This is a genomic window from Bradyrhizobium sp. LTSPM299, assembly GCF_000938235.1.
Lineage (GTDB): Bacteria > Pseudomonadota > Alphaproteobacteria > Rhizobiales > Xanthobacteraceae > Bradyrhizobium.
The window spans coordinates 1-57671 of record NZ_JYMU01000031.1 but is presented as its reverse complement, the minus strand read 5'-3'; the positions used below and the strand labels follow the sequence as shown (position 1 = coordinate 57671).

At 62.4% G+C, this 57671-nt stretch carries 48 protein-coding genes and 2 pseudogenes (1 of these 50 running past the window's edge); 11 read left to right on the top strand and 39 right to left on the bottom strand.

The features are described from left to right. Nucleotides 1–108 carry the beginning of an L-2-amino-thiazoline-4-carboxylic acid hydrolase gene (locus UP10_RS17780; RefSeq protein WP_044588607.1) on the bottom strand. It extends 369 nt beyond the left edge of the window, so 108 of the gene's 477 nt are visible here — the first part of the coding sequence; it begins with the start codon at nt 106–108; the stop codon falls past the left edge of the window. A 139-nt stretch (nt 109–247) separates the two neighbouring features. On the opposite strand from UP10_RS17780, the gene UP10_RS46360 reads away from it, so the two are divergent. After that, on the top strand, nt 248–856 hold the full coding sequence (locus UP10_RS46360; protein ID WP_044588757.1) for a LysR family transcriptional regulator: 609 nt from the start codon (nt 248–250) through the stop codon (nt 854–856). Nucleotides 857–1095: 239 nt separating this feature from the next. Here the strand turns inward: UP10_RS46360 and UP10_RS17770 are convergent, their stop codons facing one another. The 3 genes from UP10_RS17770 to UP10_RS17760 all read right to left on the bottom strand — a co-directional run bounded on the left by UP10_RS17770 (nt 1096) and on the right by UP10_RS17760 (nt 3877). Then, nucleotides 1096–1482 carry a YybH family protein gene (locus UP10_RS17770; RefSeq protein WP_044588606.1) on the bottom strand — a complete coding sequence of 129 codons (387 nt, stop codon included), beginning with the start codon at nt 1480–1482 and terminating at the stop codon, nt 1096–1098. A gap of 35 nt (nt 1483–1517) precedes the next feature. Further along, nucleotides 1518–3215 (bottom strand): glutamine--tRNA ligase/YqeY domain fusion protein, encoded by a 1698-nt coding sequence (locus tag UP10_RS17765; RefSeq protein WP_044588756.1) that lies wholly within the window; start codon nt 3213–3215, stop codon nt 1518–1520. A 74-nt stretch (nt 3216–3289) separates the two neighbouring features. Next, nucleotides 3290–3877 (bottom strand): NAD(P)H-dependent oxidoreductase, encoded by a 588-nt coding sequence (locus UP10_RS17760; protein WP_044588605.1) that lies wholly within the window; start codon nt 3875–3877, stop codon nt 3290–3292. Nucleotides 3878–3944: 67 nt separating this feature from the next. Here UP10_RS17760 and gltX point away from each other — a divergent pair, with 67 nt between their 5' ends. Both gltX and gltA read left to right on the top strand, forming a co-directional pair. Next, nucleotides 3945–5369, top strand: a complete 1425-nt coding sequence (gltX, locus tag UP10_RS17755; RefSeq protein WP_044588604.1) for a glutamate--tRNA ligase — start codon at nt 3945–3947, stop codon at nt 5367–5369. 163 nt (nt 5370–5532) lie between these two features. Beyond that, complete coding sequence (gene gltA, locus UP10_RS17750; protein WP_044588603.1) at nt 5533–6837, top strand: citrate synthase; 1305 nt, start codon at nt 5533–5535, stop codon at nt 6835–6837. 81 nt (nt 6838–6918) lie between these two features. On the opposite strand, the gene UP10_RS45310 is transcribed toward gltA, so the two are convergent. From UP10_RS45310 to UP10_RS17645, 23 genes are all read right to left on the bottom strand, one after another. Further along, entirely contained in the window at nt 6919–7713 is a 795-nt protein-coding gene (locus UP10_RS45310) for a flavin monoamine oxidase family protein (protein WP_197086847.1), read from the bottom strand. A 2-nt stretch (nt 7714–7715) separates the two neighbouring features. Next, nucleotides 7716–8921: a hypothetical protein gene (locus tag UP10_RS45305; RefSeq protein ID WP_197086846.1), complete on the bottom strand. Its 1206-nt coding sequence runs from the start codon at nt 8919–8921 to the stop codon at nt 7716–7718. Between the two features lie 5 nt (nt 8922–8926). Further along, nucleotides 8927–9781 (bottom strand): thiamine pyrophosphate-dependent enzyme, encoded by an 855-nt coding sequence (locus tag UP10_RS45300; RefSeq protein ID WP_197086845.1) that lies wholly within the window; start codon nt 9779–9781, stop codon nt 8927–8929. Next, nucleotides 9667–10641 (bottom strand): thiamine pyrophosphate-binding protein, encoded by a 975-nt coding sequence (locus tag UP10_RS45295; protein WP_197086844.1) that lies wholly within the window; start codon nt 10639–10641, stop codon nt 9667–9669. The genes UP10_RS45300 and UP10_RS45295 overlap by 115 nt, the downstream gene beginning before the upstream one ends. Nucleotides 10642–10869: 228 nt before the next feature. After that, nucleotides 10870–12048, bottom strand: a complete 1179-nt coding sequence (gene lpxB, locus UP10_RS17735) for a lipid-A-disaccharide synthase (protein ID WP_044588602.1) — start codon at nt 12046–12048, stop codon at nt 10870–10872. Next, the gene (locus UP10_RS17730; protein ID WP_044588755.1) at nt 12048–12905 is read right to left on the bottom strand and encodes an LpxI family protein; all 858 of its coding nucleotides are present in this window, start codon (nt 12903–12905) and stop codon (nt 12048–12050) included. The genes lpxB and UP10_RS17730 overlap by 1 nt, the downstream gene beginning before the upstream one ends. Before the next feature lie 19 nt (nt 12906–12924). Beyond that, the gene (gene lpxA / locus UP10_RS17725) at nt 12925–13725 is read right to left on the bottom strand and encodes an acyl-ACP--UDP-N-acetylglucosamine O-acyltransferase (RefSeq protein WP_044588601.1); all 801 of its coding nucleotides are present in this window, start codon (nt 13723–13725) and stop codon (nt 12925–12927) included. 160 nt (nt 13726–13885) lie between these two features. Beyond that, a complete protein-coding gene (gene fabZ / locus UP10_RS17720) occupies nt 13886–14344 on the bottom strand; it encodes a 3-hydroxyacyl-ACP dehydratase FabZ (protein ID WP_044588600.1) in 459 nt (152 codons plus the stop codon). Continuing rightward, nucleotides 14344–15411, bottom strand: a complete 1068-nt coding sequence (gene lpxD / locus UP10_RS17715) for a UDP-3-O-(3-hydroxymyristoyl)glucosamine N-acyltransferase (protein ID WP_044588599.1) — start codon at nt 15409–15411, stop codon at nt 14344–14346. Before lpxD ends, fabZ begins: the two co-directional genes overlap by 1 nt. 29 nt (nt 15412–15440) lie before the next feature. Continuing rightward, complete coding sequence (bamA, locus tag UP10_RS17710) at nt 15441–17993, bottom strand: outer membrane protein assembly factor BamA (RefSeq protein WP_044588598.1); 2553 nt, start codon at nt 17991–17993, stop codon at nt 15441–15443. A gap of 175 nt (nt 17994–18168) precedes the next feature. Continuing rightward, the gene (rseP, locus tag UP10_RS17705) at nt 18169–19320 is read right to left on the bottom strand and encodes an RIP metalloprotease RseP (RefSeq protein WP_044588597.1); all 1152 of its coding nucleotides are present in this window, start codon (nt 19318–19320) and stop codon (nt 18169–18171) included. Nucleotides 19321–19363: 43 nt separating this feature from the next. Beyond that, the gene (dxr, locus tag UP10_RS17700) at nt 19364–20587 is read right to left on the bottom strand and encodes a 1-deoxy-D-xylulose-5-phosphate reductoisomerase (protein ID WP_044588754.1); all 1224 of its coding nucleotides are present in this window, start codon (nt 20585–20587) and stop codon (nt 19364–19366) included. A gap of 4 nt (nt 20588–20591) precedes the next feature. Continuing rightward, nucleotides 20592–21461 (bottom strand): phosphatidate cytidylyltransferase, encoded by an 870-nt coding sequence (locus UP10_RS17695; RefSeq protein WP_502692207.1) that lies wholly within the window; start codon nt 21459–21461, stop codon nt 20592–20594. Beyond that, nucleotides 21458–22219, bottom strand: a complete 762-nt coding sequence (locus tag UP10_RS17690; RefSeq protein WP_044588752.1) for an isoprenyl transferase — start codon at nt 22217–22219, stop codon at nt 21458–21460. The genes UP10_RS17695 and UP10_RS17690 overlap by 4 nt, the downstream gene beginning before the upstream one ends. 77 nt (nt 22220–22296) lie before the next feature. Beyond that, nucleotides 22297–22860, bottom strand: coding sequence for a ribosome recycling factor (gene frr / locus UP10_RS17685; RefSeq protein WP_044542367.1), 564 nt, complete (start codon nt 22858–22860; stop codon nt 22297–22299). A 51-nt stretch (nt 22861–22911) separates the two neighbouring features. Then, nucleotides 22912–23628, bottom strand: coding sequence for a UMP kinase (gene pyrH, locus UP10_RS17680; RefSeq protein WP_044542368.1), 717 nt, complete (start codon nt 23626–23628; stop codon nt 22912–22914). Nucleotides 23629–23697: 69 nt separating this feature from the next. Next, nucleotides 23698–24621, bottom strand: a complete 924-nt coding sequence (tsf, locus tag UP10_RS17675) for a translation elongation factor Ts (RefSeq protein ID WP_044542369.1) — start codon at nt 24619–24621, stop codon at nt 23698–23700. A gap of 127 nt (nt 24622–24748) precedes the next feature. Next, a complete protein-coding gene (locus tag UP10_RS17670) occupies nt 24749–25741 on the bottom strand; it encodes a 30S ribosomal protein S2 (RefSeq protein ID WP_044588596.1) in 993 nt (330 codons plus the stop codon). A 217-nt stretch (nt 25742–25958) separates the two neighbouring features. After that, complete coding sequence (locus tag UP10_RS17665; RefSeq protein WP_044588595.1) at nt 25959–26924, bottom strand: FHA domain-containing protein; 966 nt, start codon at nt 26922–26924, stop codon at nt 25959–25961. Beyond that, nucleotides 26921–28246: a S1 family peptidase gene (locus UP10_RS17660; protein ID WP_050043734.1), complete on the bottom strand. Its 1326-nt coding sequence runs from the start codon at nt 28244–28246 to the stop codon at nt 26921–26923. The genes UP10_RS17665 and UP10_RS17660 overlap by 4 nt, the downstream gene beginning before the upstream one ends. A gap of 56 nt (nt 28247–28302) precedes the next feature. Further along, the gene (locus tag UP10_RS17655) at nt 28303–28794 is read right to left on the bottom strand and encodes a DUF2846 domain-containing protein (protein WP_245321781.1); all 492 of its coding nucleotides are present in this window, start codon (nt 28792–28794) and stop codon (nt 28303–28305) included. A 146-nt stretch (nt 28795–28940) separates the two neighbouring features. Continuing rightward, complete coding sequence (gene dnaE, locus UP10_RS17650; RefSeq protein WP_044588593.1) at nt 28941–32459, bottom strand: DNA polymerase III subunit alpha; 3519 nt, start codon at nt 32457–32459, stop codon at nt 28941–28943. 909 nt (nt 32460–33368) lie between these two features. Further along, a complete protein-coding gene (locus tag UP10_RS17645) occupies nt 33369–34115 on the bottom strand; it encodes an outer membrane protein (RefSeq protein WP_044588592.1) in 747 nt (248 codons plus the stop codon). Nucleotides 34116–34405: 290 nt separating this feature from the next. Here UP10_RS17645 and UP10_RS17640 point away from each other — a divergent pair, with 290 nt between their 5' ends. Continuing rightward, the gene (locus tag UP10_RS17640; RefSeq protein ID WP_044588591.1) at nt 34406–34696 is read left to right on the top strand and encodes a DUF3551 domain-containing protein; all 291 of its coding nucleotides are present in this window, start codon (nt 34406–34408) and stop codon (nt 34694–34696) included. Nucleotides 34697–34818: 122 nt separating this feature from the next. After that, nucleotides 34819–35088 (top strand): DUF3551 domain-containing protein, encoded by a 270-nt coding sequence (locus tag UP10_RS17635; protein WP_044588590.1) that lies wholly within the window; start codon nt 34819–34821, stop codon nt 35086–35088. A 103-nt stretch (nt 35089–35191) separates the two neighbouring features. Here UP10_RS17635 and UP10_RS17630 read toward each other — a convergent pair whose 3' ends face one another. From UP10_RS17630 to UP10_RS17595, 8 genes are all read right to left on the bottom strand, one after another. Then, entirely contained in the window at nt 35192–35890 is a 699-nt protein-coding gene (locus tag UP10_RS17630; RefSeq protein ID WP_044542378.1) for an ABC transporter ATP-binding protein, read from the bottom strand. 8 nt (nt 35891–35898) lie between these two features. Further along, the gene (locus UP10_RS17625) at nt 35899–37179 is read right to left on the bottom strand and encodes a lipoprotein-releasing ABC transporter permease subunit (protein WP_044542379.1); all 1281 of its coding nucleotides are present in this window, start codon (nt 37177–37179) and stop codon (nt 35899–35901) included. A gap of 72 nt (nt 37180–37251) precedes the next feature. After that, complete coding sequence (gene proS / locus UP10_RS17620; RefSeq protein ID WP_044588589.1) at nt 37252–38571, bottom strand: proline--tRNA ligase; 1320 nt, start codon at nt 38569–38571, stop codon at nt 37252–37254. Nucleotides 38572–38736: 165 nt separating this feature from the next. After that, a complete protein-coding gene (locus UP10_RS17615; protein ID WP_044588588.1) occupies nt 38737–40299 on the bottom strand; it encodes a copper resistance CopC/CopD family protein in 1563 nt (520 codons plus the stop codon). A gap of 3 nt (nt 40300–40302) precedes the next feature. Then, the gene (locus UP10_RS17610; protein WP_197086843.1) at nt 40303–40830 is read right to left on the bottom strand and encodes a YcnI family copper-binding membrane protein; all 528 of its coding nucleotides are present in this window, start codon (nt 40828–40830) and stop codon (nt 40303–40305) included. 8 nt (nt 40831–40838) lie between these two features. Continuing rightward, nucleotides 40839–41342, bottom strand: a complete 504-nt coding sequence (locus tag UP10_RS17605; protein ID WP_044588586.1) for a copper chaperone PCu(A)C — start codon at nt 41340–41342, stop codon at nt 40839–40841. Between the two features lie 39 nt (nt 41343–41381). Continuing rightward, nucleotides 41382–43895, bottom strand: a complete 2514-nt coding sequence (locus UP10_RS17600; RefSeq protein WP_044588585.1) for a TonB-dependent receptor — start codon at nt 43893–43895, stop codon at nt 41382–41384. A gap of 83 nt (nt 43896–43978) precedes the next feature. Further along, on the bottom strand, nt 43979–44353 hold the full coding sequence (locus tag UP10_RS17595; protein WP_245321776.1) for a DUF2946 domain-containing protein: 375 nt from the start codon (nt 44351–44353) through the stop codon (nt 43979–43981). 466 nt (nt 44354–44819) lie between these two features. Between UP10_RS17595 and UP10_RS17590 the strand changes: the two genes are divergently transcribed. The 4 genes from UP10_RS17590 to UP10_RS17575 all read left to right on the top strand — a co-directional run bounded on the left by UP10_RS17590 (nt 44820) and on the right by UP10_RS17575 (nt 48941). Next, complete coding sequence (locus UP10_RS17590) at nt 44820–45227, top strand: globin (protein WP_044588583.1); 408 nt, start codon at nt 44820–44822, stop codon at nt 45225–45227. A 117-nt stretch (nt 45228–45344) separates the two neighbouring features. Then, entirely contained in the window at nt 45345–46382 is a 1038-nt protein-coding gene (locus UP10_RS17585; protein WP_044588582.1) for a sugar ABC transporter substrate-binding protein, read from the top strand. Nucleotides 46383–46391: 9 nt separating this feature from the next. Next, nucleotides 46392–47894, top strand: coding sequence for a sugar ABC transporter ATP-binding protein (locus UP10_RS17580; protein WP_044588581.1), 1503 nt, complete (start codon nt 46392–46394; stop codon nt 47892–47894). Nucleotides 47895–47906: 12 nt separating this feature from the next. Then, nucleotides 47907–48941 (top strand): ABC transporter permease, encoded by a 1035-nt coding sequence (locus tag UP10_RS17575; protein WP_044588751.1) that lies wholly within the window; start codon nt 47907–47909, stop codon nt 48939–48941. 1350 nt (nt 48942–50291) lie between these two features. On the opposite strand, the gene UP10_RS17570 is transcribed toward UP10_RS17575, so the two are convergent. Then, nucleotides 50292–52727, bottom strand: coding sequence for an EAL domain-containing protein (locus tag UP10_RS17570; protein WP_044588580.1), 2436 nt, complete (start codon nt 52725–52727; stop codon nt 50292–50294). Nucleotides 52728–53025: 298 nt separating this feature from the next. On the opposite strand from UP10_RS17570, the gene UP10_RS17565 reads away from it, so the two are divergent. Continuing rightward, the gene (locus UP10_RS17565; protein WP_044588579.1) at nt 53026–54192 is read left to right on the top strand and encodes an ABC transporter substrate-binding protein; all 1167 of its coding nucleotides are present in this window, start codon (nt 53026–53028) and stop codon (nt 54190–54192) included. A 13-nt stretch (nt 54193–54205) separates the two neighbouring features. Here the strand turns inward: UP10_RS17565 and UP10_RS46690 are convergent. The 3 genes and pseudogenes from UP10_RS46690 to UP10_RS17555 all read right to left on the bottom strand — a co-directional run. After that, nucleotides 54206–54341, bottom strand: a pseudogene (locus UP10_RS46690) (SOS response-associated peptidase); the annotation flags it as partial. Between the two features lie 24 nt (nt 54342–54365). Beyond that, the gene (locus tag UP10_RS17560; protein ID WP_044588578.1) at nt 54366–54602 is read right to left on the bottom strand and encodes a DUF6894 family protein; all 237 of its coding nucleotides are present in this window, start codon (nt 54600–54602) and stop codon (nt 54366–54368) included. A gap of 421 nt (nt 54603–55023) precedes the next feature. Further along, nucleotides 55024–56396: pseudogene (locus UP10_RS17555) on the bottom strand (putative bifunctional diguanylate cyclase/phosphodiesterase). Nucleotides 56397–56785: 389 nt separating this feature from the next. On the opposite strand from UP10_RS17555, the gene UP10_RS44345 reads away from it, so the two are divergent. Continuing rightward, nucleotides 56786–57067: a hypothetical protein gene (locus tag UP10_RS44345; protein ID WP_197086842.1), complete on the top strand. Its 282-nt coding sequence runs from the start codon at nt 56786–56788 to the stop codon at nt 57065–57067. The last annotated feature ends 604 nt before the right edge of the window (nt 57068–57671 follow it).

The window sequence follows — 57671 nt, the reverse complement described above, 5'->3', positions numbered from 1 at the left end:
ATCGTCTCCGAGCTTGTCACGCAGCGTCTGGATGAAGGGGATCAGAACGCGACCCTCGATCTTGCGCCGCTGCAAATGATTGATGGCCACTTCGTGAGTGTCGGGCATGGATGCTCTCCCTGGCAGAAACCGGTCGGCTATTTCTGCGGGAGCGGAGCAGCCGGATCAAACCAATCCTCCTCGGCCATTGACTTAGAAAATCTATCCCTGAAACCTGCGGCTCGACAGAACCCGAGATGTGCCGACGATGAGCTACCGTCTCCCTCCCCTGAACGGGCTGCGCGCCTTCGAGACGTCCGCGCGGCATTTGAGCTTCAAGCGAGCGGCCGACGAACTATGCGTGACGCCCGGCGCAGTCAGCCAGCAGGTGAAGGCGCTGGAGATCGCGTTGGGGATCGCGCTGTTCCGGCGGCTGCCGCGCGGATTGCTGCTGACGGCCGCCGGCGAAGAGTACCTGCCGTCGATCAGCCGCGCCTTTCATGAGATATCGAATGCGACGCATCGCACCGCGCCCGCGCTTCGCGGCAGACGGCTTCGGCTCGGCGTTGCACCGATCATCCTGTCAAGGAAGTGCCCTGCGATCCAAGGCTTGACGCGGCAGGACCAGCGGCCATTGCGCGTCAATCTCTCCGCGACCGGCGATCTCGGCGAGTTGATCGACGGCAGGCTCGATGCCCTGCTGCGGCCCCCCACGCGATCGCATCCGGGACTGCATCTCGAGCAGGTCGAACTTCGCTCGCCGAAGGGCGCGACCGTGCCGGCTACCCTGCTCACGCTGCCGGGATTGGCCGGCTGCCTGGAGCACCGGGCGCTCGTCAAGGTCCTGCAGGAGCAGAATCTGTCCGCCGAGACGTGATGCGGGCCGCGGCTGGTCTAGAGCAAGATGAAGTCGGGTTGAATCGGCCGATCCGCAGACTTGGCTGCACCTCTCCCGCTTGCGGGCGGGGCTAGCTTGCATGATTTCGGAATAATGGAAGAATACCGTTGAGTTGCCCGACGTGTCAAGTTGCCGTGTCGAACGCCGGCTACTTGCATGGGGTTGTTCTCGATGTTTTGGCAGTGCGCCCCTGCGACGGCATGCTATCGCATCATGCTCTAAATCAGCGGCGCCAGCGACGAGACATGGTGGCAGGCGATCTTCCAGTCGCCGTCCTCGCGGGCGATCACCCAGGTGATCTTCACCGCGAGCGACGGCGCATCGCCTTCGAGGAAGAAGGACGCGATCGCCGCCATGTTGACGAGATCGGGATTGACCCGCTCGGTCCTGACCTCGCCGAACTGGACGCGCGGCGCAGCCCAGCGCGGCAAGCCATTGAAATAGGCCTTCACCCCATCGCGGCCGCGATAGAGCGTCGGGTTCGATCCGAAAAAGAACGCGCTCTTCGAATAGAGCGCGGCAAGCGCATCGGCGTCGAGCTTGCCAAACCGCGCGGACCATTTGCCGATGATGTCGGAGGCGACGTCATCGATCTCGCTTGGCATCGTTCGCCTCCATCTCGTCGACCACGGCGCTGGGCTTAGCTCTTGCCGCCGACTTCCTTGGCAAAGGTGTCGCGCAGGCCGATGGTGCGGTTGAACACGAGCTTGTCCGCCGTCGTGTCTGGGTCGCGCACGAAATAGCCCTGCCGCTCGAACTGCATCACGTCGGGCGAATTGCTCTCGGCGATCGCGGGCTCGACGCGGGCGTCGGTCAGCACTTCCAGCGACTGCGGATTGAGGTCGGCGGCGAAGTTGCCCGCGTTCGGGCTCGGATTGGCGAACAGCTGATTGTAGACGCGGATCTCCGCCGGCTTCGACTGCGCTGCTGAAAGCCAGTGCATCGTCGCCTTCACCTTGCGGCCGTCTGGCGCATTGCCGCCTTTGGTCGCAGGATCGTAGGTGCAGCGGAGCTCGACGATCTCGCCGGCGTCGTTCTTCACCACGCTTGTGCACTTGATGAAATACGCGTAGCGCAGCCGCACCTCGGTGCCGGGCGAGAGGCGGAAGAACTTCTTCGGCGGGTTCTCCATGAAGTCGTCGCGCTCGATATAGAGCTCGCGGCCGAAGGCGATCTTGCGGGTGCCGGCCTCGGGATTGTCGGGATGGTTGATCGCCTCGAGCTCCTCGACCTGCCCTTCCGGATAGTTCTCGATCACGACCTTGAGCGGCCGCAGCACGGCCATGCGGCGCAGAGACGTGCGGTTCAGCTCCTCACGGATGCAGAATTCGAGCATCCCGACATCGACCACGCTGTTGGCCTTGGCGACGCCGATCCGCTTGATGAATTCGCGCACCGCAGCCGGCGGCACGCCGCGCCGCTTCAGGCCGGCGATGGTTGGCATGCGTGGGTCGTCCCAGCCCAAGACGTGGTTGTCGCGCACGAGCTGGGTCAGCACGCGCTTGGACAGCAGCGTGTAGGTCAGGTTCAGCCGCGCCATTTCATACTGCCGCGGCTTCGACGGCACCGGCAGCTTGTCGAGCAGCCACTCATAGAGCGGCCGGTGATCCTCGAACTCCAGTGTGCAGATCGAGTGGGTGATGCCTTCAATCGCGTCCGACTGGCCGTGGGCGTAGTCGTAGCTCGGATAGATCGACCATGTGTCGCCGGTGCGGGGATGGTGGGCGTGCAGGATACGATACAGCACGGGGTCGCGCAGGTTGATGTTGCCTGACGCCATGTCGATCCTGGCGCGCAGCACGCGGGCGCCGTTCGGGAATTCGCCGGCCTTCATGCGGCGGAACAGATCGAGGTTCTCGTCCACCGAGCGATCGCGAAACGGCGAGTTCTTGCCCGGCTCGGTCAGCGTGCCGCGTGAGGTGCGGATCTCCTCCTGCGACTGGTCGTCGACATAGGCGTGGCCGTCCCTGATCAGGCCCTCGGCCCATTCGTACAGGCGCTCGAAATAGTCAGAGGCGTAATGGAGATTGGTTCCCCAGTCGTAGCCGAGCCAGTGAACGTCGGCCTGGATGGAGTCGATATATTCCTGCTCCTCCCTGGTCGGATTGGTGTCGTCGAAGCGCAGATTGCACTGGCCCCCGAACTCCTGCGCGATGCCGAAATTCAGGGCAATCGACTTGGCATGGCCGATGTGCAGGTAGCCATTCGGCTCCGGCGGGAAGCGCGTCACGACCTGGCTATGCTTATGGGAAGCGAGATCGGCCTGGACGATATCGCGAATGAAGTCGCGCCCTGCCTCTGCCGTCGCCGTGTCTGCCGCCAATGGTTCTGTCGTCATGCCGAATTCCTGTGGATTCTGCGGACCTTCTGCCAAATTCGGGCCCGCAGGCCAAGCCCCGCGCCGGTCTTCGGTCAAAGTTCGGAAATTCTGGTCCGCACCCGTTCGGCGAACGCCGTCCGGGACGCCGGTGTGGACCGATCCATATCATAATGGGCCAGATAGAACGACCGAACCTGGCGCCCGCACATCGGCTTCAGAGCCCGGAACAGGACTTTGCGGCCGGGATCCTGCATGACAAGCCGGGTCAGCCACCACGGCGATCCGTAGCTCGTCACCACACCGAACAGCCGGATGTTCGTGAGCAGAGGCTTGATGCGACCACCGCTCAAATCATGCGCAAACGCGGTTCCAGGCGCCCAGACGCGGTCAAAATAGCCCTTGAGCATGGCGGGCATCGAGAACCACCAGTGCGGAAAGCAGAAGATGATGCCGTCCGCCCGGCGCAATTGCTCAACCAGACGCGAGACGGCCGTCTCGTCATAGGGGCCCTGAAAATAGCTCCGCCGCTCCACCTCGGTCATCACCGGCGAGAACTGCTCGCGGTCGAGATCGGTCGCGATCACCTCGTGCCGGCGGCTGAGCGTCTCGACGATGGTCCGGAACAGCGCGTGATTGTAGCTGTCGACCATCGGATGGCTATGAACGACCTGGATTATCATTGGCAAAATCTCCCATGCGTATGATACACGGTCGCCCGATCACCTAACCCCGTTTCCGCAGCCTCGAATGACCGCCGCACCGATCATCACGCGTTTCGCGCCCTCACCGACGGGTTTCCTCCACATCGGAGGCGGCCGCACTGCGCTGTTCAACTGGCTCTACGCCCGGAAGCACGGCGGCAAGATGCTGCTGCGGATCGAGGATACCGACCGCGAACGCTCGACCGAGGCGGCCATCGCCGCCATCCTGGACGGATTGAGGTGGCTCGAGCTCGACTGGGACGGCGACGTCATCTACCAGTTCAGCCGCGCCGCCCGGCATCGCGAGGTCGCCGAGAGCCTGTTGGCCTCAGGGCGCGCCTATCACTGCTATGCCACCCCGGAGCAATTGACGGCGATGCGCGAAAAGGCGCGCGCCGAGGGCCGCACCCGCCTCTATGACGGCCTGTGGCGCGACCGAGATCCGGCCACGGCGCCTCCCGGCGTCAAGCCCACTATTCGCCTGAAGGCACCGCAGACCGGCGAGACCGTGATCGAGGACCAGGTCCAGGGCCGCGTGGTCTGGCAGAACGAGAACCTCGACGACCTCGTGCTGCTGCGTGGTGACGGCACCCCGACCTACATGCTCGCCGTCGTGGTCGACGACCACGATATGGCCGTCACCCATGTGATCCGCGGCGACGATCATCTGATCAATGCCGCGCGCCAGAAGCAGATCTACGATGCGCTGGAATGGGGTATCCCGAACATGTCCCACATTCCGCTGATCCACGGTCCCGACGGCTCGAAACTGTCGAAGCGCCACGGCGCGCTCGGCGTCGATGCCTATCGTGCCTTGGGCTATCTGCCCGCCGCGTTGCGCAACTACCTCGTCCGGCTCGGCTGGAGCCATGGCGACCAGGAGATTTTCTCGACCCAGGAGATGATCGACGCGTTCGACCTGTCAGGCGTCGGCCGCTCGGCGGCCCGGTTCGATTTCGCCAAGCTCGAGAACCTCAACGGCCACTATATCCGCCACAGCGACGATCAATCCCTCGTGACCCAGTTCGAGAAGGTGCTGGATTATGTTCCTGAGGGCGCCGTGCTGAAGGCCAAGCTCAACGACACCACGCGCGGGCAATTGCTGCGGGCGATGCCGAGCCTGAAGGAGCGCGCCAAGACGCTGATCGAGCTGATCTCGGGCGCCTATTTCATCTTCGCCGACCGACCGCTCGAGCTTGAGCCGAAGGCGGCCACGATGCTGACGCCGGAGACGCGCGCACTGATCGGTCAGCTGCGCACGGCGCTGGACGCCGTGAATGACTGGACGGCCGAGACCACCGAGACCGCCATGCGGAATTTCGCCGAACAGAACAATCTGAAGCTTGGCGCCGTAGCCCAGCCGCTGCGGGTCGCACTGACCGGACGGACGACGTCACCGGGAATTTTCGACGTCCTCGCCGTGCTGGGACGCCAGGAATGCCTCGACCGGCTCGCCGATCAGGCGGCGTGATGGTCTTGCATGGTCCCGTCCCAGGGGCCATCTTGCAGCGCACATTGCAATAAGCTACGCATCTTCGGACGCCTTATAGACGAGCCGTCCGGCCCCGCCACGCGCCGCCTAGCGGCTCGCGGGCAAGGCCGGTTTTCGCAACGAATTCATCGGGGATCACGCGATGGACGCAAAATCCAGCAGCAAAACAGCCACCCTTACGATCGGCAACAAGACCTATGATTTCCCGATCCTGAGCGGTACCGTCGGGCCTGACGTTATCGACATCGCCAAGCTCTACGGCCAGGCCGGGGTGTTCACCTACGACCCCGGCTTCACCTCGACCGGCAGCTGCCAGTCCAAGATCACCTACATCGACGGCGACGCCGGTATCCTCGAATACCGCGGTTATCCGATCGAGCAGCTCGCCGAACACGGCGATTTCCTCGAGACCTGCTACCTGCTGCTCTACGGGGACCTTCCGACCCCGGCGCAGAAGAAGGATTTCGACCACCGCGTGATCCATCACACGATGGTGCACGAGCAGATGGCGCGCTTCTACCAGGGCTTCCGCCGCGACGCTCATCCGATGGCGATCATGGTCGCGGCCGTCGGCGCGCTGGCTGCGTTCTACCACGACTCCACCGACATCAACGATCCGCGGCAGCGCATGATCGCCTCGATGCGGATGATCGCGAAAGTGCCGACGTTGGCGGCGATGGCCTTCAAATACACGATCGGCCAGCCCTTCGTTTACCCGAAGAACTCGCTCTCCTTCGCCGAGAACTTCCTCAACATGTGCTTCGCAGTGCCCTGCGAGGACTACAAGATCAATCCGGTGCTCGCCGACGCGCTCGACAAGATCTTCATCCTGCATGCCGACCACGAGCAGAACGCCTCAACCTCGACGGTGCGCATCGCCGGTTCGTCGGGCGCCAACCCGTTCGCCTGCATCGCCGCCGGCATCGCCTGCCTGTGGGGACCCGCGCATGGCGGCGCCAATGAAGCGGCCCTGGCGATGCTGTCCGACATCGGTACCGTCGACAAGATTCCCGACTTCATCAAGCGGGTGAAGGACAAGAACAGCGAAGTCCGCCTGATGGGCTTCGGCCACCGCGTCTACAAGAACTACGACCCGCGCGCCAAGATCATGCAGAAGATGTGTCACGCGGTGCTGGCCGAGACCGGCCACGGCGACGATCCGATGCTCAAGGTCGCGCTGGAACTCGAAAAGATCGCGCTCAGCGATCCCTACTTCATCGACCGCAAGCTCTATCCGAACGTCGACTTCTATTCGGGTATCACGCTGAAGGCGATGGGCTTCCCGACTTCGATGTTCACTGTGCTGTTCGCGGTCGCCCGCACCGTCGGCTGGATCAGCCAGTGGAGCGAGATGATCGAGGATCCGCAGCAGAAGATCGGGCGTCCGCGCCAGCTCTACACCGGCGTCGCGCGCCGTGACTATGTGACGATCGACAAGCGCACGTAAGCGCAGCCGACACGCCTCTCCGACAAAAGCCGGACGCGGAACCCGCGTCCGGCTTTTTGCTGTTCTGTGCCCGGCGCTGCGCTACTTGGTGCGCGACGGACAGATGAACGGATAGTTGGCGTTATCGATGATCGGGGCTACTCCGAAGAAGTCGTTGAGGACCGATTCCGCCGTGCAGAAGGCACCCTCGACCCAGGCCTGATCGTTGGAATAGGCCTCGCCGACGATGAAGATGTCGGCATCCGCGCCGTCGATCAGTTGCGAGGGCTTGCGGATCTTCTGCTGCACGTCGCAGACGTTGTAGTGCGAGGCATAGGCGTGGTAGCCGGCGTTGAACGGCGGTAGCGACCAGTCCATGTAACGGGTCTCGAGCGGCGGAGGCACCGCCGTGTAGTCCGACTGCGGCCCGAAATGCACGGCCGCAAGCTGGGCGCGAAGCATCTTGACCATGATCGGCGGCGCCTCCCGTGGGCCGTCGAGCGGCTGCATATCGTCCGAGATCGGGATCTTGCGCTCCCTGTCCGGCCCAAGCTTCAGATCCTGCCAGAAGCTGGTGTACATTTCGTCGTCGTAGCTTGCGAGCAGGCCGAAGACGGGCTTCTGCCCCTCCCCGCGCGCGTTGTTGCCAAAGTAGACCACCTGCCGGATCGGCGTGTCGGTGACGCTTGGGCCGATCGAGTTGCGCTTGGCGGCAGCGAGCAACTGCTCCTCCTGCTTCACGGTCAAACGCTCCTGGATGGCGTGCTCGACCGCATGAATAAAATCGCTCGCCGACGCATAGGGCGTTTCGACAATCGCAGTGCTGTTCTTCATCGCCGCAATGTAGGCGGCCCGGAAACCTGCCTTCGCGAGCGCGTCCAGCACCCGCAGCGTCACTTCTAGCTCAGGATCGGCGCCGGATATTGCAGGGCCGAGTTCGTGGTGTCCGCCCACCATTCCTGATCGAAGAACATGCCGACCTTGTAGGACGGCTGCATAATGGCGGACTCCAGATAGAGTTGAACCTTTTCGTGATTCAGCACATCGAGACCCTGGTGATCCTCATAGCGCGTCGCCTGAGCAACGAGGTCGATCGCGTAGCGCGGCATCGCGAGCCAGGCCGCATTCGTCGTCCGCGTTGCCGCCTTCTTGTTCGGGTTCTTTCGCGTTGTGACCGCATAACTGATGCCGTCACCGACCTTGAGGATCGAATGCAACCTTGTGTCGGGGTGATAGTCGAAGATCACGCCCTTCGCTTTCGCGAGCCTTACGATCGCGTCGAACAGCGCATTGAAAATGCTGGAATAGCCCGTCGTCAGTGTCTTGTACTCGGTGCCCGGCGTGAATTCGGTGTTGGCCTGCAGCGCGACCGCCGAATTCCAGTTGATGACGTTCGAGGTATAGCCATTGCCGTCGGCGACATAGCCGAACCCTTCGGAGCCCAATTGGTCGAACATCAGGTTCCAGTAGCCGATGTCCTTGAAAAGCTGCCCCTTCTGGTAGACCGACGACTGCGGCACATCGACCGCAATGCTGCCATCCTGATAGAACTCGCACCACGCAGCGCGGGTCTGCGGCAGGTTCTTGGCGGTGCCCGCAAGCAGCTCAACCGTGGTGAAGCCGGTGTCGGGCGAATCGTCGGCGCCGTAATGGTCGACGTGGTAGGGCGCGGGATTGGCCGAGGTAATGCCGGCCAGATACATTTTCTTGGTGCGTAGGTAGTAGAGCGGATTTGACGATGTGTTGAACGGCACCGCGTACTGGTCGAGACCGAGTTGCTTGATGACAGTGGTGACGACCCGATGCCCGCCCGCGGTCCCGCTGTTGTCGCCGCTCCAGTCGGAATAGCGCATACCGCCCATTTCGAGATAGGAGCTGCTCTTGTCGTCCTTGTAGTGCCAGGTGCAGACGCGCGCGCCGGCGGCGCGACTGCCCGGATATTCCTTGGAGAAATCGTACTTGCCCCAATCGTAGAGCTCGAACGTGTCACCCTGGGAGAGTTGCTTCGCCTTGCCGCCCTCGCCGACCGTCTTGCCGTCGAGCAGGCGCGATGCGATGTAGAGCCCGGAGGCGCCGGCGCCGAAGATCGAATAGGTTTTCGCCATGATCGCTACTCCACGCCCAGCCGCAGCATTTGCCGGGGCAGGTCCTTTTCGGGAATTACGACCTCGACCAGCGAGGGCTGATCCGTCGGCTTCTTGAGTTCGTGCAGAACCGCGTTCAACTCGCTGACGGTCGTCACGCGGTAACCCTTGGCGCCAAAGGCCTTGGCCAGCGCCAGGTAATCCCATTTCGGCAGGATATCGAACGCATCGAATCTGTGCTCGGGGCCGGGTTCAAACGCGGTGATGTCGACATAGACCTGCTCGATCGCGTAGACCGCGTTGCTCATCACGAAGATGACTGCGTTGAGCTTGTTGCGCGCCAGCGTCGAGAGCGACTGGCAGACCATCATGAAGCCGCCATCGCCGGCGACCGTCCAGGCACGCTTGCCGCTACCGAATTGCGCGCCCGACGCGGCGCCGGTCTCGAAACCGATGCACTGCCGCGCCGCCGATCCAATGAAGCTGCCCTTGGCAAGGCCGTAGGCGTTGGTCGCCACATACAGCGCCGAGCTGACGCCATAGGTCATCACGATCTGATCCAGCATGTCGTTGTCATGCAGGAACTTCATCGAATGCTGGAAGAAGCGGTTGTAGGTGATGGTCTCGGGCTTGTCGTTCCATTGCGGATCGGAGTTGGACACCCACGGCTCCGGATAGGCGGGCTGGGGCGGCGCGACGGTCGACAGCGGATAGCCCTTGGTGGTCTTGAAGCGCGCGAGCAACGCTTCCATGAAGTCCTTCATGGTCACGCCGTCGAAGATGAAATAGCTGGCCCTGATCTGCTCTGACGTGGCAAGCACCATGTCGGCATATTTGTTCTCGATGAACCACAGATAGTCGTCGGTGATGATCGTGCCCAAGGTCGGGAAACAATCGGCCTGCGCGACGAGATCGCAGACGCTCTGGATCGATGCGGCATCGGAATAGGTGCCGACGAACTTGGGCCCCTTTTCATCCAGTACGGTCTTGCCGAGCGTCGTGGTGGTGTAGAGGAAGCCGCTGGCATCGATGATCTGCTGCAGCAGGTCCGACAGCCGTGCCGCAGCACCTCGACGCCGGCGAAGATCATCGGATGCTTCGCCGCCGTGATCTGGGCCCAGGCTGCGGTGACCGCATTCTCGAGCGCCAGCGGTTCGCGCTTGAACACGAGCGGCCGCAAGGCCTCGTTCGGTGGCCGCGGACAGGGCTCGCCCCATACTTCCTTGTAGCATTCGATGTAGACGGGCCGCTTGTAGGTGATGGCTGATATCAGGAGATTGTCGATCTTCTCGGCCGCACCGACCGAGGTACTGAGCGTCTCGGCTGCCACAGTGACCTGCCGGTAGACCTCCTGGTCGGCCCGCAGATTGCCGGTCGAGTGGTGATAGAGCACGTCGTACATCTTGGTGATCTGCCGGGCATCTGCGCCTGGCGTGGCGCTGATCACCACCACCGGGCTGAACTCGACATAGGCCCCCGCGATCGCGTTGAGCGCGCTGAAGGTCGAAACCCCGTATTGCAGCGAGGCGGCCCCTAACCCCCGCGTCCGGCCGTAAGCGTCGGCAGCGTAGGCCGCGTCGAGCTCGTTGATAGTGCCGATAGCATTGACGCCGGGGAAATGCTCCAGCGCCTGGGTGAAATGCTTGACGTAGTCGCCCGGGATCTGAAAGACCTCCGTGACATCAAGCTGTTTCAGTCTGGTGAGAAGATAGTCGGCGACCGTAAATGGCTGATTGGTCATTGGGCTCCCGCGTTTCCCGCTTCGGCCGCCCCCCTAAAACAATCATATTTTTAGCAGCAATCTTAGATTGCGTACACCCTCACGTTGAATTCGTCAACCGATCGTGATGCACGCAGATCGGGCTTTCAACCGGTGCAAATCTCGCTAAAAGTCTCGCTACAAATATCGCTATTGGTGCGGCCAGCGCCGAAATCGCTGCGGCCGGATGCCGCTCGCATCCCGCACTGCCTAGCCGGACCGCCGGCCCATCGTCGCGAGCACGATATCTGCGGCCCGAACGCTCGGCGGCTGGTCGCCGGTGGACATTTTCGCATCCAGCGTCGCGAACGCGACGAGCTGCCGCAGCCGCCCGGGCGAATCCGCGAGCACTTCGCCAAGCGCTTGCGCAAGATTCGCCGGCGTACAGTCTTCCTGGAGGAACTCCGGGATGATCTCGTCCCCGATCACGAGATTGGCGAGGATCACCGACGACACGCGAATTGCACGCCGCAAAATGAAGGCCTCGGCGGCGCCGACCCGATAGGCCGTCACCATGGGAATGCCTGACAGCGCGAGCTCCAGCGTCACCGTGCCCGACTTCGCCAACGCGGCGCGCGCACGGCGGAATGCCGCACGCTTCTCGGTCTCGCCGACCGCGATCGTCGGCACGACCGGCCATGCCGCCACGCCCTCACGCACCATCGTCTCGAGATGCGGCATGGTCGGAAGCACGAGCTCGAACCCCGTCCGTTTGCCGAGTTCGCCGAGGGCCGCGCCGAACAGCGCCAGGTGATGCCTGATTTCGCTGCGCCGGCTTCCGGGCAGAACCAGCAGGACCGGCGGCGCGGCATCGCGCCGCGCCCGCTCCTGTTCGTTCGGCCGGAGTGAAGCGAGCTGCTCGACCAGGGGATGGCCGACATAGCTGCATGGCGGCCCATTCAGCTTGCGATATTCCTCCGGCTCGAACGGCAGCAGCGCCAGCACGTGATCGACATAGCTGCTCATCGCCTGCGCCCTGCCCGGCCGCCACGCCCAAACCGAGGGCGACACATAGTTGACGATCGGAATCTCAGGCTTGCGCGCACGGACGCGGCGGGCGACGCGGTGGGTGAAATCGGGGCTGTCGATGATGACGAGCATGTCAGGCAATTCATCGAGCACCGCATCAGTGGTGCGGCGGATCAATTGCAGGATCTTCGGCAATTGCTTCACGACGGCCGCAAACCCCATGATCGACAGGTCTTCGATCGGAAACAGCGGGTCGATCCCCTCGCGGGTCATTGCGCGGCCGCCGACGCCGGAAAACCGCACGGCGTCGCCGAGCCGTTGCCGCAGCACCTTCATCAGCGCGGCACCAAGCCGGTCACCGGATTCCTCGGTCGCAATGAGGAAGATCTTTCGGCCAATGGCGGGGTTGCGGACCTGCATCAGCCGGCCAAACCAATGACAAAGAGCCGTTTGGCGTCGGCAGCCTCGATCAACGCCTGCGGCTCGGCGGCAAGGGTGTTGCCCGCGATCACCGCAATCCCGGCGATATCAGCCGCCGCCGTCCCCTCAACCGTCCGTACACCGATGGTCGGCAAATCGAAGCGCAGATCCTGGCCGCTCTTGGGTGCCTTCACCAGCACGCCGCGGCCGGCCTTGGCGCGGATGCGGCCCTCGGCGCGCAGGCGCGCCACGCGCGCCAGCAGCCCATCGGTGCCTTCGATGTCCTCGACCGCAACGACATGCCCGTCGATCACGATTGCGGCCTGGCCGATATCGAACGGACCAAGTGCCTCAAGCACGCCGCGTCCGCGCGCGATGTCGGCGAGCGCACTGCCGTCGGGAACCGCGCGCGTGATGGCCCCTTCCGGCATCAGGAGATCGGGCGCGACGTCCTTGATTCCGACCATGCGGAATCCCTGCTGCTCGAGAATGCGGCCGACACTCGACAGCAGGTGATCGTCACCGCCGCGAAACGCCCGCGCGACATGGCCGAGCAGGCGCAGCGTGCCCCAGTCGAGCCGGATCTCCGACAGCGCCGGACGGACCAGTGTGCCGATGAAGATCAGGTCGCGACAGCCCTCGTCGCGGAACAGCCTTGTCGCCCGCCCGACCTGACCGACCGAGATCCAGCGGTGACGAAACCGCTGCGCCCGCGCGGGATCGCAGGCGCCGCGCAGCGCGAACAGCACCGGCGTGATGCCGCGCGCGACCAGCGAGTCCGCCACGGCAAACGGCATGGCACCGCCGCCGGCGATCACGCCGACGGGCGAGGAGATCGAGGGAGCCGCTGACGTCATGTTGGCGGCCATCGCATGGTCAGTGCTCGTTGCCGGCGGCGGGAAGGCAGAGCGCACGGTGCTTGCCGCCGTCAATGAAAGCGAGGATTTCGGCGATCGCGGGATCCTCGCCGGCGAGCGGTTGCACGGCCGCCAGCCGCTCGGCAAAAATGCCCGGGCCGTGGAACAGCTTCTGATAGAACGCGCGCACGGTGGCGAGCCGATCTCTGGTGAACTGGCGGCGCTTCATGCCGATGATGTTCAGGCCTTCGAGCGCGGCATACTGGCCGTTGGCCAGCCCGAACGGGATCACGTCGCTGCGTACGCCACAGACGCCGCCGATCATCACCTGCGGGCCGATGCGTGTGAACTGATGCACCGCGGACAGGCCGCCGATATAGACGAAGTCGCCGATCTCGCAATGCCCTCCGAGCGTTGCCGAGGTCGCGAAGATCGCGTTGTTGCCGACGGTGCAGTCATGACCGACGTGGCTGTTGTTCATGAAGAAACCGCGATCGCCGACGCGCGTGAGCCCGCCACCCTTGACGGTGCCGATGTTCATCGTGACGCCTTCACGGATCGTGCAGGCCTCGCCGACTTCGAGGCGGGTCGGCTCGCCGCGGTAGCTTAGGTCCTGCGGCGGGCCGCCGAGCGCGGCGAATGGCGAGATGACGCAGCCGGCGCCGATCCTGGTATGCCCGCTGACCGTGACATGCGCGATCAGCTTGCAGTTTTCGCCGATCACGGCGTCGGGGCCGATGATGCAGTACGGACCGATCTCGGTGCCGGCGCCGATCACCGCGCCATCCGCAATCCGCGCAGTGGGATCGATCATGCTCATGGAACTGGAATCCGGATTCGTTAACGGCGCCTCGGCGCAAAAATGTCGGGTTTTCCGGTCGTTAGCGCGACTTTGCCCAACCTGTCCAGTGACGTATCATGACGTCGTGTTGCAACGACCAGATCGCGTCGATTGCCGAACGCAGCGATTTTTCGTCGCCTCAGTCCGTCAGCATGGCGCCGACATCGGCCTCGGCAACAACCTGCCCGTTGACCTTGGCATCGCCGTGAAACCACCACATCGCCTTGCGCCGTCCGATCGAACGCATGTGGTACTCGATGGTGTCGCCGGGCTGCACCGGCTTCCTGAACTTGCACTTGTCGATGGTGAGGAAATAGACCGCGCGCGGCTTCTCGGTGCCTTCGACCGACTTGATGCCGATCACGCCCGCAGTCTGGGCCATCGCCTCGATCATCATCACGCCGGGATAGACCGGCCGGTCGGGAAAATGTCCCTGGAACGGCGGCTCGTTGAAGGTGACGTTCTTGATGCCGATGCCGCTGTAATCGGCCCGGATCCTGACGACCCGGTCGATCAGCAACATCGGAAAACGGTGCGGCAGCGTCTTCAGGATATCGTTGATATCCACGAGATCGAACTTGACCGGTGACTCCTCCATCACTCCTTCCCCTCACCCTTCGCATCAGCGGCGTTGTCGCGCACCAGCCGCTCCACCGCGATAATCTCCCTGAACCACTGCTTGGTCGGCTTGGCGAAGTGCCCGCCCCAGCGGCCGTTCGGCGGGATGTCGTCCTTGACCGCACTCATGGCCGTGACCTGGGCGCCGTCGCCGATGGTGAGGTGATTGTTGATCCCCACCTTGGCGCCGAGCGCGACATTGTCGCCGATCGTCAGGCTGCCCGCGAGCCCGATCTGGGCCGCGAGCAGGCAGTGCCTGCCGATCGTCACATTGTGGCCGATCTGGACCTGGTTGTCGATTTTGGTGCCCTCACCGATCACGGTGTCGCGCAGGGAGCCGCGATCGATGGTGGAGGCAGCGCCGACCTCGACATTGTTCTGGATCAGCACGCGGCCGGTCTGGGGAACCTTGATATGGCCCTCAGAGCTGAAAAAGATAAAGCCGTAGCCATCCTGGCCGATATTGCACCCGGTATGGATCAGCACGTTGTTGCCGATCAGGGCGAACTGGATCGTGGTCTTGGCGCCGACATTGCAGTCCCGGCCGATCTTCACGTCCGCCCCGATCACTGCGCCGGCGCCGATAATTGTCCCGGCACCGATCTCGACCCGCGGACCGATGACGACAAGTGGATCGACGATGACGCCGTCCTCGAGATGGGCGGTGGGATCGATGATCGCCGACGGCGCAATGCCTTCGGTACCGAACCAGGATTGTGGCCGCAGCGCATCGGCGTGCCATTCGCGCGCGATCTGGACGAAGGCGTGGAACGGCCTGGCCGCCCGCAACACCGCAACCCCCTTTGGCACCTGGGCCTCAAAGCGCTGGCTGACCAGACACGCGCCGGCCTTGGTCGCGGCGAGCTGATCGGCGTATTTGAGGTTGTCGAAAAAGACAAGATGCATCGGACCGGCCTCGTCAAGCGAAGCCAGCCCCTTGATCTGCTGCGCGCCCCTCGCGGGGTCGACCAAATGCGCCTTCGTCAGCGCGGCGATCTCAGCCAGCGTTGACGAAGGAGGAGTCTTGAAGAAGATCGGCTGCGCCATTCCATCCGTCGCAGTCCGGCCGAACGGTCTTAGAACGTTGTACCGCCGCCAAACCTGAACTCTTGTGTGCGGTCATACGCGCCCTTGGTCAACGGGATCGCGTAGTCGAAGCGCAGCGGACCAAACGGCGACTGCCAGATCAGGCCGACACCGACCGAGGTACGAATCACCTTGCTGTCGTCATACTGCAGACCGAGGCAGGTTCCCGGAGACGGCGGGTTCTGCGTCGGCTTGATACAGCCAGGCGCGTTGACTTCGCCCGTCGCCGCCCATGAGGTCGGCCCCTGGTAGTCGTACAGGCCGCCGGCGTCAGCGTAGACCGCGCCCTTGAGCCCGACTTCCTTCGGCAGGAACCAGAACGGCATCTGCAGTTCCGCCGACAAGCCCCAGTACTTGGTACCGCCGATCGCGTCCTGCGTGCCGTAGGGGTTGATGTCACGCGGACCAATGCCGTTCGGTGCAAAGCCGCGGACCAGGTTCGGGCCCATCTGGAAGTGGTCCAGCATGCGCAGTTCGTCGCTGCCCATCTTGTTCAGGATGCCAGCCTGGCCGTGGATCACGCTGACGATGTCCGAGACCAGCGGCGTGTAGTACTTGGCATCGATCACGGTCTTGATGTAGCTCACGTCGCCGCCGACACCCGCAAAGTCCTGCTTGAAGTCGATCAAGAGGCCATCGTTCGGGTTCTTGTTGTTGTCGAGCGTGTTGTAGTTCAGCGTGTAGCCGAGCGCCGAGGTCAGGGTCTGGCCGCTCGCCAGCTCCTTGCGGACCGGCAGCGAGGCTTCGCCGTCGGAGTAGCACCAGAGGCCGTTGGCCGAGGCGTCGGTCGCGCCGAGCGCATTCGCGGCTGCCGCGCCGTTCGCCGCCACCCAAGCCGGTGACGGATTGAACGCCAGCAGCGAGTTCGACGTGTTCATATTACAATTCGCCAGCGTCGACGGCAGCGTGATTTCCTGCTGATAGATCGAGTAGCGCAGCTGCAGCGAGAGGTCTTCGCGCAGCTGGAAGCCGAGCCGCGGGCTGAAGCCCAGCGTCTTGGTGCCGTACGAAATGTAGCTGTTGGACAGCTGCTGGCGTTGATAGAAGTCGAGACCGAGCGCGACGCGGTAGTCGAGCAGATACGGCTCGACAAAGGACAGCGAATAGCCGCGCGCATACTGGCCGTAGGTCACCGACGCCTTTGCGAACAGGCCTCGCCCAAGCAGGTTGCGCTCGGAGACACTGACCTCGGCGAGCGCGCCGTCGGTGGTCGAATAGCCGCCCGACACCGAGAAGTCGCCTGTCGATTTCTCCTCAAGGTCGACAATCAGGATGACGCGATCGCTGGAAGAACCCGGCTCGGTCGTGATCTTGACGCTCTTGAAGAAGTCGAGGTTTTTCAGCCGGCGCTCGGCGCGGTCCACCAGCGCGCGATTGTAGGCGTCGCCTTCCGAAATATCGAATTCACGGCGGATCACGTAGTCACGGGTACGGGTGTTGCCGCGGACATTGATACGCTCGATGTAGGTACGCGGTCCCTCGTCGATGGCGAAGGTGAGCGACACCGTATGGTCTTCGAAATTGCGGTCACCGCGCGGCCGGACGATCGCGAAGGCGTAGCCGCGACGCGATGCCTCGATCTGCATCTGCTCGACCGACTTTTCGAGAGCCTCGGCGTTGTAGAGCGAGCCAACCCTGACTTGCGAGTACGAACTCAGCGAATTCGGATCGAGGGTTGAGATCGTCGACTGGAAGTTGACGGACGAGACACGGTACTGTTGGCCTTCCTCGATCTTGAAGGTGACCAGGAAGCCCTTCTTCTCGGGGTCGTATTCGGTCAGCGCGGCCACGACCTGGACGTCGGCGTATCCGTTCTTGAGATAAAACCGGCGCAGCAGGTCGCGATCCGCCTCGACGCGGTCCGGATCGTAGACGTCGTTGCCGCCCAGGAAGCTGAGAATGTTCGATTCGCGGGTCTTGATGACGTCGCGCAGGCGCGAGGCCGAATAGGCGCTGTTGCCGACGAATTCGATCGAGCGGACGCCGGTCTTGACGCCTTCATCGACCACGAAGACCAGATCGACGCGGTTGTTCGGCTGCTCGATGATCTGCGGATTGACCCGAACGTCGTAGCGGCCGGAATGGCGATAGATTTCGGCGATGCGCTGGGCATCCGACTGAACCATCGGACGCGAGAACGTGCCGCGCGGCTTGGACTGGACTTCAGCCGTCAGCTGCTCGTCCTTGACCTTCTTGTTGCCCTCGAAGGCAACACGGCCGATCACGGGGTTCTCGACCACGACCACGACGACCCGCCCGCCCCGCTGATCGATGTGAACGTCCTGGAACAGGCCGGTCTCGATCAGCGCTTTCAGGCCGTCGTCGATCTCGACCTGGCTCAGCCGACCACCCGGGCCGGCATGGAAATAGGATCGGATGGTTTCGACCTCGACACGCCGGTTCCCCTCAACCGTGATCGAATCGACGGTCTGAGCGACCGCAGGCGCAGACACAGCAACAGCCGCCAAGGTGGCAGCCACCGGCACGGCGAACATGACCAAGGCGGCGAACAAGCCCCCCCTCACTCGCATTCCAAACATCATGCGCAACGCGCCCTTATCCTTCTAAGCCGGACCGTACCCCTACGGACCCGGCAGATTCCCAACCTGCTGCACAGCTTGTAGCCAACTTTGCCATGGGGGCAAACTTACTACCGCAATGCAATTCCATTTTCATTCCAAGACGTTGCCCATTAGCAACGTCACAAAAAAGCCTACTTCAGGACGCCCCCAAATGCAGGATGTCGTTGTAGGTCGCGAACACCATCAGCATCAACACCAAACCCAGTCCGATTCGGAACCCCATTTCCTGGGCCCGCTCCGATAGAGGACGGCCGCGAGCGGCTTCCACGGCATAGAACAAAAGATGACCGCCATCGAGCAGCGGCACCGGGAACAGGTTCAGCAGGCCGATCGAGATCGAAAGTACCGCAGCCAGGTGAATCAAGGCTGCCACACCGAGGGTCGCGACCTGCCCCGATATCTGGGCGATTCGGAGCGGCCCGCCGACCTGGTCGGCCGCCTCACGGCCGGTGAAGATGCCGCCGATATAGGCGAGCGTCCGGTCGATCACGAACCAGGTTTCCTTGACGCCGAGCCAGAGCGCAGTCGCGGGATCGACCCGCTCGGTGACAGCGTCGCCGGGCGCGGTTGCCCGGGTGATACCCAGGACACCCAGCTTGTGGGCATTGCCGAAGGGATCCTTCACCTCGCGCAGCTCGGGCGTGCCGCTCAGCTGCACGGTGGAATCCCCGCGCTTGACGGTGAAGGTGAGCGTGTCGCCGGCATGGACGCTGACGACCCGCTGCATGTCCGAGAAGCTGCCGATTGTCGTGCCGTCAATCGCAGTCACGACGTCCCCGACCTGGAAACCGGCGGCCGCGGCGGCGCTATTGGCTTCGACCTTGTCGACGCGCGCCGTGGTGCTCGGCTTGCCGAAGAAGGTGAACAGGCAGGTGAAGATCACGATCGCCAGGATGAAATTCGCAAACGGCCCGGCAGCAACGATCGCGGCGCGCTTGCCGACGCTCTTGTGATGGAAGCTGCCTTCGCTCTCCTCCGCCGTCATGGTGGCCAGCGTCTGCGTCGACGGCGTGGACGCCTCGGAGTCGTCGCCGAAGAACTTGACGTAGCCGCCCAACGGAATCGCCGAGATCTTCCAGCGCGTGCCGAGGCGGTCGTTGAAACCTGCGAGTTCCGGTCCGAAACCGAGCGAGAACGTCAGCACCTTTACCCCAGCCCAGCGCGCAACCAGGAAGTGGCCGAGCTCGTGAAAGAACACGACAATCGTCAGGACGAACAGGAAGGGGACGATGTAGCCGAGGAGGCCATGGCTCAACACATTGAAACTATGAAGAAAAAACTCGGACATCAGATTCCCCTCGACAAGAGCCAGAGGCTCCGTCCCCAACCTACTAGGATGCCTTTAAGGCAATTTGAGGCAATAGGGCGGCAGCTTTATTTCGCGCATTATGGTCAACGGTAATCGCTTCATCCGCCGATTGCAGCGGTGCCAGATTCCCGGACCGCATCCAATCGTTGATCGTCGCTTCCACCAGGCGGGCGATCGCGCCGAACCTGATCTTTCCAGCGATGAAGGCGGCAACCGCGACCTCATTGGCGGCGTTGTAGACGGTCGTCGCGCCGTGTCCAATCCGCAGCGCCTCAAAAGCCAGCCGCAGGCCCGGGAAGCGCTCGAAGTCCGGTGCCTCGAAGGTGAGCTGGCCGATCTTGGCGAGATCGAGCTTCGCCGACGGACCGACGATGCGCTCGGGCCAGCCGAGGCAATGCGCGATCGGGATGCGCATGTCGGGCACGCCGAGTTGCGCCATCACCGAGCGGTCGGAGAACTCGACCATGCCGTGGATAATCGATTGCGGATGCACCAGCACGTCGATCTCGTCGGGTGTCAAAGCGAACAGATAGGACGCCTCGATCACTTCAAGGCCCTTGTTCATCATCGACGCGGAATCGATGGTGATCTTCTGCCCCATGCTCCAATTGGGATGCTTCAGCGCCTGCTCCAGTGTCGCCTGCTCGATGTCGGCGGGGGCCCAGGTGCGGAACGGCCCGCCCGAGGCGGTGATGATGACCCGCACCAGCTCGTCGCGATTGCCGGAGGCCAGCGCCTGGAACAACGCGTTGTGCTCGGAGTCCGCCGGCAGGATGCAGGCGCCCGCTTTCGCCGCGCGCTCCATGAAGAAATCGCCGGCGCAAACCAGGCATTCCTTGTTCGCCAGCGCCACCGTGGCGCCGCGATCGACGGCCGCAAGCGCCGGCTTCAGCCCGGCCGCGCCGCTGACCGCCGCCATCACCCAGTCCGCGGGCCGTGCGGCGGCCTCGATGATCGCGCTCTCACCGGCACCGCATTCGATGCGCGTGCCGGCCAGCGCGTCTTTCAGCTCGGACAGGCGTGCAGGATCGGCAACGGCCGCAAACCGCGCACCGAATTCCCTGGCAAGTTTGGCGAGCCCCTCGACATTGCTATTCGCGGTCAGCGCCTCGATGCGATAACGGTCGCGCGCGCCACGCAGCAGATCCATGGTGCTGTCGCCGATCGAGCCGGTGGCACCCAGGACGGTCACGCTGCGCACGACGGTCGCAGCGGCCTTGTTGTTACGCAATGGAACTGCGCTCATCTCATCACCAAACCATAAGACCGCGCCCGACGCCATCGGCGCCGCCGCGAAGAAAGCCGAAAATCGCCGCCACGATGACGGCCGCGACAAATCCGTCCAGGCGGTCCAGGAGCCCGCCATGACCGGGGATGATATGGCTCGAATCCTTCACGCCAAACCGCCGCTTGACCGCGGATTCAAAGAGGTCGCCGAGCTGTGAGACCACCGACAGCAAAGCTCCGAGCAGCAATAACGGGCCGGTGGTACCGATCTCGAAGGCGACAAAGCCGGCCGCAACGAGCAGGCTTGCCACGAAGCCGCCGATCGCGCCGGCCCATGTCTTTTTCGGACTGACGCGCACCCACAGCTTGGGCCCGCCGATACTACGGCCGGCAAAGTAGCCCCCGATATCGGTGACCCAGACGACCAGGAACACGAACATCAGCGCGGCAAAACCCTTGACCGCATCGAGCCGGACCAGCACCGAGCCGATCTCGGCAGCCGCAGCGTACAGAAATCCTGCCGTTGCCCAGTTGCGCCGTTCGCCGGAGATCAGCACCAGCGCGACCGCTCCGACGGCGAGAACGAGCAGTGCGGCATCAATCTGGCCGGCTATCAGGCAGAGACCGGCTAGCAGGAGCGCCGCGATGCCGGGAGCCAGAACGCGTGTTTCACGCCCAAGACCCGTGATCATCAGCCATTCCGCGAACAGGCCGATCGCCGCCAGCGTCACCAGCACAGTCCAGGCGACGCCGCCGAGATAGGCCAGCGCGATCGCGATCGGTGCCAGCACCAAGGCTGCCACCACACGCATCGCGAGATTGCGCGACCCCTGCTCGCTTGCTGCCTCAGGCGCGGCTTTCGCTGCCGCCGGTGCGGCTTCGTCCCCGGTCACGAGCCGGTTTTCGCGGCGAGGCCGCCAAAACGGCGCTCGCGCCGGCCATATTCAGCAATCGCGCCTTCCAGCGCCGCCTTGTCGAAGTCGGGCCAATGGATCGGCACGAACACGAGTTCGCTATAGGCGGCCTGCCACATCAGGAAATTCGACAGGCGCTGCTCGCCGCTGGTCCGGATGATCAGATCGGGATCGGGAATGTCGGGCGCATCGAGATACTGCCCGAGCGTGTCGGCATCGATCGAGTTGGCGTCGCGCTTGCCCTCGGCGACCTCGCGCGCAAGGCGCCGCGCCGCAGAGGCGATCTCCGCCCGCGAGCCGTAGTTGAAGGCAACGACGAGGTTGAGCCTGGTGTTGTCTTTCGTCAGCTCCTCGGCCTCATTGAGCAGCGCGCAGATATCGGCCTCGAGGCCCTCACGTTCGCCGATCACACGCACCCTCACCCCGTCGCGGTGCAGCGTCGCCAGATCGTTGCGGATGAAGCGGCGCAACAGGCCGAACAGATCCCCGATCTCGGTGGCAGGCCGCGACCAGTTCTCCGAGCTGAACGAGAAGATCGTCAAATAGAGCACACCGAGCTCGTTGGCCGCGCGCACGACACGGCGCAGCGCCTCGACGCCGCGGCGATGCCCTTCGGCACGCGGCAGGCCGCGTGCTGCAGCCCAGCGCCCGTTGCCGTCCATGATGATAGCCACATGCAACGGACTGCCGGGGCGATCATCCGGTCCATCGGTTGCAGGGGCGGCGGCTTTCGACATCGGGCTCTTTTCCGTGGCGTTTTCAGGCGGCGCGAACACCGGTTCGCGCGACGAAAACGTGCAAACCAACGAACGCGTCAGACCGTCAGGATTTCCTTTTCCTTGGCGCCAAGCAACTGGTCGATTTCGGTGATCACCCCGTCGGTCGCCTTCTGCACCTCGTTGGACAGACGCTCCTGGTCGTCCTCCGAGATCTCGTGATTCTTCTCGAGCTTCTTGATGATATCGAGCCCGTCGCGGCGCACATGGCGCACTGCGACCTTCGCTGCTTCGGCGTATTTGTGCGCGACCTTGACGAGCTCCTTGCGGCGCTCCTCGTTGAGTTCAGGAATGCGCAGGCGAAGCACCTGCCCTTCGGTCGCCGGCGACAGGCCGAGATTGGAATCGACGATCGCCTTTTCCACGGCCTTCACCATCGACTTGTCCCAGACCTGCACCGAGAGCAAACGCGGCTCGGGCACGCTGATGGTCGCGACCTGATTGAGCGGCATATGCGATCCGTAGGCCTCGACCTGGACCGGCTCCAGCATGGAGGCCGCGGCGCGCCCGGTGCGCAGACCGCCGAGTTCGTGCTTGAGCGCCTGCGTGGCCCCCTGCATGCGGCGCTTTACTTCATTGATGTCAAAACCAGGTGCGGCCATGACGCTCTCCCTTCTCAAGAAAACCGGTTGCCGACGCCCGCAGGCGCAACGTCAGCCGGCGACGACCGTGCCGTGTCCGGTACCGCGCAGAATGGCTCCGATCGAACCGGGCTCCGCGATCGAGAACACGATGATAGGCAGCGACGTCTCGCGGGCAAGCGCGAAAGCAGTCGCGTCCATGACCTTGTAGCCGCCCTCGATTGCCTGCGAATGGGTCAGGCGGTCGAAGCGCTTGGCTTTGGGGTCCTTCTTCGGATCGGCGCTGTAGACGCCGTCAACATTGGTGGCCTTCAGCACCGCCTGTGCGCCGATTTCGGCCGCGCGCAGCACGGCGGTCGTATCGGTCGTGAAGAACGGATTGCCGGTTCCACCGCCGAGCAGGACGATCCGTCCCTCGGCGAGATATTTGTGCGTTGCACTGCGCGTGAACAGCTCGGAAATCTCCGGCATCACGAACGCCGACAGCGTTCGCGCCGGGGTCCCCTTGCGCTCGATGGCCGATTCCAGCGCGAGGCAATTCATCATGGTGGCGAGCATGCCCATGGTGTCGCCGGTCGGCCGGGACACCCCGCGGGAGGACACCTCGACGCCGCGGACGATGTTGCCGCCGCCGATCACGACCGCCACCTCGACGCCGAGCTGGCGCGCTGCGATCAGGTCGTCGGCAACGCGATCAAGGGTGGGCTGGTCGATTCCGAAGCCATGGCTGCCGGCCAGATATTCGCCGGACAGCTTGATCACGACGCGACGATAGACTGGCTCAGCCATGATGCGATCGCTTCCTTGTCCCGCGCAGGCAAGCTTCCGGACTACGTACCGGAAGCCCGTCGTCAGCGGTTACTTCTTGCCGCTGGCGGCTGCGACCTCGGCAGCGAAATCGCTTTCCTGCTTCTCGATTCCCTCGCCGAGAGCATAGCTCACAAAACCCGCGATCTTGATCGGGCCGCCGACCTTACCCTCAGCTTCCTTTACCGCCTGGGCAACGGACTTGCCGCTGTCGTGGATAAAGGCCTGATCGAGCAGGCAAACTTCCTTGTAATAGGTCTTCAGGCCGGAATCGACGATCTTCTCGATGACGTTTTCCGGCTTGCCGGCCTGGCGGTACTTGTCGGCCAGCACATCCTTCTCGCGCTTGACGGCCTCCGGATCGAGCCCCGTCGGATCGAGCGCCAGCGGCTTGGCCGCAGCAACATGCATGGCGAGCTGACGGCCGAGGAGCGCGAGTTCATCGGCCTTGCCGGCCGATTCCAATGCGACGATCACGCCGATCTTGCCGGCGCCCTCGACGACCGCGTTATGAACGTAGCTCGACACCACGCCCTTGCTCACTTCGAGCGAAGCGGCGCGGCGCAGCGTCATGTTCTCGCCGATGGTCGCGATCGCGTCCGAGATCGCCCTCTCCACGGTGACTTCGCCGATCTTGGCGGCCTTGATGGTCTCGACATCAGCGCCGTGATGCAGCGCGACCTGGGCGATCATCTTGACCAGGCCCTGGAACTGCTCGTTGCGCGCAACGAAGTCGGTTTCTGAATTCACTTCGACCAGCACACCCTTGGTGCCTGATGTCAGCGCACCAATCAGGCCCTCAGCCGCGACTCGACCAGCCTTCTTGGCAGCCTTGGTGATGCCCTTCTTGCGCAGCCAATCCTGTGCGGCCTGCATGTCGCCGTCGGTCTCGGTCAGGGCCGCCTTGCAATCCATCATGCCCGCGCCGGTCGACTCGCGGAGTTCCTTGACCATAGCAGCTGTGATCGTTGCCATCGTTCAATGTCCTTCTTGCCTGTAGAGAAACCGCGGCGCCCGATGGCGCCGCCGTCAGCGACAGGAAAATCGTTGTTCATGGAATGGAAGCGGCGGCCGGGACAGGCCCGGCCACGCCGCGTAACCCTTATTCCGCTTCGGCGAGCGTCTTGGCCTGGGCGACCCAGGCATCGGCGCGGCTCGGCAGACCGACTTCTTCGCCGATCTTGTGCGCGGTGTCATGGTTGAGCTCAGCGAGCTGCCAGAAGTGGAAGATGCCGAGATCGTTGAGCTTCTTCTCGACCGCACCGGACACGCCGGTGAGCTTCTTGAGGTCGTCGGCAGTGCCGCGCGGACCGGCCAGTCCCTGGAAGCCTGCTGGCGCTGCCGCCGGAAGCTCTTCCTGTCGGGGCGCAGCCGACGCACCGATGTCGATCCCGGAATCACCCTGTGCACGCGAGATGCCGTCGATCGCGGCGCGCGCCACGAGGTCGCAATACAGCGAGATCGCGCGGCCGGCGTCGTCATTGCCCGGCACCACAAAGGTGATGCCCTTGGGGTCCGAATTGGTGTCGACGATCGCGGCAACCGGGATGTTCAGTCGCTGCGCTTCCTGGATCGCGATGTCTTCCTTGTTGGTGTCGATCACGAAGATCATGTCGGGCAGACCGCCCATGTCCTTGATGCCGCCGAGCGAACGGTCGAGCTTGTCGCGCTCGCGCTGCAGCGTCAGCCGCTCCTTCTTGGTGTAGGAGTTGGCATCGCCGGACGACAGCACGTCATCGAGGTGACGCAGCCGCTTGATCGAGCCGGAAATCGTCTTCCAGTTGGTCAGCGTGCCGCCGAGCCAGCGCGAATTGACGAAGTACTGCGCCGAACGCTTGGCAGCCTCCGCGACGCCGTCCTGCGCCGAACGCTTGGTGCCGACGAACAGGATACGGCCGCCCTTGGCGACGGTATCGCTGACCGCCTGAAGCGCGCGATGCATCATCGGCACGGTCTGCGCGAGGTCGATGATGTGAATGTTGTTGCGGGCACCGAAAATGTAATCCGCCATTTTCGGATTCCAGCGGTGCGATTGGTGGCCAAAGTGAACGCCAGCTTCCAGAAGCTGACGCATATTGAATTCGGGTAGCGCCATAGTTCTAATTCTCCGGTTGGTTCCTCCGGAAACGTGTGAGCATACGAGCCTGTTGGCCCGGTTGCCACCGGACGGCCTTTGAGAGCCATGTTTCCGTGTGAGATGGCGCGGTGTATAGCGCGATTTGCGCCAGAAGCAAGGAAATATGGCCGGTTCTGACGACTAAATGGCCGTCAAATGGGTCGTTTCGGGCCAAAATCGGTGGATTTGGCTTCCCTTACCGCCCTCCCGCCTCGGCAGGCTTGGCGCCCTTCCGGTCGGCATCGATCTTGTCCTTGAGGTCGCCGACAGCGCGGAAAAAAACGGCCTCCTCCCGCACCGGTACCGCACGGAACGATGGCGGCAGCAGCACATGCACCGTGCCTTGCCGGCCGACGATCGAGAAGGCCTCGGAGCGCTGCAGCGTCTGCGCCGCAATGGCGGTCGCCAGCACCGTCGCCACGATCACGCCCTTCAGCCACAGTCGCGTATGGCCGATCTGGCGCAGGTGCAGGAAGCAAATGACCGCGACGATGGTCCACGCCGCCGCGTATTGATAGGTGGTGGCCGAAGGCGCGGTGAATGAGAATGCCAGAACGCGGGCGATCTCATTATAAGCGGCCAGCACCAGCGTGCCGCCGAGCGCGATCAAAAGATTGCGCATGAAGTGCGAGCGCCCGGAAAACACGCGCGACAACAGCGCCCACAGCCCCGCCCACAAAATGACGACAACGATGATCCAGAGCAGCGGTGTCAGATAGTCCGACGCGCGAACCTCCGCGGTCTGGGCAAGCCAGACCGTCAGCGCGTACAGGCCGAGCACGGCGATGCCGAGGGCTGCGACCAGGACGCCCGGGACCAGCCGTGCTTCAGGTGGCGCAATCCGTTCCGGCGCGACCGCGTGATCGGCACTGCGCACGCGCAACAGCGTCTGTCCAATACGAATTGGATGTTCGCCGTCAACCACGACGCGCGTTGACCGCTTGTCGCTGCTGTCGAGGAATATCCCGTTGACGCTGCCGATGTCCTCGGCAATCAGCTGCCCCGCATCGTCGCGAAATATCCGCAGATGATTGGGTGCGACATAGGGGTCATCGATAATGACGTCGTTGTCGTAGCCGCGACCGATACGCGCCTCGCTGGCTGTGACACGAACGCGCGTGGCGAGCTCACGGTGGCGCGACAGGACCTCGATCCAGATCATCGCGTCACCTGCACCGCTTCGAGAAAGCGCTCGCCGAGCGCCATCGCATCATCATAGCCGATCGCCTGCAGGTTCAGGCGCGACACCAGGGCCTCACTGCCGTCATCCTGCGTCACCGCGACCAGCGCCACGTCGTAGAGCCCGTCGAATTCGCGATAGGCGCGCGCGCACCACGTCGCGCGCAGCGGTGGGCGATCGGACGCAGCCGCAGTCGCGACGAAATCCTCATGGCAGTGCTCCGGCGTGTACCATTTCCGGTACGGCCCGCCGCCGACCACGCGCCCCTGGCTGAGCTGGGTCAGCAATGTCGCGAGCTGGAATTGATTGAGGTCGATGGTCTTCACGAAGGAATGGCTGATCTGGACGTTGCCGATGTTGAGGTCGGAGGCGACGAACAGTCCGGCCTCGCTCGTGCACGTCGTCGTGTTGATGCTTGCGCGTGGCTTCGGCGTGGCGTCGGCGTTGGTGCGCGCCCAGCAGTTCAGCCACGACACGGTCGATTCGGGCGTGCGGTACGGACCGAGCGCGACACTGCGAAAGCCCTGATCAAGAAAGGATTTGTAGAGCTCGGCTTGCGAGGCGGCGAGTTGCCGGCCGATCTCCGCGCGCAGGTCGGGCGCCGGACCGCGATTGCGGACGCGCGTCAGCAGCGCATCGGCAAACCGCGCCGGGACCAGGAAGCTCACAAGCTGACCGCCATTGCGCGTCGCGACGTTGATGCCGACCACGCGTCCCTCCGCCGTCACGGTCGGTCCGCCGCTCATGCCCGGATTGAGCGCGCCGGAGAAATGGACACGGTCAGTGTAGCTGTGGTCGACGAGGCCGTTGTACGTGCCCTCGGCGATCGTGAAGCCGAGATCGAGGGGATCGCCCATCGAATAGAGACGCTCGCCCTTGGGCATTGCGCCATCCATCGCTGCGCGGTCGAATTCGAAAAACGGCGCATCCTTCTTGTCGAGCCGCACGACCGCGAGATCGTTGGGCACGTCGACGTCGAGCAGGCTGACCTCACCGCGCGAGCCATCGGCCCCGATATATTCAAGCCGATAGGTCTTGGGCTCCAGCGCGACCTGCGACACCACATGGTAGTTGGTGATCGCCAGCCCGTCTGACGACACCAGGAAGCCGGAGCCGATCGAGGTCTGCCGTCCTGCGTCGGCGACCAGCGTGCGAATTTGCAGGAGCCGCGGCGGCGCGCTCGCGTAGATCCCCTCGGCGGTCGCGGATTGCGCGGGCCCGGCCCATGCCGCGGCGAAACCGCAGACGACGATCGCAACCAGGAATTCCGTCGCGCGCAACCGCGCGCCACTTGCAAGCCTCAACAACCGTCCTGCTCCTGATGGTCCCTCGTCGCCATCGTGGCGATCGCTGCAGTCGTCTATTGCGCCAATTGCAGTTCGGCAAGCGTCGTGCGCGCGGTCGGTTCGTCAAGTGCAAAGAAATCAGCCGGCCCCGGATTGGCGGCATTTGCAGTGACGGCCGATGCGATGACGCCACCGACCAGGCCCCCCATCATCGTCACGCCGCTGACCGATGCGTACCGCTCGCTCGCGCGCACCAGAAAGAAATAGGTGCGGCCCGGCTCAGTGGAGAAGTTGTACGTGGTATCGCCCGGAAAGAGCGTTTCGCTCGCGATGAACTGGTGACGACCGGCGGGCCGATCGGCAAAAACGTAGGTCCCGATCGCCACCTTGCCGATGGGCTCGCCGTCGAGCTTCACGTCGCAGCCGCAAAACGCGCTCAATCCCTTGCGCTTTTCCTGTAGCACGACGATGCGCGACTGCCCGGGCTTTGGTGGCCCGACCTTTTGTGAGATCGCAGCGTAGTCGGTACCAACCCCGTCGCTGACACAGCCCGACATCAACAACACAGCGGCCAACAGGACCGCGCAACGCCCAAACATATCGCCCCCAAGCACTTGCCCAGGATCGAGCATAATCGGGGACACGGTGCGGTTGCAATAGCGCTTGAGGCAAGGCTACGCGTCTCGCAAAGTCACACCGGTGACGACCGCGCCTACAGCGTCTGGACGTCGACGACACCGGCCACGGCCTTGATCGCGCCGGCGATCTGCGGCGAGACCTTGTAGCGGCCGGGCAGCTTCATCTCGACCTCGGTCTGGAGGTCGAGCATGATCACCAGCGAGACGTCGCCGTCGGTACTGCCTGCCGGTACCGCTGCCGGCGCCTGCTTTGCCGCAGGTACCCTTCCGGCGCCGCCTGCGGCAGGCGCGGCTTCCGGCATGTTGAGCCGGCGGGCGATCGAGTCGAGCGGTTTGGTGTCGCGCACGAAGATGCGCAGGCCTTTCTGAGTCTTGGCCGCGGCCTGATCGAGCGGCTCGGCGTGCAGCACCCTCGCCCGCACGTCCTCGCCCTGCAGCTCGGCGCCGAGTTGCAGCAGCACGGCGGTGCCCGGCTCGAGCACGTCGCGGTATTGCGCCAGCCCTTCGGAGAACAGCACCGCTTCGAAATGGCCGGTCGGGTCCGACAGACCCATGATGCCCATCTTGTTGCCGGTCTTGGTCCGTCGCTCCATCCGCGACACAACGGTCGCGGCCACCTTGCCCGCGGTCGCACCGTTCCTCACAGCACGGGAAAATTCGGCCCAGGATTGCACGCGCAGCCGCTTCAGCGCGGTCGCATAATCGTCGAGCGGATGGCCCGACAGGAAGAAGCCGATCGCGTCATATTCGCGGCGCAGCCGGTCCGCGGGCAGCCACGGTTCGATCTGCGGCAGGATGATGCTCGGCGCATCCGCCGCGCTGCCGAACATGTCGTTCTGCCCTGATGTCGCGGCCTCGTGGCTGCGCTGGCAGGCGGCGAGCACTGCATCCGCACCGGCGAACACCCGTGCACGGTTCAGCTCCAGCGTGTCGAAGGCACCCGCGGCCGCCAGGCTCTCGATGATGCGCTTGTTGACGGCGCGCGGGCTCACCCGCGCGGCGAAATCGGCGAGCGACGTGAAGGCGCCCTTCTTGCGCTCCTCCACGATCTGCTCGACCGCCTGGATGCCGACGCCCTTCAACGCGGCGAGCGCATAGTAGATCGTGTTGTCGCCGACCTCGAAGGTCGGGCCGGAACGGTTGACATTGGGCGCCTCGACCTTGATGCCGAGCCGCTGCGCCTCGGCGCGAAATTCCGAGAGCTTATCGGTGTTGTTGAGTTCGAGCGTCATCGACGCCGCCAGGAACTCGACCGGATAATGCGCCTTCATGTAGGCGGTGTGGAACGACACCAGCGCGTAGGCGGCCGCGTGGCTCTTGTTGAAGCCGTAGTCGGCGAACTTCGCCAGCAGCTCGAAGATCGTCTCCGCCTGCCCCTTTGGAACGTTGTTCTTGACCGCACCGGCGACGAAGACCGCGCGCTGCTTCTCCATCTCGGCGCGGATCTTCTTGCCCATCGCGCGGCGCAGCAGGTCGGCGTCGCCGAGCGAATAGCCCGCCATCACCTGTGCGATCTGCATCACCTGTTCCTGGTAGATGATGACGCCGAACGTCTCCTTCAGGATCGGCTCCAGGATCGGATGCAGATATTCCGGCTCCTCGTCGCCATGCTTGCGCGCACAATAGGTCGGGATGTTCGCCATCGGACCGGGGCGATACAGCGCCACCAGCGCGATGATGTCTTCGAAGCGGTCCGGCCGCATGTCGATCAGCGCGCGGCGCATGCCCTGGCTTTCCACCTGGAACACGCCGACCACATCGCCCCGCGCCAGCATCTGGTAACTCGACGCGTCCTCGATCGGCAGCGTTGCCAGATCGACATGGATGTTGCGCGGCTTGAGCAGCTTTACCGCGACATCGAGCACGGTGAGCGTCTTCAGGCCGAGGAAGTCGAATTTGACGAGGCCGGCCGGCTCGACCCATTTCATGTTGAACTGGGTGACCGGCATATCCGATTTCGGATCGCGATAGAGCGGCACCAGCTCGCTGAGCGGCCGGTCGCCGATCACGATGCCCGCGGCGTGGGTCGAGGCGTGGCGGGTCAGGCCCTCGAGCCGCTGCGCGATGTCGAAGGCGCGCGCCACCACCGGATCCTCGTCGCGGAACGCCTGCAGCTTCGGCTCGCCTTCGATCGCCTGCGCCAGCGTCACCGGCGCGGCAGGATTCTGCGGCACCAGTTTCGTCAGCTTGTCGACCTGGCCGTAGGGCATCTGCAGCACGCGCCCGACGTCACGCAGCACGCCGCGCGCCTGCAGCGTACCGAAGGTGATGATCTGCGCCACCTGATCGCGGCCGTAGCGCTGCTGCACATACTGGATCACCTCGCCGCGGCGATCCTGGCAGAAGTCGATGTCGAAGTCCGGCATCGACACGCGTTCCGGATTGAGGAAGCGCTCGAACAGCAGGCCGAACTTGATGGGATCGAGGTCGGTGATGGTGAGCGCCCACGCGACCAGCGAGCCCGCGCCGGAGCCGCGGCCCGGTCCGACCGGAATGCCCTGCCCCTTGGCCCATTTGATGAAGTCGGCGACGATCAGGAAGTAGCCCGCATATTTCATGCGGGTGATGACGTCGAGCTCGAAAGCAAGCCGACTGCTGTAGTCCTCGTCCGTCGTTCCCTGCGAGAGACCGTGCACAAGCAGCCGGTTCGCCAGTCCCTCCTCCGCCTGACGCTTCATCTCGGCGGCCTCATCGGCGGCGGCATCGGAACTCGATGCGGCCCCGACGGTGAAGAACGGCAGGATCGGCTTGCGCGTCTTCGGCCGGAACGAGCAGCGCTCGGCGATCTCCACCGTCGAGGCCAGCGCTTCCGGAATGTCGGCGAACAGCACCGCCATTTCGGCGCGGGACTTGAAGCGGTGATCGGGCGTCAATTGCACGCGATTGGTCTCGGCGATCAGATGGCCGCCGGCGATGCACAACAGCGCGTCATGCGATTCGTAATCGTCGTTGGTCGCGAAATACGGCTCGTTGGTCGCAACCAGCGGCAGGCCCTTCGCATAGGCCAGATCGATCAGGCCGCTTTCAGTGCGACGCTCCCGATCCACGCCATGGCGTTGCAATTCGACATAGAGCCGATCGCCGAACAGGCTCGCAAGCTGGTCGCAACGCGTCGCCGCCAGCGCGGCCTGATCGGCGCCGAGCGCCAGCGCGATCGGCCCGTCGGGCCCGCCGGTCAGGGCGATCAGGTCCTCGGCCTCGTCGGTCAACCAATCAAGCTTGATGTGCGGGGTCTGGTTGATGGGCGTCTCGAGGAACGCCCGCGAGTTCAGCTTCATCAGGCTGCGGTAGCCGCGCTCGCGCGCCGCCAGCAGGACAATTCGTGCAGGGCCCGCCGCGAGCACGCTGCGCACGTTCGGATCGACGTCGCCGAAGTCCACCGCGAGTTCGCAGCCGACGATCGGCTGGATGCCGTAGCCCGCCATCTTGTCGGAGAATTCCAGCGCCCCGAACATGTTGTCGGTGTCGGTGAGCGCCAGCGCCGGCTGGCGGTCGGCCTTCGCAAGTTCGCCGAGCTTGGCGATCTTGATCGAGCCCTTCAGCAGCGAATAGGCCGAATGGACGTGAAGATGAACGAATCCGGCATTCGACATGGCTGCTCGAAGGATTTCTGCGTCAGGGATGGAGCGAGCGCCAACCCCGAAAGCAGCAACGCCTCAGGCCCGACTCGCCCAGCCATCGTGAGGCTTGGCCCCTGCGGAGTCCACGCGGAACGCCGCGTGGCGGACCACCCTCCCAGTTTTCCCCAGGGGTACGCTAGACCCCTGTTCCTGCTGACACATTGCTAGAACTGGGTGAACAGCTGGGCCCACACCGCGATCATCCCGATGAACAGCGTGATCGATGCCAGCGCCGCCGCTTCTTCCACGAACATCCTCAACATGGCCGCCTCCCTGAAATAGAACGTATGCAGAACAATGTTCCTTTTTTGTTCTTGGAGTCAAGCGCAGGTCGTGAGAAGTGACCCCGAAAGATTTTGCTTGGTTAACTTGGCGAGTTGGTGGGGTGCTCAAGACGTATGGGGCGGGTCATTTGCCTCCCCTTGCTTATAGCGGCGAAGGAGGTACGTGGAAGCCAAGCCAAATGGCCAGATGGTAAGAAGCGTCGCCACCACACCCCAAAGGCATCGTAATCAGCTCTTGTATGGGGTCGCCCTTGCTTTCCGCAGAAGCCGGTCGCGCATTCATGGATTGGCGCATCGGGAAAACGGACCACCCCGTAAAAGAATACAGCCATCGCGACGGCGATGATCACATAAGCCAGCAACCGGGCCAGTTTTTGGAACAAGGCGCTCATGGCGCAAACATGCGCTCCGAGTCGGCTGTTTTCCAGCCCGTCCGGCCGCCACAATCAAACTGCCCCACCAGCCAAGCACGCCCAAGAATTCCGATCCAGCGATCGAGACCGATGGTTAATCCGCTAGCCCGACAAGCGAGAGGCCCAAACAAAAAGCCCCGGGCCAAGGCCCGGGGCTTTCGATGCTGCTTGAGTTAAGCGAGCGATCAGTAGCGCGCGACGACCGGGCCGCCGAACTTGTAGTTCAGGCGGACGGTGACGAGATCGGCGTCCTGCTTGACGTCGTCGTTGCGGCTGTTGATGCCGCCCGGGGTGACCAGAGTGTAGTTCTGGGTGCCCATGAACAGATGGTCGTATTCGACCGCAGCCGACCAGTTCGGAGCGAAGGCGTATTCGAGACCGACACCGACGGTGCCGCCCCAGCGGGTGTCGGAGGCGCTGTCAACCAGCGTGCCGGCAGCGATACCCTGGTAACGGTTGTCGGTCACCGCAGCACCGCCCTTCACGTAGAGCAAGGTGGTGTTCCAGGCGTATCCGATCTGACCGGTGAACAGGCCGAACGCATCCATCTTGGTGCGGTTGTTGAGCAGGAAGAGCGCGCTGGTATTCGAGCCGCTGAAGTCAGCCCAGTTGCCCTGAGCTTCGAGGCCGAACACCCAGTTGCCGCTCTGCCAGCGGTAGCCGACCTGGCCACCGACCGTGCCGCCCGTCGCGTCGTGGCTGCCTTCGCCCGCGGGTGCGAACGGAACGCCGCCAACAGCAGTGTTGGTCCAGCTGTTGTGGCTCGAGCCCCAACCGCCGTTGACACCGATGTAGAACCCGCTCCAGTCATAGACCGTGGCGATCATCGCCGGCGCCTTGGTGTAAGGCCGAGCCGCGAGATCAGCCGCGAACGCCGGCGCAGTCGCGCTGAGCGCGATCAGGCTGGCAGTGAGAAGCAAAACCTTTTTCATTTTCCCGTTCCAACTTTTTCTACTGGCCCCCAAGGCCTCGAGGCATGCTCATAGCAGTCTTCATCCGAATTGCTGTAACTTCACTGCAACAGGCAGGGCCAAACGACTTCATTCAAATTGTAAGTTAATGTTGTGTTACAGGCACTTCTTGCACTTTCGCCACATCGCTGCCGCACATAATTCACAATTCAAATCTGCTTGCGCGATTGCGCGTACGATGGTGTTGACGGGAACCCGCTTGTTCGATTTGGATTATCTCAGGTCGAGTCTTCGCAGCCAAGGAATGCAACATGCGGACGATAATTCTTGCTGCGGCGTCTGTGGTGGCGCTCACAACATTTTGCGCGGTTCCCGCACAAGCGGTCGGCGTGCGCTACCCCTTCTGCATGCAAGGCAACCGGTATCCTGGTCTCAGCAACTGCGCCTATGAGACATATCAGCAGTGCCAGGCCTCGGCCTCCGGGATCGGTCAGGATTGCATCGCCAATCCCTACTATGTCGGCGACAACGACCGCCGCTCCTATCTCAACACTCCGCGCCAGCGCGATGATGGCGGCCTCCTCGGGTTGTTCATCCGCTGATCGCCGATCCCGCAATCGTGGCACGCGAACGTGATTGGACGCAGGCCCGCGCGGCGACGCCTGCTTCCGTGCAAATTCGGCGTGCGACGGTTTCGGACGCCCGATCGGCCGGGAAATCTCTGATGCGAAAATTGATTCTGGCAGTATTGGCGCTGGTGACTCTCGCAAGCGCGCCAGCGAACGCCCAGAAATACGATTCGACCTCCCCGGTCTGCAAGCACAACTATCGCTGGGGCGGCGAGGATACAGACTGCGGCTACACATCGATCGCGCAGTGCCAGGCATCGGCAGCCGGCATGGGGGCGATGTGCCTCAACAATCCCTATTACGCCGGGCCCTCGCCCGATCGACCGAGGGAACCAGCCAGACGGGGCCGCCGCCCGGCCTATTGAGACCAGAGCTTCGGCTCTGATTGAATCAGAGCCGAAGGTCTGGATTCTTGTTCTGACGCGTTTTCTTCACGCGAACCGGTGGTCCACTTCGCTCGAAAACGCTCTAATCCAGCTCGACGATCTGTCCGTTCGCGAGCGACACCCGGCGATCCATCCGCGCAGCGAGATCCATATTGTGGGTTGCGATCAGCATCGCGACCCGCGTCGCCTTGACGAGCTGCATCAGCGCGCCGAAGACGTGGTCGGCCGTCGCCGGATCGAGATTGCCGGTCGGCTCGTCCGCCAACAGCGCCCGCGGCGCGTTGGCGACCGCGCGCGCGATCGCGACGCGCTGCTGCTCGCCGCCCGACAGCTCGGCCGGCCGGTGCTTGATGCGGTCTCCGAGCCCAAGATAGCCCAATATCTCGGTCGACCGCTTGACGGTCTCGGAGCGTTTGAGCCCACGAATCATCTGCGGCAGCATGACGTTTTCGAGCGCGGAGAATTCCGGCAGCAGCCGGTGTGACTGGTAGACGAAGCCGATGTCGGAACGGCGGATCTGGGTGCGATCGATGTCGGACATTTGCGACGTCGGCGTGCCCGCAACATAGACCTCGCCGTCATCGGGGCTCTCCAACAATCCAGCGATATGCAGCAGCGTCGACTTGCCGGACCCGGATGGCCCCACCAGCGCCACCGACTGCCCGGGCCACAGTGCGAGCTTGGCACCGTTCAGGATCGTCAGCGTCGTTTCGCCCTGCCGGTACTCCCGCTTGACGTCGTGAAGATAGATGACCGGTACATCTTCCGCCCCCTCGGCCATGCCCGCCCTCACTCGTACCTGAGCGCGTCGACCGGATCGAGGCGCGCGGCGCGCCACGACGGATAGAGCGTCGCCAGGAAGGACAGCGTCAGCGCCATGATCACCACCGCAAGCGTTTCGCCGAAATCGATCTCGGCCGGCAGCTTGGAGAGGAAATAGAGCTCAGGCGAGAAGAGCTCGGTGTTGGTGAGCCAGGACAGGAACTGCCTGATCGATTCGATGTTCAGGCAGATCAGCATCCCGACGACGAAGCCGGTCAGCGTGCCGACGACACCGATCGCGGCACCGGTGATCAGGAAGATGCGCATGATCGAGCCCTGCGAGGCGCCCATGGTGCGCAGGATCGCGATGTCCTGGCCCTTGTCCTTCACCAGCATGATCAGGCCGGAGACGATGTTGAGCGCAGCAACCAGCACGATCATGGTCAGGATCAGGAACATCACGTTGCGCTCGACCTGCAGCGCGTTGAAGAACGTCGAATTGCGCTGTCGCCAGTCGACCAGGAACACCGGCCGTCCCGCGGCTTCGGTGACCAATTTGCGATAGGTGTCGATCTTGTCGGGGTTGGTCGTGAACACCTCGATCGAGGACACGTCGTTGTTGCGGTTGAAATAGGCCTGCGCTTCGGTCAGCGGCATGAACACGAAGGTCGAATCGTATTCCGACATACCGATCTCGAACACTGCCGTGATCTTGTAGGGCTTGATGCGCGGCGTGGTGCCCATCGGTGTCACGGCGCCCTTGGGCGAGACCAGCGTGATGCTGTCACCGGCGTGCAGCGACAGCTGATCGGCGAGCCGGCGGCCGATCGCAACGCCCTGGCCCTCGTCAAAACCCTCGAGCGTGCCCTGCTTGATGTTCTTGGCGATCGAGGTGAGGTTGTTGAGATCGTCGGCGCGGATGCCGCGGATGAAGACGCCGGCGGCGTTGAACGGTGAGGAGCCGAGCCCCTGCCCGTCCACGACAGGCGCGGCCAGGCGGATGCCCTGGACCTGGCTGATGCGGTCGGCCACGTCCTTCCAGTCGGTCAGCGGCGATTCCAGCGGCTGCACCAGAAGATGCCCGTTGAGGCCGAGGATCTTGTCCAGCAGCTCCTTGCGGAAGCCGTTCATGACCGCCATCACGACGATCAGCGTCGCAACGCCGAGCATGATGCCGAGGAACGAAAAGCCGGCGATGACTGAGATGAACCCTTCCTTGCGACGTGCACGCAGATAGCGTCCGGACAGCAGCCATTCGAATGGCGCAAAAGGCGGGGTACGGACTGGCTCGCTCATGGTCTCATCCATCTATCGATAATCCCATGATTCGGGCCAATTGTGGCCGGATTACCCCGCAGATAGGCGCGTGGTGAATAAACTTCAACTCGCCAGCTTTGCGACCAATTCGGCCGGGGTCATGTTCTCGCGCGAGCCATCGCTGCGACGCTTCACTTCGACCTTGCCTTCGGCGAGACCCTTGGGCCCAACGATGATCTGCCAGGGAATTCCGATCAGGTCGGCGGCGGCGAACTTCGCACCGGCGCGCTGATCGGTGTCGTCATAGAGCACATCGACGCCCTTCGCGATCAGGTCGCGATACAGTGTCTCGCAAGCGGCATCGACCGCGGCGTCGCCTTGCTTGAGGTTGAGGATCGCAGCGCGGAACGGCGCGACCGCCTCGGGCCATTTGATGCCGGCATCGTCATGGCAGGCCTCGATGATCGCACCGACCAGACGCGAGACGCCGACGCCGTAGGAGCCGCCATGGATCGGCACATCGACGCCGTCGGGGCCGGCCACCATCGCCTTCATGGTGTCGGAATATTTGGTGCCGAAATAGAAGATCTGGCCGACCTCGATGCCGCGGGTGTTGACCCGCTTGTCCGCTGGGACTTCGCTCTCGAACCGCGCGGCGTCATGCACGTCCTCGGTCGCGGCGTAGACCGAGGTCCACTGCTTGATGATCGGCGTGAGATCGCCGTCATAGTCGACGTCGTCGGGCGGGATCGGCAGATCGAGCACGTCCTTGTTGCAGAACACGCCGGACTCGCCGGTCTCGGCGAGCACGATGAATTCGTGGCTGAGGTCGCCGCCAATCGGGCCGGTCTCGGCCCGCATCGGAATAGCCTTCAGGCCCATCCGCGCGAAGGTGCGCAGGTAAGCGACGAACATCCTGTTGTAGGAGCGCCGCGCCGCTGTTTCGTCGAGGTCGAACGAATAGGCGTCCTTCATCAGGAATTCGCGGCCGCGCATCACGCCGAAGCGCGGACGCTGCTCGTCGCGGAATTTCCACTGGATATGGTAGAGGTTGAGCGGCAGGCTCTTGTAGGACTTGACGTAGGAGCGGAAGATCTCCGTGATCATCTCCTCGTTGGTCGGCCCATACAGCAGCTCGCGTTTGTGGCGATCGATGATGCGCAGCATCTCCGGGCCATAAGCATCGTAGCGGCCGCTTTCGCGCCAGAGATCGGCGAGTTGCAGCGTCGGCATCAAGAGCTCGAGCGCGCCGGCGCGGTCCTGTTCCTCACGTACGATCTGCTCGATCTTCTTCAGCACCCGGAAGCCGAGCGGCAGCCAGGCATAGATGCCGGCCGCCTCCTGCCGCATCATGCCGGCGCGCAGCATCAGGCGATGCGAGACGATCTCCGCCTCTTTCGGATTCTCTTTCAGGATGGGCAGGAAAAACCGCGACAATCGCATGGGGTTACTCGGGAATCAGGGATGCGCCGGAAGAGCAGCAGTGAAACCGGATTGGGTGCGAAAACACAAGGCCGACAATTGCGACAAACCCGTCAAATCAGGCGATTTTCGGCCATTTCAGCGCCTTGCGCCCCACCTAGGCAGCCGGTCACGCAGACCCTGCCCCTACCTGACCTCGACATCGTCTTCCAGCGTCACTTTCTTGAAATCGGTCACCAGGGCATCGATCTGCATGTGCCAGCGGCCCGGGAATGGCAACGGGACCATGTTCACGTGCCAATAGCCGTCGGGTCCGAGCGCGGCGCTGCGTTCGATCGGTTCGATGCCCTTGTCGGGCAGGCTCAGCGTCAGCGTCGCCTCCTTGGCAGCAAACGGGCTGGCATCGCCGTTCATCAACTGCAGCACGAAATCGTTTTGGCCGACCCTGCCCGGCGCGATCAGCACCTGGAACATCGCGGCATCGGTGTGGATGTGGACGGCGAGCGGAACATCGGCCGACATCGCGAGCGCGCGCGGTGGCGGCGTGAAGCGCCAGCCGGCGACCAGGGTAAAGATCGCGACGGCAAGCACGCATTCCGCCAGCACCGATCGCAGCAAAGGTTTTGCGTTGCCGACGTCGCGCGCGACCGCCGGCGTGAACACGAACCGGTTCAGCGCCGCCAGCGCGAGCAACAACAGCACCAGGCCGAGCTTGAGCGCGAGGATGTTGCCGTATCTTGTGTCGATCAGCGCGCCAAAACTCTCGAGCTGAATGATGGCGAGGGCGAGGCCCGACAGCGCGATCAACGCCACGACGGGCACGGCGATGGTTGAAAAGCTCTTGAGCGTCCGCGGAAGCCTATCGTTTCGCCGCCACGCCATCGCCGCGAGTGGCGCGAGCGCACCGATCCAGTAAGCGAGGCCGACCCCATGGATGAAGACCGCCGGCCGCGTCAGCCATTGCGGCGATGCCGTCACGGCATGTCCGCTCGCGGCCAGCGCCAGGCCGACACCGACCATCGCGACACCGCTCAGTATCCGAGCCACTCCGACGGACGAGATTCGCCAGCCGATCGCTGCCATCAGCATCGCAGCAATCGCAATCAGCATCGCAGGACCAAGGCTGGTGGCAAGCGCGCTGACCCACGGCGCATGCGTCGCAAGCCCCGACAGCGGCAGGCTGAGTAAGTCGATGCCCTGCAGGCCGAGCGAGGCGATCGCGCTGACGAGCCCGACGCCGAGCGATCCCAGGATCACTCTTCCGCCCGCAGGCCCCCGCTCGATCCACGCCGCGAAGAACGCGCCGCCGACACCGATAAATAACCCGAGATAGACGCCGATCCGCGCCAGCCAGATCAGCGGAGTGACCACACCGCCGCCCGAGGGCACCGCCGAGCCGGTCACGACGCCGATCGACAACAACAGCGAGCCGGCGACGGGATGGCCATCCTGCGACACCACGCGATAGCTGATGACCTGCGTCCCCTCAGGCAGATCCCCGGGCAGCGTCACCTCGACGGATTGATCGACGGCGCGGATCGCGACGTCGCGCGGCTTGCCTGTAGCGTCGAGCAGGCTGACCGCGGTCGGCGCCACCGCCTCGTTGAAGCGGAGCACCACCATTTTCGGCGCCTGCGCCAGCACGCTGCCATCGGCCGGCTCGGCACCAACAAGGACGGCATGGGCATGGGCCGCGGTCGCAAGACAGAGCGCGACGAGCAGCGCGGCAATGCTTGCGATCAACCGCATGCGTCAGGACTTCGGCAGCAGCTTGACGCCGGGTGCCGGCGTTTTGTTACCACGGTCGTGGCCGCCACCCTGCCCCTCGGCCGGAATGTCGATCCAGCGGCTGACGCCCTGCTCGCATTCCTGGACGACGGGGAAGTACAGTGTGGTGTTCGGCTTCAGCGTGTCGGTGAGGAACGTCTGCATCACAAACTCATCGTAGTTCTTGTCCGCGAGCTTGCCGCCACTCCACGTCACCTCCGTCACACCTTCGGCAATCCTGGCACCGTGATTGTCATATTCAGTGGCGTACTTGCCCGTCACCGTGTCGACGTTCCAGCCGACCTTCGGCATCGGCTTCACCCCGATCACGCCTTCCGGAATCTGAACGCGGATCTTGATCGTCGCGGAGCCTGCGCAGCCATGCGGCACGGCAAACACGGCCTTGTAGGACGAACCGACCGTCGCCTGTTTTCCTTCGAGCGTGATATGCGCCATCGCCGGTGACATGGCGAGCGCCATGCCGGCGGCGACGAAAAATGTATGCGTTTTCATGGTCACCCTCACATCTTCTTCATGTCCATGTGGCCGGAATGGTCATCGCCGCCCGGCGCCTGCGCGCCGACACCCTGCACATCCAGCGACACCGTGACCTTGCCGGCCTTCTCGAATTCAAGCGTGACCGGCACCTTGTCACCCTGCTTCAGCTGCGCCTTCAGGTCGAACATCATCAGATGATAGCCGCCGGGCGCGAGCTTCACCGTCTTGCCGGGCTCGATGGTCAGGCCCTTGTCGAGCGGACGCATCTTCATCACGCCATTGTCCATCGCCATCTCGTGGACCTCGATCTTGCCGGCGACGTTGCCGGAGCCGCCGACCAGCCGGTCCGGCGTCGAGCCCTTGTTCTCGATCGTGAGGTAGCCGCCTCCGATCTTCGCGCCGTTCGGCGTGGCGCGCGTCCAGGTCTGCGAGATCACGAGATCGCCAGCCTTGACGTCCTCTGCGGACGCCGGCGCGACCATGACGAGGGCGAAGATCGCGGCAAGTCCAGCCAGTGTTCTTTTCATGATTGAAGCTCCTTTTGTTGTTGCCGACAGCTCGCCAGCTCAGAACGTGTATTTCCCGGCCAGAACGAAAGTCCGGCCCGGGAACGGGTGGAACAGGAAGTACTGCTCGTTGAAGATGTTATCGATGCCGAAATCGAACGCGAAATTCTGCGTCGCGTTGTAGTGGATCTTCATGTCCACGACGAAGTAGTTGTCGAATGCGCCGTAGACATGGGAGATGATATCGGTGTTGTCGAGTGTCGAGTACTGCTTGCCGCTGTAACGCGCCGCGACGGTATACGCCCAGCTTTCGTTTGGCCGATAGGTGACTCCGACCTTGGCGCGCCAGTCCGGAACATAGGGTACGCGCTTGCCGGTCGCGGTGGTCGGCAGCAGTGTCAGCGGATCCTTTCCCGACCAAGTCGGGTCCGACAGTATTCGAGAGTCGACGTATGTCACGCTGCCAAACAATTGAAGGCCACTAATCAGGATGTTGTCCTTTTCGGCCGACAATTCGACACCCTGCATGCGGATGGCACCCACGTTGCTGATGGTCGTTGCCGTGGTCTGCATCCCGGTCTTGGGATCGGTCACAGTGTTGGTCTGGGAAATGATCGCGTTGTTGGTGTGCTCCTTGAACAGGGTCAGCCTGACACGGCCGTCACTCCACTTGCGCTCGATGTTCAGCTCTCCCGTGAAATCCTGCTCGGGCGTGAGGAACGGGTTGGCAAATGTCGAGACGCCGTTGACCGTTATGTTCTGATACAGCTCGGTGACGGTCGGATAACGATAGGCTTCGCCGAAATTGGCCGTGACGTTCCAGTCCTTGTTGGGATCGAACGAGAGCGATGCCTTGGGAGAGAAATTGGTCGAGTTCAACCCCGGCTGAATTTGAGGAGTCGCGGTCACCATGGGTATCGGCGTGCCTGTGGTGCCTCCCGACGTGACGTTGGTAACAAGATTGAATCCGTCCAGCGCCTGCCAGGATTCAAACCGCCCGCCCAGCGTCAGCTTCAGGCTCGGCGTAATTTTCCAGGCGTCCTGCACCCACAGCGCGCCGGTGCGGGTTTCGCCAACGCCGGTCGAGTAGAGTTGTCCGGTACCGGTTGATGACGTCGCATACCAGACCGATGACGCATACACCGGATTTTCCAGGCGGTAGCGGTCGCCATGGACACCGAAGCTGATTTCCTGCGAACCATCGATGCCGAATGGACGCCAGATGCCCTTGGCATCGGCGTTCTGCCAGTTGGTGCCGTCCATACGCGTGATCTTGCCATTCTGGGAATAGCCGACGCCGCTTGAGGTAACGGTATACGGGTTGAGCAGCGTGTCCTGCAGGTAATTATAGGTCGATGCTGAGAGATCGAAATCGAACGAGCCCTTGGTATCGCTTTTCAGTGACGCCGCATTGCTCAGATGGGTCTGATCCCAGACGTACTTGTTGCTCGCAAACCCGCTTTGGCCGCCGAATGTCGGCTGACCATTCGGCGTAGAGGTCAGATAGGTCTGCGGGTCGGACGTCTGGTGATTGTTCCAGATCCCCATCGAATACGTCGCCTGCACCAGCGGCGAGACATCGTAGGCGAACCTCAGATTTGCGGAGTCCTGCACCGAATGAGCCAACGCACCGGTGCCGATGACGTTCGCGACACCTCCGGTCTTGTTCTGCGCTGCAATCGTCCCTGTCGTGTTTGCAGGGCCAACGCCAAGAACCGTACCAAACGTCGTATAGGTCAGTGGCTGCTGGTAGCTATCGAGATGGTTCGCAGTAACGAGCCATGACAGCGGGCCTTTGCGGTCGCCAGCCGCCGCGCTGGTCTGGCTGGTCACATAGGTGTCCTTGGTGCCGTATTGATTCCACGGCATCACCGAGACCGTCTCCTTGGCCACGGCGAACGGCTTGTCGGGCATTTTCGACGTGATCAGCAGCACGCCGCCGATCGAGTTGCCGGGATAGGCGGCGGCGAACGGGCCGTTGAGGAAATCGATCCGGCCGATCGCCTCCGGCGAGATCAGGTTCCATTTCGGCGAGGCGCCCGAGTTGTTGTTGCCGATCAAGGCCGAGATCAGCAGATCGTCGTAATAGATCAGCGTACGTGCGCTCGAATTGAGGCCCCAGCTCCGCGTCGCCAGCACCGCCTGATTGTCGCCGTCGTTGCGCTTGCGCACGAACAGGCTCGGCATGTACTTCACCGCGTCCTCGGGGTCCTTGAGGTTGATGGTCTCGTCGATCTGCTTCGACGTGACGCTGAACGACCGCTGCGGCAGTTGGAACCGCGCCACCGCGGGCGGCGTCCCCAGCGAGGCATTGGCGCCGGCGCCGTCGGTTTCGACGACCACGACCGGGCGCTTCTGCTCGGCCGCGGCAACGGGGGTCGTCTGCTGCCGGCTGGCGGCAGTCCGATTGGCAGGTTTGCGCGCGGCCGGCTTCGGCTGATGCGGTGATTCGACGGTGACGGGTGGCAGCACCTTTTGCTCACCACTCTGCGCGTAGGCGATCTCGGCAGGCGCGAGCAGCGCCGCCTGGATGGCAACTACGCTCACGCCACCGAGGGCATGATAGCGAAACATGGAAATGTCCTGACGCCGGCTCTGCGACCGGCAGGCTCAATGCACTGACCGGCGCGAAAGACGCTCCGGTCCCGAGAATTTCGTCAGGAGGAAAATGGTGGCGCGCGGGCCTGGGCATGCGAGCCGGCGCGGAAGCGGTCGAACTCGGAGGCGAAATTGAGCCACGCGACGTGGCTGGCCACGCGTTCAACGGCGACGGCCGCGATGTCAGGGGCGTCGATCGGCGCCCCGGTGTGAAGTACGCTACAGACCGAGCAACAGCCGTCATGGGCGCGATGCCCGGTCTGGTCGCCCTGCCCATTTTGTGGGCTCGCATTGCCATGGCAGATGGTGGCGGCCGCCAGCGGATCGGAGGCGGCAAGGCTCGCCGCCCAGCACGCCCCGATCGGTGCAAAAATCTGCACCAACAGGGCAACCAGGACTATGGGCAGGAAATTCTTCAGCCGCCGGCGCATCATAAGACCCATCCGTAACGGAACTAATCATCCTGAGCATCAGGAGTCGAGATCATGCCACTGCCCTGCTTCTTCCCGGCAACGAAAATTGCCGACTGTGGCGCGTTTGCGCGTCCTGCCCCACGGAGCAGCGAATCTCGTCCGTATCCCCTTACCCCACCACGGGTTTTCAAACTGACCTTGCAACCGATGGTGGCAATATCCCAATCATTTCGCAAATTGCTCGAAATTTGAACAATCGTTGCCGAAAATGATGACAAACGAAAAAAGATAGTCTACCAATTCGGGCTCAGGCCAGCCGCAAGGTGAGTCCTGGTGGTCCAAGTCTCGGGAGGAGCCCGACGCGCACAAGCAGCGTCACCCCATCAATCAAGATCAATCGAATCTTTTGGGGCAAATAGGGTCGACACAATTTTTGGAGCAGGGCTCGGAGCCCTGCTCTTTTTTTGTCTGACGATCGCAACTTGCAATGACGTCATCATCCAATCCGATCGAGCAGAGCTTCGAACTTGCAGCTGAACGCTGCGATGATTTGACGCCGCTTGTTTATCGCCGCCTGTTTCACAGACATCCCGAAGCCCAGGCGATGTTTCGCACCGAAGGCAGCGAGCCTGTGAAAGGCTCGATGCTGTCGCTGACGATCGAAGCCATCCTCGATTTCGCCGGCGACCGCACCGGCCATTTTCGACTGATCGATTGCGAGGTGTCGTCGCACGACGCCTACGGCACGCCACGCGAATTGTTCGTCGCGTTCTTTGCTGTGATTGCGGACACGCTGCGCGAAATTCTCGGCGAGCAATGGTCTGACGAGATCGATGCTGCGTGGCACAAGTTGCTGCGCGACATCGCGGCCGTCGTCGCGCATCACGCCGAGTAGAAATATCTGCGGTCGCGAGGCCGTAGCGCAGCCGTTTCGATTGTGACACACTCGCTTTATCCGCGGCGCGTGCAACTGACGCCGACGGTCAGAAAAATGAAGAGGGAGCAAGCAACAATGCCAGGGATAGACAAGTCTCCGACGACTAGGTTTCCGACGACAAGGCGCGATCTTCTGCAAATGGCTGCAGCCGGCGGAGCGGCGGCAGCGCTGTTCGGCGGAATGAGCGTGAACCCCGCGCTCGCAGCCGAAATGGGCCGCTCGGAAAAGCCGCTGAAGGCCGCATTCTCCAACGCCGGACTGCAGGCGACGTGGTGCGCGCAAGGCAAGCAGGCCGCCGAGTTCTGGGGCAAGCTGTTCAACGTCGAAGTGACCTGGTTCGACGGCCAGCTTGACGCCGTCAAGCAGCGCGCCGCGATCGATAATATGGCGTCGCAGAAATGGGATTTCGTCGCGATCCAGGCTTTCGGCATCGGCACCCTCACCCAGCCCGTGCAGAAGATGATCGACGCCGGCACGCCCGTGATCGACATGGACACGTTGATCGCGCCGCTCGACCAGATCAACGTCCACTCGTTCCTCGCGCCCGACAACGAGTTCATGGGCGCCTCGGTGACCCAGGCGCTCTGCAACGCGATCGGCGGCAAGGGCAAGGTCATCATGACCCAGGGTGCGCTCGGCCACACCGGCGCGCAGGGCCGCGCCAAGGGCTTCAACACGGTCATCAAGCAGTTCCCGAACATCGAGGTGCTCGACACCCAGCCCGGCGACTGGGATGTCTCCAAGACCGCCCGGCTCTGGGAAACCTATCTGACGAAATACCCGCAGATCGACGCGGCGTTCTTCCACAATGACGACATGGCGCTGGCCGCCGCCAACATCATGAAGGCGCATAACCGTACCAACATCCTGATCGGCGGCGTCGACGCCATGCCGCCGGCGATCCAGGCTGTCAGCGAAGGCCGCATGTTCGCGACCGTCCGCAATCCGTCGTGTCGCATCCATGGCGGCGCGATCGTGGCAGGCGTTGCCGCCGTGGTCGGTGGCGAGAAGAGCGGTGCCGGCATCCCGAAGAGCGTCGTGACCGACGGTCCCGTCGTGACCAAGGCCAATGCCGCCGGCATGCAATGGATGGAGGATCACTTCCTGATCTGAGCTCCCCGCATGTCGCAGGGACGCTCTCCGATCCTCGAGTTGAACCAGATCACGAAGGCCTTCGGCGGTGTCGAAGCCCTTCGTGGGGTCGACTTTGCGCTTCACGCCGGCGAGATCCATGGTCTCGTCGGCGAGAACGGCGCGGGAAAAAGCACGCTGATGAAGATCATCGCCGGCGTGCATCCGGAATTCTCCGGCCGTTTCATGCTGGACGGCAAGGAGACCCGCTTCCGCTCGACCCGCGATGCGCATGCGGCCGGCATCGGCATGGTGCATCAGGAGCTCAGCGTCGCCCCTGACCTCACCGTCGCCGAGAACGTCTTCCTCGGCAACCAGCCGACCAACCGCCTCGGCCTGGTGCAATGGCGGCGGATGGCGCGCGAGGCCCGCGAGCAGCTGTCTCGGTTTGGCATCGACGTCGATCCGATGACAAGGCTCGGCGACCTGCCGATCGGCCTGCAGCAGCTGATCGAGATCGCCCGCGTGCTGTTCTCGGGTGCGCGCATCATCATCCTGGACGAGCCGACCTCCGCCCTCTCCCCGCCCGAGGTGGAGCGCCTGTTCGCGACGCTGCGCAAGCTGCGCGAAGAAGGCACCAGCATCGTCTTCATCTCGCATTTCATCGAAGACATCCTGCGTGTCTCCGACACGGTGACCGTGTTCCGCAACGGGCGGAAGGTCGCGGAAACCGCAGCCGCCGACACCACCAAGGTCGCCCTGATCGAAGCCATGATCGGCCGCGGCGGCGAAGCGCTGGAGCACAGCTACACCGAAGACCGCATGCTGCAGCAATCCAGCGACGCCTCGGTGGTGCTGAAGGCCGACCAGCTCTCGCTCGGCCGCAACCTGCAGGACGTCTCGTTCGAGGCCCGCGCCGGAGAGGTGCTCGGAATCTACGGCTTCATGGGCTGCGGCCAGTTGGAGCTGTCGCGCATCCTGTTCGGCAAGCTGAAGCCGGATGGCGGAACGCTCGCGGTCGACGGCTCCGCGAAGCGATTCCGCAGCACCGCCGACGCGCGGCGTGCCGGCGTCGCGCTGGTGCCGGAAAGCCGGCGCGCGATGCTGTTTCACCAGGAACCGGTCTACAAGAACATCTCGATCAGCATCCTCGATCGGATCTCCACCCTGCTGCTCAAGCCCGCACGAGAGCGCGAGATTGCGATGCGGCAGGTCGAGCAGTTGCAGATCAGGCCACCGGTCGTCGGCCTCGACCTCGGCATGCTCTCCGGCGGCAACCAGCAGAAGGTGGCGCTGGCGAAGTGGCTGACCTACCCGCCGCGGCTGCTGGTGCTGTGCGAGCCGACCCGCGGCATGGATGTCGGCGCCAAGAACGACGTGATCAACATCGTCCGCGATCTCCGCGCCAAGGGACTGGCGATCATCGTGCTGTCGACGGAGCCGGAGACGGTGCTGTCGCTGGCCGACCGGATCCTGGTGCTGAAGCGCGGCGCGGTGGTGCGTGAATTCGTGGGCGAGGCGGTGAGTAAAGACCGTCTGCTGGAAGCCGCTTGATGGAGTCGAATGATGGCAAGCAGTGACAGCGCGACGACGCCGGTGGATCACAAGCGGCCGCGCGGGCTCGGCAGCTTCGTGCGCTCGCAGATGCGCAACATCGCACCGTTCCTGACGCTGATCTTTCTCAGCGCCTTCTTCGCCATATCGAGTCCCTCGTTTGCCACGCTCGACAATCTCGGCAACATCCTGACGCAGGTGTCGGTCACCGGCGTCATCGCCGTCGGCCTCACCTTCGTGATCCTGTGCGCCGAAATCGACCTGTCGATCGCCAGCATCGCCAACGTCACCGGCATCGCGGTGGCGTTTTTCACGCTGCAGGACTCCTACGTCAACATCGCCAACCTCCCGATGCCCGGCTCGGCCGCGATCCTGATGGCGCTGGCGCTGTGTGCGTTGCTCGGCCTCGTCAATGCGCTGGGGCTGACCATGATCGGCATCCCCTCCTTCATCATGACGCTCGCCATGATGCAGATCGCAGCCGGCGTCTCCGCGCTGCTGGTCCGCGGCCAGATCGCCTACAAGATACCGCCGCTGATCACGACGCTCGGCTCCGGCTCGATCGGCGGCATCCCCTGGATCGTGATCGTGGCCGCGGTGATGCTGCTCGGCGGCCATCTGGTGCTGACCTACACGCGGTTCGGCCGCTACGTCTACATGGTCGGCGGCAATCGCGAAGCCGCGGAATTTTCCGGCCTCAACGTCAAGCTGATCCTCGGCAGCGTCATGGTGATCTCGGCGGTCTGCTCCGGGATCGGCGGCATGCTCGGCGTCGCCCATTTCGGCAGCGCGCAGCAGAACGAGTTCGACACTTATCTGCTGGATTCGATCGCGGCCGTGGTGGTCGGCGGCACCAGCCTGTTCGGCGGCCGCGGCGGCATCGGCAACACCATCGTCGGCCTGTTCGTGCTCGGCGTGCTCAACAACGGCCTCGACCATGTCAACATCGACAGCTTCCTGAAGATCCTGATCCGCGGCGTCATCCTGCTCGCGGCGCTGATCATCAACGTCTACGCGCAGAGACTGCGGGAGCGGACGGCGGATTGACCGCGGGATGACGGGGATGGGTTGGGCGCCCGGCTCCCTCCATCCGTCGTCCCGGCCTAGTGCGCAATTGCGCACGAGCCCGGGACGACAGCGAATTTGTTGCGCGGTCTGTGAGTCATACTTCCGCGCTCTCGCGGCATGATCTGCCCGAGCTTTGCTCTTCGTTCCGCCCTCTCCAAACAAGGGCGCAGGGAATGTCGGGTGCACGCTGCACCCGCGGTCTCGTGTGCAATGGATAGAAAGAGAAGCGCACACGAGCATACAGGTTCAGCGGAGGCACTCCGACATTCCCTGCGCGATGGCTTTACGGCTTATACGTGCTCTCCACGGCGAGACCGGGCTTTGTTGTCACCGCCCTCACAAAACGCTTGCGCGTCTTGCGAGAGGACACCGACCACTGGGGGCGTCAGGTCCACACGACTTGATGTACAGTCTTTTTTCAACCGCCATAAATCGCAAACACCACATAAGAATCAATCTATTATGAGGTTTATTCGAAAAGAGGGAGGCCCGCCTAGATCATGCAGGCCCGAATAGACCCTAGACAGTTGATGGCCTGAAAGCGGACGTCGATCCTCTCAACGAAGAAATTCGAAGGATTCTCACAGGTCGTTGTGTGAATCGTGCATAAGCCGGATAGAGGCTCGCTCTCAACGCGAGGCTGCGCATCCTAATCGTATTACGCGAATCAAGGAGCGACCGGTGGATACTGGAAAAATTGATAAAGACGCGCTGTCGTCTGACGACCGAAAGCAGGCTGCCCGGCCGATGATCAACGCCCTAGGCGGAGCCGTACCGTTCGTGGGTGGTCTCTTGTCTGCTGGTGCAGGCTATTGGTCAGAGAAAGAGCAGGAAGAGGTCACCAATCTTCTACGCCAATGGCTTCAAATGCTTGAGGATGAACTCCGCGAGAAGGGAAAGACCATTGCCGAAGTCGTAGCCCGCATCGACATGCACGAAGAAAAAGTCAAGCAGCGGGTGGAGTCCCCGGAATATCAAGCTCTGCTCAAAAAGGCTTTTCGAAACTGGTCGTCGATTGACACCGAATACAAGCGCCAGCGATTGCGCAACATCCTCGCAAATGCTGCGTCTGCCCAGACGGCATCAGATGATGTCGTCCGTCTGTTCATCGATTGGATCAATCTCTACTCAGATTTTCATTTTGAGGTCATCGGCGAAATATATCGCTCTCCTGGCGTCACGCGTGGTCAAATTTGGCGAAATCTCAAGAAGGCACACGTGCGTGAAGATTCTGCTGAGGCTGATCTATACAAGATGCTGATCCGTGATCTCTCCATGGGAAGTGTCATTCGACAGCATCGAGCCACAGACTATGCCCGATTGCTCGAACTAGGCCGCATCCAATCGCGAACGATAAGACAGAGACTGATTCTTGAGTTCGCCGATCGGTACCGGGCGCCCGAGCAAGTAGCCTTGCGCGAAGTTCACCCCGAGCACTCTCAATCTCTCGAACTGCTCGAGGGTTTCCACGCCTTCGGCGGTGACCGACATGTCGAGGCCGAGCGCGAGTGTCACGATCGACGATATAATCGCCGAGCTTTTGTGACGCTTCGACAAATTGCCAATGAAGGACTTATCGATCTTGATCTTGTCGAACGGGAACGTTGTCAGGCAGCTCAGGGAAGAATACCCGGTCCCGAAGTCGTCAAGAGCCAGCGAAACCCCGATGCCCTTGAGTCTCTTCATAAAGGCAAGATTATCCGCCGCTTTTTCCAGCAGGACGGATTCGGTGAGCTCGATTTCCAGCTGCTCCGGCGGCAAACCGGAATTCCGCAACGCAGACTCGATCATATTGAACAGTTCGGCCTGCTTGAACTGGACAGGCGACAGGTTCACCGCAACCTTGGTGTCTGGACTCCAGGATGTCGCGTCGTTGCACGCCTGCCCGATGACCCATTCACCAAGCGGGACAATGAGCCCGGTCTCCTCAGCGAGGGGAATGAACTGATCCGGCGGTATCAGCCCTCTGGTCGGATGGCGCCAGCGGACAAGAGCTTCCAGACCCCGCCGGTAGCCGGTCTGGACGTCAAAGAACGGTTGATAATGCAATTCGAACTGACAACGTGCGATTGCATCTCGCAAGTCGCCTTCTAGCGTGTTTCGAGCCTCAAGCTCCGCAGACATTGCTTGATCGTAGACGGTGAAGCAGTTCCGGCCCGCCGATTTCGATCGATACAGCGCAAGGTCGGCCTTTTTTAGCAGCTGTTCCTTATCGCTACCATGCTCCGGCGCCATCGCAATCCCGATACTTGTACCGATTTCCACTTGATGGCCCGGCAGCTGGAATGGCTCGGCGATGAGTTTTGAAATTCGAGTCGCCAAATCGATCGAACCGGCCCGCTGATCGTCGCATCCCGACTGGATGATTGCGAATTCGTCGCCTCCGAGCCGCGCCAACACATCGGTGCCGCATAGCGAGGAATTCAAACGAAGCGCCACTTGCCGGAGCAGCGCGTCACCGGCGGCATGACCAAGCGAATCGTTGACGTTTTTGAATCGATCGAGATCGAGCATGAGAATTGAAAAAATTCCCCTGTTCGGTCGATCTTGCGATCCGGCATCTTTCAGTTGTTCCAGAAAGAACGCCCGGTTCGGAAGCCCGGTCAGAACGTCGGTCTGCGCAAGCTCCAAAACACGCTGGTTCGCCAGTGCGAGCTGGCGCGAGTTGCGGCTTGCGAGACCGAGGTAAACGGCGAGGAATGCAGTTATGACAATTGCGGCCGTGAGCACTGTCAATGCACGGTCGTATCGGCTGGTCAGTCGGCCACCCTCAGCGGGAATGGCTTGCACTTGCCAGTTGGCATCGCCGATTTTTAGCGTGCCCGACCAGCGCGGCCCCGTCGCAAAGGCTTGTAACGACTCCGACATTTGGGGCGCCGATGAATAATCGGGAACGGAGCCATGTTCCATTCCCGCGCTTTGGCCCTGATCGGGTGCGTAGGCATTAATCGCGATGGGCGAAGATGCCGCCGTCGCCGTCCGGATCGATTGCAGCAGTTGCGCGAGATCGAATATCCCGACGACGTAGCCGGCCAAATTGCGGCGCCGATCCGCGACCGTGGTACGCGACGTTCCCTTCACATAAACCGGCACGCTGACCAGCACGCCGTGGGTGCCACCTTTCAGATCGTAAAAGAGCTTGGTGGGCTGCACCGCGACCGCGTCGTTATCGCGCGCACGCTCCAGCGTGGCCCACCGCACCGGGTCGGTTGAATAGTCCAGTCCATAAACCATCGAGGTTTTCGCTTCGGTGGAAAAGAAGACCGGAAAATATTCGTCACTCTGTGGCGCCGGTGAAAGGCGGCCGTCGGCCGCGAGGGATTTGATCTGATAGCCGGCGATGCCATCGTTAACCGCGGCGACTTCGTAGTCGGAACGCTCCTTCCGGTTGACCCTCGGCAGCCAGCCGACGCGAAGGAGTCCCGGATGATCCTCAAATAGGCGGCCGCCGAAAACCTCGAACTCGCTGCGGGTAACGTCCTCGTTGGCCGATTCGAACAGGGTGCGCAGCGTGATCAACCGACTCAGATATTCGTTGATCCCGTTCTGCATTTCGATTAGTTCGGTCGCGGCGACACCCTCGAACTCGACCCTGGTGACGCTCTGCTCCCAACGTCCGACCGCGTAGGCAGCGACCAGTGACAGCAAAAGGCCGATGCCTGCCGCAACCAGCGCTGGCCGGTTAAGCCCTGACCTCAATACAGAGATTCGCCGCCGCTCGATCATGTCTCCCTGGCGATTACCGCCCGGGTTTCGATCGCTCATCTTCGTCCTTCGTTCGACTCGTACAACGTCCATCGACCAGCTTTTGCGCTGTCAACGAATGATCGGACGTAGGTCTAGGTTAAAAAACTTAGAATATTAGGGCCAATGTTGCCTGATTTGGATCCCCTTAGTTAACGATTCTCAAGATAGATAGAATGCAATCTACGTGGCACCACGTGAGGGCACGCGGTTCTAAAGCAGCATCTGACAAAACCGGGAAAGATTAGCGGGCTCTTCATCGCGTGGGGATAGCGTGCGGCGCTAGTGGACGACTTGTCGATCCCGCAGAAATGATATCATGCAACGATTACAAACCACGATCTTTACCGGCCTTTCGATCTTGCTCGCGGTAGCGAATCCGCCTCATGCTCGGGCCAATGAGGTCGGCGTCAGCTCCGACACCATTCTGTTCGGTCAGGCTGCCGCGCTCGACGGTCCCTCGTCGGCGCTCGGTCAGGGTATGCGGCAAGGTATTCTCGCCGCCTTCGCCGAGATCAATGCGAAGGGTGGCGTACACGGCCGCAAACTTGTGCTGATAAGCCGCGACGATGGTTACGATCCCGATCGCTCGGTCGTTCAGACCGTCAAGTTGATCGAGGAGGACAGGGTTTTTGCGTTGATTGGCGCCGTTGGTACGCCAACAACGACCGTGACCGTTCCGATTGCAAAAGCTAAGAATGTGCCATTCATCGGTCCGTTCACCGGGGCTGGATTCCTCCGTGCGCCGGACCTCCACAACGTTGTCAATATTCGCGCCAGTTATGGCGCCGAGGCCGAGGCGTGGATTAAGCACCTGACCGAGGACCTTCATGTCAGGAACATTGCGATCTTCTATCAGGATGATTCTTACGGCCGCGATGGTCTGGCCGGCGTCAAGCTTGCGCTGGAACAACGTAGCATGGAATTGACGGCCGAAGGGACCTTCGAGCGCAATACCAAATCAGTTGGTTCAGCACTGCGCACGCTCAGGCGCGCCGAACCGGAAGCGGTGGTCATGGTCGGCACATACGGGCCGTGCGCCGAATTCATCAAGCTTGCGCACAAGAGCGGCTTTTATCCCATCTTCGTCAATATCTCCTTCGTCGGCGCCAACGCGCTGGCGAACGAGCTCGGCCCCGAGGGGCAGGGAGTCATTGTCTCGCAGGTTGTGCCCTTTCCATGGGATGCATCGGTGAAGGTCGTCGCCGATTACCAGGCCGCCGAAAAGGCCCTCGATCCAAACATGAAGCCGGAATTTGTATCTCTGGAGGGCTATCTTTCGGGACGCCTTGTCGCCTCTGCGCTGGAGGAGACCGGACCGAACCCGACACGCGCGGACCTGCTCAGGGTTATCAATGACGTCGGAAGATTCGACATCAGTGGAACGATCATGACCTTCGGGCCCAAGATTCATGACGCGCCTAGCAAGGTCTTTCTCACGGTGATTCAGAGCGATGGAACTTTTAAGGCGGTAGAGAAGCTTTGAGGCTTGCTAAGCTTATCACCGGCATGGCCTTGGGATGGATCGGCTCGATCGGCGAGGTTCTCAGAAAAGCCATATACGAAATGCGGACCGGACCGCTTCGATTTGGTGCCCCGACCGCCCTTGAATTCGGTCCAGATGCCAGCGAAGGCGGTGACACCGACATAGCGGTTCACCTATTTGACCGGGCTTCCGTTTGAAGGCTTGGAATACAGGGGCACGTTGCCAATCTTGTGTCCTTTGTCGTTGATTATGGCAATGCGGCGCTCAGGATCATCGTTGGGCTTATCGAGCGATATGCCTACGGCAAGTACCGTCGCCCTGATGACTGCGGCAATATCGTCGTCGCAAACAAAGCCTGTTGGATCAAAAAGCCTGTGGCCGTTTTCAACATCGAAGAAGTAGCGGGGCATTGGCAACCTCCAGTTTGCCAAGTTCCTCCCTACAGCATTGTTCCGAAAATCGAGGTCGCCTCAATGATTAGCGAAGGATTTGTTTCAATTCGGAACGAATGCGGACGCGCGGTATTGGGTCACATGGTGCGAATTGGCAGCAGGACGTGGTCAGCAGCGCAGGTTGCACACTTGACGGCGCTAATTGATGCGGGAACATCGGCCGCGCGCGCCGCTATCGTGTTGAAACGTTCGATAATTGTCGTACGGGCCAAAGCGCGTAGCCTGGGCAAGCCTTTCAGGTAGCCACTATTAAAGCGAGCAATAGCGTGCAGAAGTTTTTCTTCGATATGAAGGAAGGCGTCCCGCGAAGAGATTCATATCCCAGCGCCAGACACAGCAGCTTTTAGCGGAGCAGCGGCGGCGGCCTTTTTCATCAGATTCAGGCGGCGGCAGAGCCGTAGGGTAAGCCGTTCAGAAGGGTGGCGATGTCTGCCGCAGGAACGGCCTTGCTAAACAGATAGCCCTGTCCCTCGGAACATCCGTTGACCTTGAGATATGTCAACTGCCCGGCGTCTTCGACGCCCTCGGCGGTAGTCGTTAGGCCAAATCCTTTTGCGAGGCCAAGGATCGCGCGGACGATCACCTGCCCGTCTTCGCTCTTGTCGAGGTTTGACACAAAGCTGTGATCGATCTTGATCTTGTCTAGGTGAAAGGAAAGCAGCTGGCTCAACGTGGCGTAACCCGTTCCGAAGTCATCGAGCGCGATGCGCACGCCAGCCTGACGAAGTTCATCGACCACGGTTGCGCAACCCCGATATTCTCAACAAGTGCGCTCTCGGTGATTTCGATCTCCAAGCGCCGCGGGCTGAATCCGGTTTTCCCAAGGATCGACAGAAGTCGAAGTCCGAGCGTCGGATCGCGCAACTGAACCGGCGAGACATTGAAGGCGAGCGTCAGGGTTGCCGGCCATGCGTTGGCATCAAGACAGGCTCGGCGGAAAAGTTGATCCCCGAGGACATTTATAAGACCAGTTTCTTCGGCTATCGGAATAAACACGTCGGGCGGAATGAAACCTAAATCGCCGTTTTGCCAACGCGCCAGCGCTTCAAACCCGATGATGCGATTACCCTCAAGAGACACCAAAGGCTGATAATATGGGACAATGCTGTTGGACGTTATCGCGCTTCGGAGGTCGCGCTCGATCCGAATGCGCCGCTCGACATGCGTGTCCATCTCCGACTCGAAAAAACGAACCGATGATCGTCCGGCCGCCTTGGCGCGATAGAGTGCCCGGTCTGCGCGCCTGACTAGTTGGTCAGCGTGAACGCCATCATTCGGAGCTATGGCGATGCCAATTCCGACACCGAACTCCACAGTCACATGCTCGATCACGAGCGGCTCGGCGACGGCTGCCGCGATACGCCGCGCCAGATTTGTGGGATCATCGAGGGAGTCGATTTTGGGCATGATGATCGTAAACTCATCCCCTCCGACTCTTGCGAAAAATGCGTCCGCACGAACGATAGCTGAGACGCGTTGAGCGAATTCGCTCAGCGCTTTATCTCCCACCGCGTGGCCGTGCATGTCGTTGACCGCCTTGAAACCATCGAGATCGAGCATGAGAACAGCGACCTGACGCGTGGCGCTGGCGGTGCTGAGAACTTCCTCGAGCTGTTCCTCGGAGAACCGACGGTTGGGCAACCCGGTCAATGGGTCGTGCCGGGCCAGATTGTGTGCGTCCAGTTCCGCGAGCGTGCGCGCCTTGATTTCGCGGGAGACGTCTCGATAACGACGAAAACCGTAAGCCGTCATTGCGACACCGAGGACGAATATCACGAAGATGACGTCGTCGACTTTATGGTCCGCGTGGTCTATTCCGAACTGAAACAGGGCTAAGGCAAGGTCGTAGACGGTCCCCATAACGAATGCGAAAACCGCGATGCTCAGGATCACGATGGCGTCTCTTTTGTCACGCCGTCGCCAGTCGCTCCAATCTGCGGAGAACGCGTGCAACCATCGAGCTGGCAATTTCATAGGGTATCGAACCTTCGCTGACGGCCGGATGTTCCGGTGAGGTCCAGCTGATGACCAAGGAGGTTAATTAAGCCGCCGAATGTTGCGCGCTGATTGTCGGAGCTTCACGAATAGTATTCCCCAGCGGGTCATCGCGGAACCGTTTCGCGTGGTGCAGCTTGGTCTATATGCACACGTTCGAGACATCTGATCGAAAACTCGCGCGGCGCTATCGGTATCATCAACATCGCCGCCAAAAAGCAACCTTGATCGTAAAGGGATCGCTCGTCGCGGGATTGGTTCATTCGGTCATGGAAGTTGAGTCGAGCACCCCGACGCGCTGGATTATCAAGGTTGTTGCCAATCCGCACCGAGCAGCCGGACTGATCACCCCGTTAGGCCTCGGCCCGAGCGGTGCTGTCCTTGTTCGGAAACTCGCTCTGGCAAATTGGGATGGTGGTCAAAATTGACCGGCCGGGCATGGCTATCTGTGATCAACTGGAAATGGATGCTGCTTAGGCGCGAGCAGCATTCCCACACACGGCCCCGGTGCTCGCCAGCCCCGGCGCTGGGGCCGGTCTGCCCTAGTGCGGGCGAGAAGTTCCCCACTGGAGAAACGCCCGAAGCTTCTCGCAATCGATGAGGTGCATCCTTGGCAAGCCAACGATTCAGGCGATGGTCTCCCGGAGACGACGCGCGGCTTTTAATGATGGGGGCCGCCGAAATTCATCCAAGGGAGATAGGAAGGGCGCTCGGTCGGACCGAGGTCGCGATTGATCTTCGCCGCGCCGCGCTCGCCAAAAGGCAGCCCGGAAACATCAGTAATTTTTATGAGTCCATAAAATACTAATGGGGCTACCAGTTTGTTCTTCGGCCGGAACGAATACCACTTGCTAAGCATCGGGTCGCCAAGTCGGGCCACCTGCTGGATCAGTGACCTCGGCTTCGTCAGCGTGAAGTGAAGCCGGGCCTCACAGAACGGGTCAGCACCACGGACGGTAATATTCCGGAATCCACATTGCTGTGGAAAACTTTAATCTAACTGTTGCCGGGGCTAGTTTTATTTCATCAGAA

Bases quoted from the DNA above. Each gene is read 5' to 3' on its own strand.
- lpxB (WP_044588602.1), bottom strand. From the start codon at position 12,048: ATGCAGGTCCGCAACCCCGCCATTGGCCGAAAGATCTTCCTCATTGCG.
- UP10_RS17565 (WP_044588579.1), top strand. From the start codon at position 53,026: ATGCAACGATTACAAACCACGATCTTTACCGGCCTTTCGATCTTGCTC.
- UP10_RS17630 (WP_044542378.1), bottom strand. From the start codon at position 35,890: ATGGCCGAGGGGGCGGAAGATGTACCGGTCATCTATCTTCACGACGTC.
- gltX (WP_044588604.1), top strand. From the start codon at position 3,945: ATGACCGCCGCACCGATCATCACGCGTTTCGCGCCCTCACCGACGGGT.
- lpxD (WP_044588599.1), bottom strand. From the start codon at position 15,411: ATGGCGCAGCCGATCTTCTTCAAGACTCCTCCTTCGTCAACGCTGGCT.
- UP10_RS17595 (WP_245321776.1), bottom strand. From the start codon at position 44,353: ATGATGCGCCGGCGGCTGAAGAATTTCCTGCCCATAGTCCTGGTTGCC.
- UP10_RS44345 (WP_197086842.1), top strand. From the start codon at position 56,786: ATGCACACGTTCGAGACATCTGATCGAAAACTCGCGCGGCGCTATCGG.
- UP10_RS17760 (WP_044588605.1), bottom strand. From the start codon at position 3,877: ATGATAATCCAGGTCGTTCATAGCCATCCGATGGTCGACAGCTACAAT.
- UP10_RS17625 (WP_044542379.1), bottom strand. From the start codon at position 37,179: ATGGATGAGACCATGAGCGAGCCAGTCCGTACCCCGCCTTTTGCGCCA.
- UP10_RS17605 (WP_044588586.1), bottom strand. From the start codon at position 41,342: ATGAAAAGAACACTGGCTGGACTTGCCGCGATCTTCGCCCTCGTCATG.
- pyrH (WP_044542368.1), bottom strand. From the start codon at position 23,628: ATGGCTGAGCCAGTCTATCGTCGCGTCGTGATCAAGCTGTCCGGCGAA.
- UP10_RS17580 (WP_044588581.1), top strand. From the start codon at position 46,392: ATGTCGCAGGGACGCTCTCCGATCCTCGAGTTGAACCAGATCACGAAG.
- UP10_RS17640 (WP_044588591.1), top strand. From the start codon at position 34,406: ATGCGGACGATAATTCTTGCTGCGGCGTCTGTGGTGGCGCTCACAACA.
- dnaE (WP_044588593.1), bottom strand. From the start codon at position 32,459: ATGTCGAATGCCGGATTCGTTCATCTTCACGTCCATTCGGCCTATTCG.
- UP10_RS17585 (WP_044588582.1), top strand. From the start codon at position 45,345: ATGCCAGGGATAGACAAGTCTCCGACGACTAGGTTTCCGACGACAAGG.
- fabZ (WP_044588600.1), bottom strand. From the start codon at position 14,344: ATGGAGGAGTCACCGGTCAAGTTCGATCTCGTGGATATCAACGATATC.
- bamA (WP_044588598.1), bottom strand. From the start codon at position 17,993: ATGATGTTTGGAATGCGAGTGAGGGGGGGCTTGTTCGCCGCCTTGGTC.
- tsf (WP_044542369.1), bottom strand. From the start codon at position 24,621: ATGGCAACGATCACAGCTGCTATGGTCAAGGAACTCCGCGAGTCGACC.
- UP10_RS17645 (WP_044588592.1), bottom strand. From the start codon at position 34,115: ATGAAAAAGGTTTTGCTTCTCACTGCCAGCCTGATCGCGCTCAGCGCG.
- UP10_RS17765 (WP_044588756.1), bottom strand. From the start codon at position 3,215: ATGACGACAGAACCATTGGCGGCAGACACGGCGACGGCAGAGGCAGGG.
- UP10_RS17730 (WP_044588755.1), bottom strand. From the start codon at position 12,905: ATGACGTCAGCGGCTCCCTCGATCTCCTCGCCCGTCGGCGTGATCGCC.
- UP10_RS45295 (WP_197086844.1), bottom strand. From the start codon at position 10,641: ATGACCAATCAGCCATTTACGGTCGCCGACTATCTTCTCACCAGACTG.
- UP10_RS17690 (WP_044588752.1), bottom strand. From the start codon at position 22,219: ATGTCGAAAGCCGCCGCCCCTGCAACCGATGGACCGGATGATCGCCCC.
- lpxA (WP_044588601.1), bottom strand. From the start codon at position 13,725: ATGAGCATGATCGATCCCACTGCGCGGATTGCGGATGGCGCGGTGATC.
- UP10_RS17670 (WP_044588596.1), bottom strand. From the start codon at position 25,741: ATGGCGCTACCCGAATTCAATATGCGTCAGCTTCTGGAAGCTGGCGTT.
- UP10_RS46360 (WP_044588757.1), top strand. From the start codon at position 248: ATGAGCTACCGTCTCCCTCCCCTGAACGGGCTGCGCGCCTTCGAGACG.
- UP10_RS45305 (WP_197086846.1), bottom strand. From the start codon at position 8,921: ATGGCGAAAACCTATTCGATCTTCGGCGCCGGCGCCTCCGGGCTCTAC.
- UP10_RS17560 (WP_044588578.1), bottom strand. From the start codon at position 54,602: ATGCCCCGCTACTTCTTCGATGTTGAAAACGGCCACAGGCTTTTTGAT.
- UP10_RS17590 (WP_044588583.1), top strand. From the start codon at position 44,820: ATGACGTCATCATCCAATCCGATCGAGCAGAGCTTCGAACTTGCAGCT.
- UP10_RS17600 (WP_044588585.1), bottom strand. From the start codon at position 43,895: ATGTTTCGCTATCATGCCCTCGGTGGCGTGAGCGTAGTTGCCATCCAG.
- gltA (WP_044588603.1), top strand. From the start codon at position 5,533: ATGGACGCAAAATCCAGCAGCAAAACAGCCACCCTTACGATCGGCAAC.
- UP10_RS17770 (WP_044588606.1), bottom strand. From the start codon at position 1,482: ATGCCAAGCGAGATCGATGACGTCGCCTCCGACATCATCGGCAAATGG.
- proS (WP_044588589.1), bottom strand. From the start codon at position 38,571: ATGCGATTGTCGCGGTTTTTCCTGCCCATCCTGAAAGAGAATCCGAAA.
- UP10_RS17635 (WP_044588590.1), top strand. From the start codon at position 34,819: ATGCGAAAATTGATTCTGGCAGTATTGGCGCTGGTGACTCTCGCAAGC.
- UP10_RS17665 (WP_044588595.1), bottom strand. From the start codon at position 26,924: ATGATCTGGATCGAGGTCCTGTCGCGCCACCGTGAGCTCGCCACGCGC.
- dxr (WP_044588754.1), bottom strand. From the start codon at position 20,587: ATGAGCGCAGTTCCATTGCGTAACAACAAGGCCGCTGCGACCGTCGTG.
- UP10_RS17615 (WP_044588588.1), bottom strand. From the start codon at position 40,299: ATGCGGTTGATCGCAAGCATTGCCGCGCTGCTCGTCGCGCTCTGTCTT.
- rseP (WP_044588597.1), bottom strand. From the start codon at position 19,320: ATGTCCGAGTTTTTTCTTCATAGTTTCAATGTGTTGAGCCATGGCCTC.
- UP10_RS17570 (WP_044588580.1), bottom strand. From the start codon at position 52,727: ATGAGCGATCGAAACCCGGGCGGTAATCGCCAGGGAGACATGATCGAG.
- UP10_RS17610 (WP_197086843.1), bottom strand. From the start codon at position 40,830: ATGAAAACGCATACATTTTTCGTCGCCGCCGGCATGGCGCTCGCCATG.
- UP10_RS17575 (WP_044588751.1), top strand. From the start codon at position 47,907: ATGGCAAGCAGTGACAGCGCGACGACGCCGGTGGATCACAAGCGGCCG.
- frr (WP_044542367.1), bottom strand. From the start codon at position 22,860: ATGGCCGCACCTGGTTTTGACATCAATGAAGTAAAGCGCCGCATGCAG.